Origin of the sequence: Maribellus sp. CM-23 (assembly GCF_021354595.1) — a bacterium.
Taxonomy (GTDB): domain Bacteria; phylum Bacteroidota; class Bacteroidia; order Bacteroidales; family Prolixibacteraceae; genus Draconibacterium.
On sequence record NZ_JADWYJ010000004.1, the window covers coordinates 459,115 to 516,785 of the forward strand.

Annotated in this window: 38 protein-coding genes, 2 tRNA genes and 1 other RNA gene (2 of these 41 only partly in view); 30 read left to right on the plus strand and 11 right to left on the minus strand. The window is 44.7% G+C overall.

Annotated elements, in window-relative coordinates; translation table 11 throughout:
- Both INQ51_RS15795 and INQ51_RS15800 read right to left on the minus strand, forming a co-directional pair.
- Positions 1 to 152: the start of a DUF4197 domain-containing protein gene (locus tag INQ51_RS15795; protein ID WP_233378921.1), read on the minus strand. Its footprint begins 601 nt before the window's first position; only the first 152 of its 753 coding nucleotides appear in the window; its start codon is at positions 150 to 152; its stop codon lies off the left edge, out of view.
- Between the two features lie 21 nt (positions 153 to 173).
- Complete coding sequence (locus tag INQ51_RS15800; protein ID WP_233378922.1) at positions 174 to 2,009, minus strand: YgiQ family radical SAM protein; 1,836 nt, start codon at positions 2,007 to 2,009, stop codon at positions 174 to 176.
- A gap of 199 nt (positions 2,010 to 2,208) precedes the next feature.
- Here INQ51_RS15800 and INQ51_RS15805 point away from each other — a divergent pair, with 199 nt between their 5' ends.
- The gene (locus INQ51_RS15805) at positions 2,209 to 3,987 is read left to right on the plus strand and encodes a GNAT family N-acyltransferase (RefSeq protein ID WP_233378923.1); all 1,779 of its coding nucleotides are present in this window, start codon (positions 2,209 to 2,211) and stop codon (positions 3,985 to 3,987) included.
- 232 nt (positions 3,988 to 4,219) lie between these two features.
- Here INQ51_RS15805 and INQ51_RS15810 read toward each other — a convergent pair whose 3' ends face one another.
- Both INQ51_RS15810 and INQ51_RS15815 read right to left on the minus strand, forming a co-directional pair.
- Positions 4,220 to 4,420 (minus strand): YwbE family protein, encoded by a 201-nt coding sequence (locus INQ51_RS15810; RefSeq protein ID WP_119440160.1) that lies wholly within the window; start codon positions 4,418 to 4,420, stop codon positions 4,220 to 4,222.
- Positions 4,420 to 6,036, minus strand: coding sequence for an ABC-F family ATP-binding cassette domain-containing protein (locus tag INQ51_RS15815; RefSeq protein ID WP_233378924.1), 1,617 nt, complete (start codon positions 6,034 to 6,036; stop codon positions 4,420 to 4,422). The genes INQ51_RS15810 and INQ51_RS15815 overlap by 1 nt, the downstream gene beginning before the upstream one ends.
- A 284-nt stretch (positions 6,037 to 6,320) precedes the next feature.
- On the opposite strand from INQ51_RS15815, the gene INQ51_RS15820 reads away from it, so the two are divergent.
- Positions 6,321 to 10,481 (plus strand): endonuclease/exonuclease/phosphatase family protein, encoded by a 4,161-nt coding sequence (locus INQ51_RS15820; RefSeq protein ID WP_233378925.1) that lies wholly within the window; start codon positions 6,321 to 6,323, stop codon positions 10,479 to 10,481.
- A gap of 53 nt (positions 10,482 to 10,534) precedes the next feature.
- On the opposite strand, the gene INQ51_RS15825 is transcribed toward INQ51_RS15820, so the two are convergent.
- Positions 10,535 to 11,764, minus strand: coding sequence for an S-adenosylmethionine:tRNA ribosyltransferase-isomerase (locus INQ51_RS15825; RefSeq protein WP_233378926.1), 1,230 nt, complete (start codon positions 11,762 to 11,764; stop codon positions 10,535 to 10,537).
- Positions 11,765 to 11,882: 118 nt separating this feature from the next.
- Between INQ51_RS15825 and INQ51_RS15830 the strand changes: the two genes are divergently transcribed.
- Positions 11,883 to 12,920 (plus strand): DUF2027 domain-containing protein, encoded by a 1,038-nt coding sequence (locus tag INQ51_RS15830; RefSeq protein ID WP_233378927.1) that lies wholly within the window; start codon positions 11,883 to 11,885, stop codon positions 12,918 to 12,920.
- 15 nt (positions 12,921 to 12,935) lie between these two features.
- Here the strand turns inward: INQ51_RS15830 and INQ51_RS15835 are convergent, their stop codons facing one another.
- Positions 12,936 to 15,269 carry a DUF2339 domain-containing protein gene (locus INQ51_RS15835; protein ID WP_233378928.1) on the minus strand — a complete coding sequence of 778 codons (2,334 nt, stop codon included), beginning with the start codon at positions 15,267 to 15,269 and terminating at the stop codon, positions 12,936 to 12,938.
- Between the two features lie 139 nt (positions 15,270 to 15,408).
- Between INQ51_RS15835 and rnpB the strand changes: the two genes are divergently transcribed.
- The 9 genes from rnpB to INQ51_RS15880 all read left to right on the plus strand — a co-directional run bounded on the left by rnpB (position 15,409) and on the right by INQ51_RS15880 (position 24,572).
- An RNA gene (rnpB, locus tag INQ51_RS15840) (RNase P RNA component class A) lies at positions 15,409 to 15,825 on the plus strand.
- 114 nt (positions 15,826 to 15,939) lie between these two features.
- The gene (locus INQ51_RS15845; protein ID WP_233378929.1) at positions 15,940 to 16,794 is read left to right on the plus strand and encodes a helix-turn-helix domain-containing protein; all 855 of its coding nucleotides are present in this window, start codon (positions 15,940 to 15,942) and stop codon (positions 16,792 to 16,794) included.
- Positions 16,795 to 17,407: 613 nt separating this feature from the next.
- Positions 17,408 to 17,962: a DUF6134 family protein gene (locus tag INQ51_RS15850; protein ID WP_233378930.1), complete on the plus strand. Its 555-nt coding sequence runs from the start codon at positions 17,408 to 17,410 to the stop codon at positions 17,960 to 17,962.
- 15 nt (positions 17,963 to 17,977) lie between these two features.
- Positions 17,978 to 18,784 (plus strand): sulfite exporter TauE/SafE family protein, encoded by an 807-nt coding sequence (locus INQ51_RS15855; protein WP_233378931.1) that lies wholly within the window; start codon positions 17,978 to 17,980, stop codon positions 18,782 to 18,784.
- Positions 18,785 to 18,798: 14 nt separating this feature from the next.
- Positions 18,799 to 19,527: a phosphatidate cytidylyltransferase gene (locus INQ51_RS15860; RefSeq protein WP_233378932.1), complete on the plus strand. Its 729-nt coding sequence runs from the start codon at positions 18,799 to 18,801 to the stop codon at positions 19,525 to 19,527.
- Between the two features lie 19 nt (positions 19,528 to 19,546).
- Positions 19,547 to 20,221: a phosphatidate cytidylyltransferase gene (locus INQ51_RS15865; protein WP_233378933.1), complete on the plus strand. Its 675-nt coding sequence runs from the start codon at positions 19,547 to 19,549 to the stop codon at positions 20,219 to 20,221.
- A gap of 59 nt (positions 20,222 to 20,280) precedes the next feature.
- Positions 20,281 to 21,378: an SDR family oxidoreductase gene (locus tag INQ51_RS15870; protein ID WP_233378934.1), complete on the plus strand. Its 1,098-nt coding sequence runs from the start codon at positions 20,281 to 20,283 to the stop codon at positions 21,376 to 21,378.
- Between the two features lie 141 nt (positions 21,379 to 21,519).
- Positions 21,520 to 22,122, plus strand: coding sequence for a CDP-alcohol phosphatidyltransferase family protein (locus INQ51_RS15875; protein ID WP_233378935.1), 603 nt, complete (start codon positions 21,520 to 21,522; stop codon positions 22,120 to 22,122).
- Between the two features lie 5 nt (positions 22,123 to 22,127).
- Complete coding sequence (locus INQ51_RS15880) at positions 22,128 to 24,572, plus strand: DUF5686 and carboxypeptidase-like regulatory domain-containing protein (RefSeq protein ID WP_233378936.1); 2,445 nt, start codon at positions 22,128 to 22,130, stop codon at positions 24,570 to 24,572.
- A gap of 87 nt (positions 24,573 to 24,659) precedes the next feature.
- Here the strand turns inward: INQ51_RS15880 and INQ51_RS15885 are convergent, their stop codons facing one another.
- The 3 genes from INQ51_RS15885 to INQ51_RS15895 all read right to left on the minus strand — a co-directional run bounded on the left by INQ51_RS15885 (position 24,660) and on the right by INQ51_RS15895 (position 27,857).
- The gene (locus tag INQ51_RS15885; RefSeq protein WP_233378937.1) at positions 24,660 to 25,301 is read right to left on the minus strand and encodes a response regulator transcription factor; all 642 of its coding nucleotides are present in this window, start codon (positions 25,299 to 25,301) and stop codon (positions 24,660 to 24,662) included.
- Positions 25,298 to 26,251 carry a sensor histidine kinase gene (locus INQ51_RS15890; RefSeq protein WP_233378938.1) on the minus strand — a complete coding sequence of 318 codons (954 nt, stop codon included), beginning with the start codon at positions 26,249 to 26,251 and terminating at the stop codon, positions 25,298 to 25,300. The genes INQ51_RS15885 and INQ51_RS15890 overlap by 4 nt, the downstream gene beginning before the upstream one ends.
- A 187-nt stretch (positions 26,252 to 26,438) precedes the next feature.
- Positions 26,439 to 27,857: a sulfatase gene (locus INQ51_RS15895; protein ID WP_233378939.1), complete on the minus strand. Its 1,419-nt coding sequence runs from the start codon at positions 27,855 to 27,857 to the stop codon at positions 26,439 to 26,441.
- Here INQ51_RS15895 and INQ51_RS15900 point away from each other — a divergent pair.
- From INQ51_RS15900 to INQ51_RS15945, 10 genes are all read left to right on the plus strand, one after another.
- The gene (locus tag INQ51_RS15900; protein WP_233378940.1) at positions 27,856 to 28,047 is read left to right on the plus strand and encodes a hypothetical protein; all 192 of its coding nucleotides are present in this window, start codon (positions 27,856 to 27,858) and stop codon (positions 28,045 to 28,047) included. The two genes, INQ51_RS15895 and INQ51_RS15900, sit on opposite strands and share 2 nt — an antisense overlap.
- A gap of 332 nt (positions 28,048 to 28,379) precedes the next feature.
- Positions 28,380 to 30,215, plus strand: coding sequence for an outer membrane protein assembly factor (locus tag INQ51_RS15905; protein ID WP_233378941.1), 1,836 nt, complete (start codon positions 28,380 to 28,382; stop codon positions 30,213 to 30,215).
- Positions 30,216 to 30,221: 6 nt separating this feature from the next.
- The gene (locus INQ51_RS15910) at positions 30,222 to 34,106 is read left to right on the plus strand and encodes a translocation/assembly module TamB (RefSeq protein ID WP_233378942.1); all 3,885 of its coding nucleotides are present in this window, start codon (positions 30,222 to 30,224) and stop codon (positions 34,104 to 34,106) included.
- Positions 34,107 to 34,362: 256 nt separating this feature from the next.
- Positions 34,363 to 34,872 (plus strand): sigma-70 family RNA polymerase sigma factor, encoded by a 510-nt coding sequence (locus tag INQ51_RS15915; RefSeq protein ID WP_233378943.1) that lies wholly within the window; start codon positions 34,363 to 34,365, stop codon positions 34,870 to 34,872.
- A gap of 222 nt (positions 34,873 to 35,094) precedes the next feature.
- Entirely contained in the window at positions 35,095 to 36,249 is a 1,155-nt protein-coding gene (locus INQ51_RS15920; protein ID WP_233378944.1) for a FecR family protein, read from the plus strand.
- A gap of 91 nt (positions 36,250 to 36,340) precedes the next feature.
- Positions 36,341 to 39,799: a TonB-dependent receptor gene (locus INQ51_RS15925; protein WP_233378945.1), complete on the plus strand. Its 3,459-nt coding sequence runs from the start codon at positions 36,341 to 36,343 to the stop codon at positions 39,797 to 39,799.
- Positions 39,800 to 39,816: 17 nt separating this feature from the next.
- Positions 39,817 to 41,547 (plus strand): RagB/SusD family nutrient uptake outer membrane protein, encoded by a 1,731-nt coding sequence (locus INQ51_RS15930; RefSeq protein WP_233378946.1) that lies wholly within the window; start codon positions 39,817 to 39,819, stop codon positions 41,545 to 41,547.
- A gap of 64 nt (positions 41,548 to 41,611) precedes the next feature.
- Complete coding sequence (locus INQ51_RS15935) at positions 41,612 to 42,424, plus strand: endonuclease/exonuclease/phosphatase family protein (RefSeq protein WP_233378947.1); 813 nt, start codon at positions 41,612 to 41,614, stop codon at positions 42,422 to 42,424.
- 39 nt (positions 42,425 to 42,463) lie between these two features.
- On the plus strand, positions 42,464 to 44,005 hold the full coding sequence (locus tag INQ51_RS15940; RefSeq protein ID WP_233378948.1) for a hypothetical protein: 1,542 nt from the start codon (positions 42,464 to 42,466) through the stop codon (positions 44,003 to 44,005).
- A gap of 88 nt (positions 44,006 to 44,093) precedes the next feature.
- Positions 44,094 to 44,867, plus strand: coding sequence for an endonuclease/exonuclease/phosphatase family protein (locus INQ51_RS15945; protein WP_233378949.1), 774 nt, complete (start codon positions 44,094 to 44,096; stop codon positions 44,865 to 44,867).
- A 469-nt stretch (positions 44,868 to 45,336) separates the two neighbouring features.
- Here INQ51_RS15945 and INQ51_RS15950 read toward each other — a convergent pair.
- Positions 45,337 to 45,412, minus strand: a tRNA-Lys gene (locus tag INQ51_RS15950).
- Positions 45,413 to 45,562: 150 nt separating this feature from the next.
- Positions 45,563 to 45,638 (minus strand) — tRNA-Lys (locus INQ51_RS15955).
- Positions 45,639 to 45,977: 339 nt separating this feature from the next.
- On the opposite strand from INQ51_RS15955, the gene INQ51_RS15960 reads away from it, so the two are divergent.
- From INQ51_RS15960 to INQ51_RS15995, 8 genes are all read left to right on the plus strand, one after another.
- Positions 45,978 to 47,750, plus strand: a complete 1,773-nt coding sequence (locus INQ51_RS15960; RefSeq protein ID WP_233378950.1) for an SLC13 family permease — start codon at positions 45,978 to 45,980, stop codon at positions 47,748 to 47,750.
- Positions 47,751 to 47,909: 159 nt separating this feature from the next.
- Positions 47,910 to 48,818 (plus strand): sulfate adenylyltransferase subunit CysD, encoded by a 909-nt coding sequence (gene cysD / locus INQ51_RS15965; RefSeq protein ID WP_119439648.1) that lies wholly within the window; start codon positions 47,910 to 47,912, stop codon positions 48,816 to 48,818.
- A gap of 28 nt (positions 48,819 to 48,846) precedes the next feature.
- Positions 48,847 to 50,814, plus strand: coding sequence for a sulfate adenylyltransferase subunit CysN (gene cysN, locus INQ51_RS15970; RefSeq protein ID WP_317207964.1), 1,968 nt, complete (start codon positions 48,847 to 48,849; stop codon positions 50,812 to 50,814).
- Between the two features lie 10 nt (positions 50,815 to 50,824).
- On the plus strand, positions 50,825 to 51,826 hold the full coding sequence (locus INQ51_RS15975; protein WP_233378952.1) for an NAD-dependent epimerase: 1,002 nt from the start codon (positions 50,825 to 50,827) through the stop codon (positions 51,824 to 51,826).
- 252 nt (positions 51,827 to 52,078) lie between these two features.
- Positions 52,079 to 54,880, plus strand: a complete 2,802-nt coding sequence (locus INQ51_RS15980; protein WP_233378953.1) for a bifunctional YncE family protein/alkaline phosphatase family protein — start codon at positions 52,079 to 52,081, stop codon at positions 54,878 to 54,880.
- A gap of 160 nt (positions 54,881 to 55,040) precedes the next feature.
- On the plus strand, positions 55,041 to 55,631 hold the full coding sequence (locus INQ51_RS15985) for an RNA polymerase sigma factor (RefSeq protein WP_233378954.1): 591 nt from the start codon (positions 55,041 to 55,043) through the stop codon (positions 55,629 to 55,631).
- 112 nt (positions 55,632 to 55,743) lie between these two features.
- On the plus strand, positions 55,744 to 56,742 hold the full coding sequence (locus INQ51_RS15990) for a FecR family protein (protein ID WP_233378955.1): 999 nt from the start codon (positions 55,744 to 55,746) through the stop codon (positions 56,740 to 56,742).
- Positions 56,743 to 56,895: 153 nt separating this feature from the next.
- A protein-coding gene (locus INQ51_RS15995; RefSeq protein WP_233378956.1) for a TonB-dependent receptor crosses the window boundary here: on the plus strand, positions 56,896 to 57,671 show its beginning. The gene runs 2,653 nt beyond the window's last position; 776 of the gene's 3,429 nt are visible here — the first part of the coding sequence; the start codon lies at positions 56,896 to 56,898; the stop codon falls past the right edge of the window.

The window sequence follows — 57,671 nt, forward strand, 5'->3', positions numbered from 1 at the left end:
GTCCCGGTAACCAGTGCCTCTTTCAGACCCGCAACAATTTCATTTTGTGTAAGCGGTGCGTTGGCATCCAGGGTTTGCTGCGCCAGTTGGGTTAATTCAGCACAGCCCGTCAGTAAAATCAATAAAAGGGGTAAGAGTTTTTTACGAATCATTTCTTTGTGTTTAACAGAGTGTTATTTATTAAAAAGCTTTTTAACCAGGTCATCGCGTCCTTTGGATTTTAAGTCGTTGATGATCTTGTTTTTGAATTCCTTTTTGTACCAGAAAAAGAACTGGCGTTGCTTTTCCTTGGCATCGCGGTTTTTGGCGGTGTAAATTTCTTCCATCGTGTAAGGATGGTAGCCCGAATAATAAACCACGGTGGCCAGCGTCATGGGAGTGGGTGTAAAGTCCTGTACCTGCTCCAGCCTGAAATCCATATTTTTTGTTTGAATGGCAAGATTGGCCATATCTTCCGATTTACTGCCGGGGTGGCTCGAAATAAAATACGGGATCAGTTGCTGGTTTAAATTCTCTTCTTTATTGATGCGTTTGAATTCCTCGTTCAATTCCTCAAACAATTTAAAAGAAGGTTTTCGCATAAATTTCAGCACCTCGTCCGACGAGTGTTCGGGAGCTACTTTTAAGCGCCCCGAAACGTGATGTTTGATCACCTCGCGTAAATATTGATGGTTGGCTTTGTTCGCCTCCTCGTTGTTGGTTTTCTCGAGGATCATATCGTAACGGATACCGCTTCCCACAAAGGCTTTTTTGACTTTAGGGTGCTGACGCACTTTTGCGTACAGGTCGAGCATGGGTTGGTGGTTGGTATCCAGGTTTTTACAAATGCTGGGGAAAATACACGACGGGCGTTTGCATTTTTTGCAAATCTCCTCGTGAATGCCTTTCATTTTGTACATGTTGGCCGACGGGCCTCCCAAATCGGAAATGTAACCTTTAAAATCGGGCATTTGCGTTACCTGTTCAACTTCCTTTAAAATGGATTTTTCGGAACGGCTGGCGATAAATTTTCCCTGGTGTGCCGAAATGGTGCAAAAAGTACAACCCCCGAAACATCCACGGTGAATGTTGATTGAATGCCGGATCATTTCGTAAGCCGGAATGGTTTCCTTGCTGTTGTAACGCGGATGCGGCAAACGTGTGTAGGGCAGGTCGTAAACCTTGTCGATCTCGCTTTCCTTGAAAGTGGGCCATGGCGGATTTACTACTACTTTCCTGTTCCCGACACGTTGAACCAGCTTTTTGGCCTCCATTTTATTCGACTCTTCCTCGATGTGCATAAAATTGCGCGCATACTCTTTTTTGTCGGCAAGGCAGGTTTCGTGCGAAGCCAGCTCCAGTTCGTCCCAATTTTTTTTGGTGGCATAAGCTTCATCTTCTCCAACCATAAAGGCAGTTTGGGGAATTGATGTAAGGCTTTCAATAGGAATGCCCCGTTTTACAAGTTTGGCAAATTCCACGATCGTCTTTTCACCCATTCCGTAAAATAGAATGTCAGCCTTTGTATCTTCCAAAATCGAAGGCATCAGTTTATCCGACCAGTAGTCGTAGTGGGTAACCCGTCGCAACGAAGCTTCAATTCCGCCAATTACAAGCGGCACATCGGGGTATAGCTTTTTTAAAATATTACAGTAGGTAATGGTGGCGTAGTCCGGGCGCTGTCCCGATCTTCCACCGGGCGTGTAGGCATCCGACGAACGTTTTCGTTTGCCGGCCGTGTAGTGGTTCACCATCGAGTCCATGTTTCCGGCGGTTACCGCAAAAAACAGGTTCGGGCGCCCCAGCTTTTTGAAATCACGCAGGTCGTCCTTCCAGTTCGGTTGCGGAACAACGGCCACACGCAGGCCTTCGTGTTCCAAAACTCTTCCAATAACCGCAGCGCCAAACGACGGGTGATCGATGTAAGCATCACCCGTAAAAAGGATCACATCGATCTCGTCCCATCCCATCTGCTGCACTTCTTTTTTCGATGTGGGAAGCCAAAGGCTTATATCCGTTTTATGCTCCAATTTTTCTTGTTTTTCTCTACCTATAACAAACAGGGGGCAAATATGATCAAAAAAAAGCATATCGCCTTGTTTATCTGATAAGTAATGGAAAGACCGGTGTAGAAAGGGGAAATAAAACATGGTTCGAAAACTAAAATTGAAAAAACATTCTATTTTTGTAGAGGTACTACTTGAGGTTTTACACCGTTAGCAACAAGAAATGGAGTTACTGAATCCGAAAGATCTGTTCAACGATCGACCTGCCATCCTGGCCAGCGGAGATTATTTCGCTAAATTTCTGATGTATATTCTTCGTTTTAACAAGCTTAATAAAATTTACAGCCAAATTGCTCAGAAAGAAGGCGTGGATTTTATTGATGAGCTGATAAAAACGCTGGAAATCAACATGGTTTTCGATGAGAGTGAATTGAAAAAGATTCCGAAGGAAGGCCCGCTGATTGTGGTGGCCAATCATCCGCTGGGCGGATTCGACGGCTTGCTGCTGATCAAGTACTTGTCGATGGTGCGAAGCGATGTAAAAGTGCTGGCAAGCTTCCTGTTGAAAAAGATTGAACCGGTTTCCGAATATTTCCTGTCAGAAAATCCTTTTGGTACGCGGGAGGAAAGCATGGCGGGTTTGGGAGAAGCCGAGACGCATTTGAAAAACAATGGCGTACTGTGTCTTTTCCCGGCGATTAATGTAAGTACCAAAGACTCATTTGACGGAGTTACCGACAAGGTATGGCAGTTCCCGATTGTGAAATTCATCAAAAAAGCACAGGTTCCGGTGGTTCCGGTTCTGTTTCAGGGAAGCAACAGCCGTTTGCTGCAGTTCTTTGCCAAAATTCATCCGTCGTTGAAACACGCCCGGCTGCCCTCGGAGTTGCTGAGCAAGCGACACAAGAATATTAAGCTGAGAATTGGGAGTCCGGTTTCGGTAACGGAGCAGGATCACTTTTGCGATGTGTACCAGTTTGGGCGTTTTCTGCGTGCCAAAACCTACAGCATGGAATCGGACATCGAGGTGCGGCGTTTTTTCAATTATTCGATCAAGCCGGAGATGAAACCGCAGCCGATCATTGATCCCATTCCAACGGAATTGATCCTGAAGGAGATTCAATCGATAAAATGCGACTATACGCTTTTCAAGCTTAAAAATTATATATCGTACTGTGCCCCGTCGAAGTTGATCCCCAATATTCTGAATGAAATTGGCCGTTTGCGCGAAATCACCTTCCGGGAAGTGGGCGAGGGAACCAATCTTAGCATTGATGTGGATGAGTTTGATTTGTACTACAACCAAATGTTTATCTGGGATGAGGAAGAGCAACGGATTGTAGGGGCTTACCGGATCGGACAGGGGAGAGATATCATGGAGCAGTACGGGAAGCGGGGATTTTATCTGCAAACCCTTTTTCGCCTCGATGATAAGTTGAAGCCGGTTTTGGAGGAAAGCCTTGAGCTGGGGCGTTCGTTTGTGATTAAGGAATACCAGCGAAAACCGATGCCACTCTTTTTGCTGTGGAAAGGGATTTTGTATTTTCTGCTGAAAAACCCGGAATACCGCTACCTGATCGGGCCGGTGAGTATCAGCAACAACTATTCGAAGGTTTCAAAAGATATGATCGTGCGCTTTATTCTGCGCAATCATTTGAACTGGCAACTGGCGAAATATGTCCGCTCGCGAAACAGCTATACTTTCAAAAGCGACAATACCGACCTGAATCTGCTGATGGAGAACATGGACAGCATCGATAGGCTGGACAAAACCATTGGCGATGTGGATGAGCTAAATTCTGGCTTGCCCGTTTTGCTGAAGAAATACATTAAGCTGAACGCCAAAATCATTGGCTTTAACGTCGACCCGAAATTCAATAATTGTCTCGACGGACTGATTGTACTGGATGTGTACGATGTTCCGAAAAATACCATCGAATCGCTCTCGAAAGAAGCCAACGACGGATCTATTTTGGATCGTTTTTATGGAAACAGGGAGTAGGAGTTCAGGGTTTAAAGTTCAGGTTTCAGAGAAAGGAGCGTATTGCGGGCTTTGCATATTTTTAGAAGCAAGTTTTCAGTCGCAGTCACAGTTTTCAGTTTAATTTTCTGATGACTAATGTTCGATGACTCTTCGTTCGACATTAAGAGTTCGTCCCTTGACCGAAAGTATAGGTGGCGGGGGTATTTATCATTTATTTTTCCTCTGGCTCGTGGCTCGAAGCTGATAGCTCTCAGTTCTCTTCTATAATATTTTTAACGCGGCCAACTTGTCCGTCGTCCAGCATTACTTTTATGCCATGTGGATGATTGGGGGATTTGGTAAGGATTCGTTTAACAAATCCTTCCGTCAACTCCCCGGTACGCTGGTCTTTTTTCAAAACAATTTCGACCAGCATGCCCGGTTGGATGTTTTTGCGTTGCCTGCCGTCCATTAGCCCTTGTACATTCTTTCGCGTTGTTCCTTAATCTTTTCGTCGGTGATGTAATCGTCGTAATTCATCAGCTTGTCGATGATTCCGTTGGGTGTGAGTTCGATCACGCGGTCACATACCGATGAAATAAAGGTATGGTCGTGCGACGACATGAAAACATTTCCAGGGAATTTAACCAGGTTGTTGTTAAAAGCCTGGATCGATTCAAGGTCGAGGTGGTTGGTTGGTGTATCCAGAATCAGTGCGTTGGCATCGAGCAGCATCATTTTGGCGATCATACAACGCATTTTTTCTCCACCCGACAACACGTTTACTTTTTTGTAGATTTCTTCTCCGGCAAACAGCATTTTACCGAGGTATCCGCGAATGTAGATTTCGGTGGTGTCGTTGGTAAACTGGCACAGCCAATCGAACAGTGTCATTTCGCCCTGGAAGAACTCCGAGTTATCAAGCGGCAAATAGGCCGTTGTAATGGTTTGTCCCCACTGGAAAGTTCCGGTGTCGGCATCGCGGTGTCCGTTGATGATCTCGAACAGAGCCGTCATCGCACGGTGGTCGCGCGAAAGGAAAACGATCTTCTCACCTTTTTGTGTCGAGAAAGTAACGTCTTTAAACAAAGTAGTTCCATCAATACCTGCGCTCAGGTTTTCCACATCCAGGATGCGGTCGCCGGCTTCGCGTTCCGGTCTGAAAATAATACCGGGGTACTTACGTGTAGAAGGTTGAATTTCGTCCACGTTAAGTTTTTCCAGCATTTTCTTGCGGCTGGTGGTTTGTTTCGACTTGGCCACGTTGGCACTGAAACGCGCAATAAACTCCTGCAATTCTTTCTTTTTCTCCTCGGCTTTCTTGTTCTGGGCCGCCTGTTGTCTCAGGGCAAGCTGGCTACTTTCGTACCAGAAGGTATAGTTTCCGGCAAACAGTTTGATCGCACCAAAGTCTATATCGATGGTGTGGGTACTGATCGCATCGAGGAAATGTCGGTCGTGCGAAACTACCAAAACCGTATTTTCATAATTCGACAGGTAGTTTTCGAGCCAAACCACGGTTTCGAGGTCGAGGTCGTTGGTAGGCTCATCGAGCAACAGGTTGTCAGGATTTCCAAAAAGTGCCTGTGCCAGCAGTACCCTCACTTTGTGGTTCCCGCTCATGTCTTTCATCAGGGTGTAATGAAAATCTTCTTTTACCCCCAGGTTGCTCAGCAGTGTAGCGGCATCGTTTTCTGCATTCCACCCGCCCATATCGCCAAATTTCTCTTCCAGTTCGGCCGCTTTTAGGCCATCCTCTTCCGAAAAATCGGGTTTGTTGTAAAGAGCGTTCTTTTCCTGCATCAGGTCCCACATTTCGGTGTAACCTTTCATTACAGTATCGAGTACCGTAAACTCATCAAAGGCAAAGTGGTCCTGGCGCAACACCGAAAGCCGTTCACCCGAACCAAGGGTAACCGAACCGCTGGTAGCATCAATGTCACCTGATATTGCTTTCAAAAAAGTTGACTTACCGGCACCATTGGCACCAATCACACCGTAGCAGTTGCCCGGAGTGAACTTGAGGTTAACGTCCTGAAACAATACGCGTTTCCCAAACTGAATACTTAAATTCGATACTGTAATCATTTTCTAATCCATTTTACCATTTAGCCCTCCGAAAAGGGCGTGCAAACGTAAGTAATTATTTGTGAATGTTTTCACTGAATTGGATACGAAGGTACAACCAAAACCTAAACTTAATAATGCAATTCGCTTTTTCATTATTTATTCACAATCCTAAACCCTTGATTCAGTTATGTGTTGTAACGAAAGATGAAATAAAAAGTTAACATATTATTAATGGATTTCTTTTTTGTTTCTTCCTCCCAATTTCCGAAATTGAACTACTTAATTAAAATAAACTGCTTGAAATGAACAAAATTTTACTTCGCCTGAGAATGATTCTCATTCTCCTTTGTGCATCGTTGGTTTCGTTTGCACAATCAGTCATTATTAACGAAATAAGGATCGATCAGCCTTCAACGGATAATGATGAATATTTTGAATTAGCCGGAAATGCCGGACAGGATCTAAGCGGGCTTACTTACCTGGTTATCGGCGACGGAACAGGTGGTAGCGGTGTGATTGAAGCGGTTGTGGATCTGACCGGACAGCAAATTGCAACGGATGGTTTTTTTGTGGTTGGAGAATCGACCATGACCATTGCCACTCCCGATTTTCTGGCATCGCTGAATTTTGAAAACAGCGACAATGTTACCCATCTCCTGGTATCCGGCTTTACCGGAGCACTGGGCGACGATTTGGATGTTGAGGATGACGGCGAACTGGATGTAACGCCGTGGACGGAGATTGTGGACGGAGTTGCTTTGCTTCAGTCAACCATTTCCGGAGACAAAGTGTACAGCACCATTCAGGTGGGGCCCGATGGTACTTTTGTGCCGGGACATGTATTGCGGGATTGCAGCCAGGTTTGGCAAATCGGCCCTTTTGAACTTGGAGATGGAGATACTCCGGGTGCTTCCAATTGCGGTAGCCCGGTAGAAGTGAAGGTGGTGATCAATGAGTTTTCTGCTTCTACAACCGGTACCGACGTGGAGTATGTGGAAATTAAAAGTAACCCGAATACCGATTTAAGTGCCTATTCTGTACTCGAAATTGAAGGAGACGGAAGTAGTGCCGGTACGATCGATGAGGTGCTTGTTTTGGGAACAACGGATGCAAATGGCTACTATTTGGCCAATCTGCCTGCCAACACATTTGAAAATGGTTCGCTGACTTTGTTGCTGGTAAAGAATTTTACGGGAGCATTGGGCGACGACCTGGATACGGATAATGACGGAGTTTTGGATGCTACTCCCTGGGAGGAGTTGACAGACGATGTGGCTGTGAATGACGGAGGTGCCGGTGATTTGAATTACTCCACTTCTGTTTTAACCGTTTCTTACGACGGTCTTGCTTTTGCCCCGGGTGGTGCTTCGCGTATTCCGGATGGTTTGGATACCGATTCTCCTGCCGACTGGATGAGGAATGATTTTGACTTGTACGGTATTCCCGGATTTGCCGGAAGTCCAGTAAATGGAGAAGCGATAAGCACTCCGGGAGCTGAAAACGAGAAATATGTTTTTGTTGAAGTCATTTCGTTGATCATTAACGAGGTGGACGCAGACACACCCGGAACAGATACGGAAGAATTTATTGAACTGTATGATGGCGGTTTGGGAAATAAAGCGCTGGATGGTTACATCGTGGTTCTTTACAACGGAAGCAACGACCTTTCATATGCTGCCTACGACCTGGCCGGTTATTTTACCAATGCCGACGGGTATTTTGTTATCGGCAATGCTGATGTCGCCAATGTTGATCTGGTGGTTGCGAGTAATGCCATTCAGAACGGAGCCGATGCAGTCGCCTTGTACAAAGACACGATCACAAATTTCCCGAACGGAACGCCGGTAACGCTTACCAACCTGGAAGATGCTTTGGTATATGACACCGATGATTCGGACGATGCCGGCTTGCTGGTGCTGCTTGAAGCAGGCGAGCAGCAGGTAAATGAAAACATGACCGGCGACAAAGACAACCTGTCGATGCAGCGGATTCCAAATGGAAGCGGAGGCGCCCGCATGACGACAAGCTATTCGATGTTCAAACCAACTCCCGGAACTGAAAATGGAGTGATCGTTAATCCTCCGGCACCCGATGTAATTTCGATTGCTGATGCCCGCGTTGCCGCCGAAGGAACTACTGTAACTATTTCCGGTACTTTAACGGTTGCCGATCAGTTTGCCGGTTCGGCCTATATGCAGGATTCAACCGCCGGGATTGCTGTTTTTGACGCATTGGTTCACGGTGCGGGAGTTTTCCAGATTGGTGATTCCATTACCATAACCGGAACAAGAAGTGTGTACAACGGACAACTTCAGGTCAGCCCGGTAAGCGAAGTGGTTTCGCACGGTGCTGCTCTTTCTCCCGTTCAGCCAAAAGCGCTTACAATGGCCGAGCTTTCTGCGCATCCCGCTGAGTTGGTGAAACTGACGGATGTTACTTTTCCAGCGCCGGGAGCATTGATCTTTGGTAATTCAAATATTGTGGTGGCCGATGCTTCGGGAAGTGGCGAAGTCAGAATCGATGCTGATGCCGCTGATTTGGTTGGCCTTGCTCAACCCGAAAGTTGCGAGGAAGTAATTGGGGTTGTTGGCAGGTATTACGATTTGTTTCAGCTGATGCCGCGCATAAAGAGCGATCTGCCTTGCGCTGAAAAATACAAACAAACCGGAGATGATCTGGCTATCTCAAAAGAACAAACACTGGATGTTGTGACCTGGAACATAGAATGGTTTGGCGACGAAGGAAATTCTCCCGCCAAAGGCGATGCCAATACGGTTCAGAAAGACAGCGTCAAGGCTGTTCTGAATGCATTGGATGCTGATATTTATGCCGTGGAAGAAATTTCGGATGATGCCTTGTTTGCGCAAATGGTCAGCGAAATGAACGGTTACGATTATGTGCTTTCTAATTATACGTCGAATCCGAATGATGCCGGCGTAAAACAAAAAGTGGGGTTCATTTACAAAACATCAACTGTTTCGGTGGTGAAAACCATGCCGCTCCTGGCTTCCATTCATCCTTACTACAACGGTGGTGATGGCTCGGCGCTTGTCGGATATCCCGATCCGGATGTAACCCGGTTCTACGCCAGTGGCAGGTTGCCTTTTATGATGGTGGCAGACGTTACCATTAACGGTGTTACTGTTCGTTACCATGTAATTGATATTCATGCGCGAGCCAACAATAGTTCCGATCCTTTGCTGCGTTACCAGATGCGGAAATACGATGTAGAGGTGTTGAAAGATACTCTGGACCAGTATTATTCTGATGCCAACCTGATTCTCTTGGGTGACTACAACGACGACGTGGATGTAACAGTGGCTGATATCACTTCGACTACTGCTTCCAGCTATGAAAGTTATGTGGCGGATGCTGACAACTACAAAGCGCTGACCGGTGTTTTGAGTGAAAATGGTTTTCGTTCGTATGTTTTTGAAACGGATATGATCGACCACATTTCAGTAAGCAACGAATTGTTTGACGAACACATTGATGGTTCTGCAAGAGTTCACTACGAATTTTACGACAGTGATTATACCAACACTGCTTCCGATCACTTCCCGGTTTCAGTTCGTCTTCAGGTTGAGAGTTTGGCTGCCAGGTGGATTGTAACTACAGAAATCGATTGTTTTGAGGGCGACAACGGAACAGCTACCGTTGAAGTTACAGGCGGGATTCCACCTTATACTTATGCCTGGAGCAATGGACAAACGCTGGCAACTGCAAGCAATCTTTCGGCAGGCATTTATACCGTAACTGTAAGCGATGCATTGAATAACAGTGTTTCTGCAGAGGTTGAGTTATTTGATCCTGTGCCGGTTGAGTTTGCATTGACCGAGGATCAGGTGGTTTATCCTGCTTATTCCGATTCAGCTTGTGCAACACTCGCCGTTGCAGGTGTAACAGGTGGAGCAGGCGATTATTCTTACCTGTGGAGTACCGGCGAAACTTCTGAGTCAATCATGGTTTGTCCCGATATGCCAACGGTTTATTACCTTACTGTTACCGATGGGAATGAGTGTTCGGTGACGGATTCTGTCCTGGTATCTCCTGTTGATGTATATTGTACGACGGGCAAGGGAATGGACAAAATTCAGCTTTGCTACAAGGGAAAAACCATGTGTGTGGCCTATCCTGCGGTGGATGAGTTAATCAAAAAAGGAGCTGTTTTGGGCGCTTGTGTCGCAGAAAAAGTTATGGCTGCAGCACTCGATGGTTTCATGGTTTATCCGAATCCATTCGTGAGCGATGTCGCCGTAACATTTTCCAGCGATGAAAAGGCCGGTGCAACAGTGGAAGTGTATGCTGAAGGAGGGACCGCTGTTTATAGCGAGATTATTTCCATTCACAAAGGATACAACAAAGCGGAACTGAATTTATCTTTCCTAACTGTCGGAACGTATGTGGTGGTGGTTAAAGGAAGTTCGCTGACCCCGGTTTCAGGAACGATCATCAAACAATAATCGATTAAAAAGAAAAATCAATATAAAACCGGTGGGATTTCCCGCCGGTTTTTTTATCTCTGTTGGTGATTGCTTCTCAAATACAGGTTACTATCGCCGTAACTCAGAAAACGAAAATTGTTTGCCAATGCGTATTCGTACACTTTTTTCCAGTCGGCGCCCAAAAATGCACTGATTAGTAAAAGCAGCGTGCTTTGCGGTTGATGGAAATTGGTGAACATGCCGCAGATCAACTTGAATTTGTAGCCCGGCAGAATTATGATCTGCGTGGAAAAACGAATCGCCTTTTCGTTGTTTTCGGCCAGGAAATAAATAATGTTTTGCAGTGCTTTTTCAATGCTGATGCGGGCTTCGTTTTCGTAAGGTTCCCATTGTTTTACCTCCGGATGAAAAGGATCGAAGCGCTTTTCTTCCAGTTGCAGACCGATCCAGTATAAACTTTCGACCGAACGTACCGATGTGGTTCCAACCGCAATGATGTTACGCGGGTCTTCCAGGAAAGATCTCAAAATACCGATCGGAATTTCAACCTGCTCGTGGTGCATGGTATGCCCGTTGATGGTTTCCGATTTTACAGGCTGAAAAGTACCGGCTCCCACATGCAGGGTTACTTCACGCGTTTGGATATTCTTTTTACGGAGGCTTTCAAAAACACTTTCCGTAAAATGCAGTCCGGCAGTTGGTGCAGCCACTGAACCATCGATTTTGGCATAAACGGTTTGGTAGGTTTCTTCGTCGGACTCTTCCGTTTCGCGGTTCAAATAAGGAGGGATCGGCAATTGCCCGATGTGTTCGATGATCTCGGAAAAATGAATTCCGCCATTCCAGATAAACCGAATGTGAAAAGTGTTTTCTTCCTGTGCAACTTTTGCTGCCGTCAGGTTGATTGTTTTGCCGTCAAGTTCAAAGGTATGTGTCAGAAATCCTTCCTTCCATTTTTTTGAATTTCCCACCATGCATTTCCAGATCACTTCCTCGGTTTGCTGAAAAGCAAGCTGGTGGTCTCCGGGTTCAACCGGCTCCAGGCAAAAGATTTCAATCTTGGCACCGGTTTCTTTATAAAAGAATAAACGGGCGTGAATTACACGGGTATTGTTAAATACAAGTTGTGCATTATCAGGAAGATAGCTGGTGCAGTTTCCGAAGATATCTTCTCCAGTTTTGCCATCTTTCCAGGTAAGCAATTTCGACTTATCGCGCTCCTTTAACGGGTATTTGGCAATCCGTTCGTCGGGCAGCTCATAGGTGAAATCACTGATCTTTATGTCTTTGTACGAAGTCAAACCAATTATTATTTGCGGTGCAAAAGTAATATTTTCTTTGGTAGTGCTGTTCTTACTTTGAAATCGAAAACCGCAAAAGTGCTGGCAGAAAGTTTACCTTTGCACAAAACAATGTAAGATGATTAAAGTAGGAGACAGAGTAAAATTTCTGAACGACGTGGGTGGTGGCGTTGTAACCGGTTTCATCAGCAAAAGTATGGTGAACGTTGAGGGCGACGATGGTTTTGAAGTGCCATATCCCATTTCGCAACTGGTAAATGTAAGTGCGCCCGAATTAAATGCAAAAGGTACGGTTTCGCAAGCTGCTCCTGTTGTTGAAACAAAAGTAGCTGAACCGGAATACATTGAGCCGGAAGGTGAAGTGATCAACGGGAAAGATGCCCCTGATTTTTATTTTTGCTTTGTTCCGAAGGATGCCAAAAATCCGTTGGCGGGAGAAATAGAAGTTTTTCTGATTAACGATAGCAACTATAAAATTCTGTTTACCTATTCGTATTTAACTGACAGCGATGTAAAGACGGTGGAGACCGGAAATGTGAAATCAAATTCAAGGTTGAAGATCGATTCGCTGACCCAGGAAGATTTGAGCAGCCTGCCGGATTTTGGGTTTCAGGTATTGTATTTCAAAGATGCCGGAAGTGAGTGGTTTTCGCCGGTAACCAAACGTTTTAAAGTAAATCCGGTGAGGTTTTATAAAGCTTCTACTTTTCAGCCAAGCTCTTATTTTAAACGGCCGGCCATGGTGTTGAAACTTACTGCCAATCCGTTAAAAGATAACCTGGATACGATTACCGAAGAGGATTTCAAACAGCTGGTGAAAGAAAAATCGGCGGCAGAAACACCGGTGAAAGTACAGAAAAAGAAACCGTCGGACGAGGTGGTGTTTGATTTGCATATCAACGAACTGCTCGATCAGCCCGAAGGTTTGAGCAACCGCGAAATTCTGGAAATCCAGCTTGAAAAAGTGGAGTCGGAAATGAACAATGCCATTCGCGATCGCGTCAAACGAATCGTGTTTATTCACGGGGTTGGACAGGGCGTTTTAAAACAGGAAGTGGCCAATGTACTTAACCGCAAATTCAAAAAGTATTACTACCAGGATGCTTCGTTCAAAGAATATGGCTACGGAGCAACGATGGTGATTCTGAGAAGGTGATCTACGCCTGCTTTTTCAAAATATAATTTTCCGGTACTTGTTGTACAGAAAAGAAACCACCAGCAGCAGGGCGCCAACCGAAACAAACACAATGGTTTTGGGAACGGTGGCCAGATTGGACAGGTCGTAAACAAACAGTTTGATGATGGTTACGCCAAATAGAATGATCGACGTCAGGCGCAAGTGTTTCTTCTTTTTCCAGATTCCGTAAACAATCAGCAAAAAGGAAAGCACGCCCCACAAGATGCTGAGTCCGTAGTTGTAAACATTGGCCGAATCGGACAAATTCAGCCAGTGGATCAATTCGCTGCTGCAAATCACGATCAGGGTGACACTCAGAACCACTTCGAAAGCATTCACGATACTTTCCTGGTTGATCTGTAAGAGCGAAAACCGGTAGATCGAATAAAAAAGCAAGGCCAGGAACAAGTAAACCACGTAACGGATGAGCAGGTAATAAATAGTTACATTGTAATTACCAGCTAAATCGGTTGACAGGTAGCTTTCGCGAAGTGTCCCCAGGGAAGATAAACCGCCTGAAAGAAATACCAGTATCAGCAGAAAACCCATCACCAGCATAAAACCATTCAGTACCATGTTTTTAATGAGTTTCTGATTGACAAACGTCAGGGCCGAAAAGAACAGCACAGAGTAATTCAGCATCCAAATGGTTTTGAACGTGAAGATATCTTTGTTCAGATTTTCATAGGCTTTTGTCCAGGTTTCGCCTGTGTTTAGCTCGTAAGTGGCATAAATTTGCCGGTTGTTCCAATAAAGATCAATCTGGTTCGAAAAAGTAAGAAATATAGTGAGCAGGAAGAGTCCTCCGAACAAAACGTTAAATACTTCCATCCAGTTTTTTATCCTGCCTCCCTCGGGAATCCATTGGGTGCTCATGTAATAAATAAACGAGAATGCCCCGACGGCCACAAACGAAGCTAAAAATGTCAGGTTGAGAATCGGGGGAACTACTTCGGCGATTGTTTGAGGGTAGAAATCGTACGATAAAGAAAACCAGTTGACTGTGAGGGCGAAAAAAGTCAGTAGCATTAAAGTGGCAGAAATGTAATCGAACAGTAGTATTTTTTTACTGCGCCCCAACCAAAACAGGAAAGCTGCTTCGCCTGCCCAAAGCATGGTTATAACATGAGAGGTAAACTGAATGCCAATGGCCGTAGTAATCAGCAAAATGACCAGCCCAATTGTCCAGTAAAAAAGTTCTTTTTTCTCGGAACGATAAACGATAAAGGCCGTGGTTCCGTGAACAAGGGCATTGATAAAGGAGAAAAGTCCTCCGTAGGTTTGGCTGAGGTCGCTCATGTCGAGAGCCACCATGCCAATGGTATAAAATACTGCTGAATTCAGTATCAGAAAGATGATATCGTCGATCGCTAACTTTTCTTTCAGAATGAGTTTGTACGACAGAAATACGAGGTAGAAGATGGCGAAAAACAGCGAAGCAAAAACGAGGGCTGTGCCCAGTTGGTTGCCGTAATCTTTTGATGCAAACCAGGAAATAAAAATTCCCCAGGTGGCCAGAAAGGCAATGTAGTTGAGTGGTTTCCACTGTTTTTTAGTGGAAATAAAAAGAATGCCCAGGTTGATAATTGCCATGTAGGTGAATAGAACAAGCGCGCTCGAAACCGGACTGTATAAGATAAAGGGAACAATGTAGGCGCCGGCCAGGCCAAAGTGTGCGATCACCTGACGGTCATAGTACAACGCCAGTGCCACCGTAAAGACAGTAAATAAAACCATTAGCAGAAAGGCTACCACATAAGGAAACAGGCTGTAATAGGTGTAAGCGGCATAGCTTATAAAGTAAAAAATGGCCATGGCACCGCTAAAAAGAACTGCACTGAAATTGAAGTAATTTTCTTTTAAACGAACAGCGAAAAACGCCAGAATTCCGCCAACCAGGTAACCCAGAAGGATGCGCATTAAAGGAGAGATCAGGTTGTTGTCGATGGCATATTTTGCACCGATCCCAACGCCGATGATCACCACGATCATTCCTATTTTGTTGATCAGGTTGGTGCCAATAAACTGCTCAAATTCGGTGGTAATGCCACTTTTTTCCCAAAAGTTTGGGACTTTTTTACTTTCCTTTTTTACGTAATGTTCTGCGTACCGCGGCTGCTCTTTATGTATTTCCGGTTTTTGTGCAACGGTGGTTTTATGATCAGTGAACTCCTGGGGGGCTTCGGAAGCAGCTTCGGGTTCTTCCACCTGCAGGCGGATAATATGACGTTGCAGCGCATTTATTTCCTGCTGGAAATCCGATTGTTTTTTTAGTAATTCGTTTAATTTCTGGAGGAGTTCCTGTTTTTCCGATTTTGATACATTCATGAGGAATGGTTCTCTGGATTAGACTTTTGGTTTAAACAACAGTTCCCGTTTTCATGCTAAACGGTATAATCAGAACAGTAGTGTGTCAATCAATTTACAAAATTAACGTCAGATCAAAAACATATTGATTACTTTTGCAGCGGCAGGCCGCTTTATCGCTCTCCCGAGTTTTCGGGAGGGAGGAAAGTCCGGGCAACACAGGGCACCGTGCTTCTTAGCGGGAAGATCTTTGAAAGGGGATAGCAACATAACAGAAAATAACCACCTTGCAGTGGCGTGTCTGCAGCAGGGTACGGGTGAAAAGGTGTGGTAAAAGCACACCGGTGGTGGTGGCAACATCATCAGCCGTATGTCTCACGGGTTGCAAAGCCATGTATATTCCGGTTGTTTGCCGCTGTTGCGGTACAGCAGAACGGCCCGTTTTGTTCCTAACGCACAAAGGAACCGGAAGGGGTAGGCTGCAGGACCCAGGTAGTGATACCTGGGCTAGATAAATGATAAAGCTTTCCCGGGTGACCGGGATTGACAGAACCCGGCTTACAGGCCTGCCAATTTTTTTCTTTAACACATTTCCCTAAAAATAAATTTCTGAAATTGCACGGCTTTTCAAATCCGGAAAACGGGTTTGGAGAAGGCAAATGATTTTAGCATTTTTATCCACCCAATTGCTATGACAGAAAAAAAGGATAACAGTGATATTGAGATTCTAAAGACAGAGGGAGTTCGAAAAGCCTTTGTGTTGAATCAACCTTTTGTACCGGCGTTTAGCGCCTTGCTACTGCTTAAGCAGGGACGTCTTACCGTGAGGTACAGGCAAGAAGAACATGTGATTTCGGCTTATGATATGTTGCTGTTAAACCGCTTGGTGGTTGTCGAGTTGCTGGAGGTATCCCCAGATGCCGAAATGCTGATGGTTGCCATGGGGAATGATTTTCAGCACCGGGTGCCGGTGCGTTTCAACAAGCTGGATATGATCCAGTATTTTGCTACTTCGCCTGCTTTGCAACTGTCTTTTTCCGAAAATGAGTTTAACGATATCTGGGAAATCGTCCGGATTATGGAGGCCAGACAGCACCATACCGGGTTTACTTTTACCATCGATCTGCTTCATACGCTGCTGGTGTCAGTTTCGTATATGATGGCCAAGCAAATAAGCGAAAATCTGCCGTTGAAAAATCGTTCCGATTCCAGACGCGAAAAACTGACGGTTGAGTTTATTCGCTTGTTGCATGTCCACTTTCGGCAGCAGCATAATCTTAACTTTTATGCCCAACGCCTGCGGGTGACTTCAAAACATTTATCAGAAAGTCTGAAGAAAGTAACCGGCTTTACCGGGCGCGAACTGATTAATATGGCGCTGGTTTGCGAAGCAAAAGTGCTGCTGGTGAATGATAATCTGAAAGTTGCCGCCGTTTCTGAACAGCTGAACTTTAGTGATCAGTTTGCTTTTAGCAAGTTTTTTAAGCGGCTAACCAATACAAATCCCACAGAATACAGCCGTGGATTGCTTTCGTGTAATCCGTAGTTCAGACATGCTTTCCCGAAGATAGTCTATTCTGAGGTGCACAAAGAATATTGACATTTGTACCCTTTATGATTAGCAGAAAACGAAAATGCAGAAATGGATGTCTGGAGTTGTCGGGTAAAGATGACCGGTAGAAATGTGCACTGGCAACCTCACCAATTCATCCATTTTTTGACCAAAATATCAATGTATTCGATACTGACGTGAAGAAATGCAGTGTAACATAGTGTAAATCATGTTACTAATTGCGTACTTTATGTTGAATTGAATAATATGTTGTAATTTTGGATGAAAGAGAAAGAAAATAGCAATGTTCATCGAATGAACTCAATAGGTGTTTCTCTGTTGGATAGGGGAAACAATCGGATTGGGAATAATTGAGAGAGAAAACAGAAAACAATCGGCTTGATATGGAAGGATATTCACAAGCGGAGAACAAGGGGAAAATCAGAAAATTGATTAGGAAAGTAAAAGGTGGACAAATCTCCGGTAATGGAGAAGGTTAGGCGTATTTCTTACATTTGTGCTTTTTGTTTTTGTAGATTAGTACGGTAAGTTGCATTTATTCTATTATATGAGATATTTGGTTGGCCTTTTATTTGTTATTTTTTGTGTGAATTCTGTATTTGCACAGGAGGAGCAAAATGCCCGGTACAATATCTGGGTTTTGGGGATGAATATCGGAGATTTCACGGTAAAGCAAACGGGTGAAAACGGAAATCTGGACATACAGGCTGTTACTGATGTGGAAGTCAGGTTACTTGTTCCGTACCGCGTAAAATTTGTTCAAAACAGCACCTACAAACAAGGAAGCCTGGCAAATTTTCATGTACAGACATTGAAAAACGGAAAGGTGAATTCGGATACAAAGCTCGAGAAAAGTGGTGATTCATATGTGCTGGTGAAAGATGGAGACTCAACCCTGGTACACGAAAACATAACCTTTAGCGGAAGCCTGCTCTATTTTAACGAGCCGGCCGGAATTTCGCAGGTGTTTAAAGAGCGAAGCGGCGAAGTGCAGAAAATCGAAAAAGTGGATAAGCATACTTACCGGGTAAGCGACGAGAAAAACCGGAAGGCACACGAGTATAGTTACAAGGACGGGATATTGCAGGAGGCAGAGTTAAAACATCCGCTGGCCACCGTTTACCTAAAAAGAGTACTGTAGACTTTGAGAGTTGATATGATCGTATATTCTGACATAGAACCTGTTTACTACCTGTTGCCGCTTATTGGCTTTGTGGTAGGGCTGTTCGGAACCATGCTGGGAGGTGGTGGTGGATTTATTTTTCTTCCGCTGCTTACCATTCTGATCGGAGTTCCGATGCAAACTGCGGTCATTACTTCGCTGGTTGCCACGCTGCCGATTGCTATTGTGGGGACTGTGGGCCATTCCCGGAAATCAAACATCGATTTCAGAACCGGGTTGGTTTTTGCCCTTGCCGGAATTGCCGGAGCATTTGCCGGAGCAGGGATTACAAGCCTGATCAGCCCGGAACAGTTGCGGATCAGTTTCGGTATTTATTCGGTGTTGATTGCGGCTCATATTGCTTATGGTACGATGCGAAAAGATGAACAGAAGCAAAAGATGGAAACATCCTCCATCCCGTCGGGAATAAAGAACAAAGCCAAAGGTTCGTTCTTTGGCTTGTTTGCCGGAATTATTACCGGAACCTTTGGAACCAGTGGAACAGCCCCGGTGATTGCGGGTCTCTTTTCGATGCAGATTCCGTTAAAACTGGTGATCGGAACATCGTTGCTGGTGGTTCTGGCCAATACGGTTTTTGCGATCGGTGCTCATTTTCTGGTAGGCCAGATCGATTTTACACTGGTACTGTTTTTAACCGGCGGCTCGGTGATCGGGTCGTTGCTGGGACCTAATCTTTTGGCCAAAATAAAAACGGATAAATCGGAGAGCAAAGCCCGCTACATTTATGCGGTGGCTATGGTAATCATCGGAATTTTGATGATCACCGGGTTAAAGAAATAATTTATAAAAAGAACATGATTCAAACGATTTACTATATCATTCTTATTTATTTCCTGTTAGGTGGAATCGCGTTTTATTTCATCAACCGGAAAAAAGAACCCGCGGTTGCCCGGGAAAGTTATACAAAGTTTGGTGTTTACTTTCTCATCATCAACGCACTGTTTTTCAGCATTACCATCAACTCGCTTGCGTTTCACTTTATCGCAGTATTTATTATTGCAGGAGGCCTGCTCGAGCTGATTGGTTTGTACCGCAGCAGCGGATTCCGGAACAAAAACTTCTTCCTGTTTTCGGTAGTGGTTTTCGTGGTTTTGTCAATCGGGTTCTTTTCGTTTAGCGGGTTCGACAAAGGATTGATCCTGTTTTCATTCCTAGTGCTTTCCATCTTCGACAGCTTTAGCCAGATTACCGGGCAGTTGTGGGGGCGAAAGAAATTGTTCCCCGAAATAAGCCCGAAAAAAACAGTGGGCGGACTTGTGGGCGGAACCTTGGTGGCCCTGGTAAGCAGCTTTTTGTTAAAAGATTTGTACGCCGGAAGTACAGTGAGTGCGCTTGTTTTAGCGGTAGGCGTAATTGCTTTTGCCTTTGCCGGAGATTTGTCGGCTTCGTTTTACAAACGAAAATTTGGGGTTAAAGATTATAGTAAACTGATTCCGGGACACGGCGGGCTGCTCGATCGTTTCGACAGCCTGATTGCCGGCGGAGCCTGGGTAGCGCTGTATGTGCAGCTTTTCAGTATTTGAAAGTATTTTATAGATAGAAATGGGAAATATTGTTGTTTTATCATTTGTGTACCTGGTCGGGATCGTATTGCTACTGGCATTTAACGAGTTAAACTACAGGAGGCTGAATCTGAAAGGAGAGTTCACCCGTAAATTTGCTCATTTTATGGCTACTCTGGCAGTGGTGCCCTTTCCGTACATAATTCCGTCGCACTGGTACGTTTTGGTGCTGGCCATTTTATTTTTCCTGGCACTTTTCATAACGCAGTACAGCAAACAATTAAAGTCAATTCACGATATTGAGCGAAAATCTATAGGCAGTTACTTGCTTCCCCTCTCAATTTATGTTACCTTTTTAATAGCAAACCTGCTGGACAATAAGTTCATTTACATTTTGCCCATGCTGATTCTGGCCATTTGCGACCCAATTGCGGCCATTCTGGGGATCAATATTAAAAACTACAACGGTCGCATCGTATTATTTGGGCACAAATTCAACAAAACATGGTTAGGGTCGGGAAGTTTTCTGGTTACCAGTTTCGTGATCAGTTTGATTGCACTGTACTTTCACCGGCATGTATTCGATCTGAAAACATTTTTACTGGCAACTTCTGTGGCTGTAGCAACCACGGTTGGCGAACTTATTAGCTGGCGTGGGTCTGATAACCTGACCATCCCGCTTAGCGCAGTAGTGATTTTGGTTTTATTTCTTTAACAGAATAGTAAAAACGATATATACGGTAGTAGAACTACCTCTAGAAGAAAACAAGAAACATGAAAACGATTGTTATTAACGGAGCAAACGGCTATGTAGCAGCCAACTTTATCAAGGAGCTACTCTTGGAGGATTTCAGAATCATTGCCTTGGTAAGGACGGGAAAACTCCCGTCGGAAGTGAGAATGAGCAACATGCTTACCGATTTGAACGAAGGAGAGGAAATTAGATCCGACAATCTGAAGGTGTACGACTATTCACTCGTCGATGGAAATTTCTCCATCCCGGAAGAGCAGTTGCTGGAGATCTTTCAGGGCGATGTGGATTATTTTCATTTTGCAGCGAGTCTGAAATATGACTTCAAAGCAAAGGATGAAATCTTTCAGACAAACCTGGACGGAGTGCAGAATTCGATGAAAGTATTCTCCAAGTTCGCATCGGAAAGTTCACGCTTTTTCTTTATCAGTACCGCTTATTCGTGCGGAATTATGGACGGAAAGTTTGAAGAGAAATTCTACGACAACGCCGATATTTCCATGTTTCGCAACTATTACGAGCAATCAAAACGATTTGCCGAAAACCTGATCAGAAAACAAATTGAAGAGGAGGGATTGAATGGACATATTTTACGTTTGTCGCAAGTAGTTGGAAACAACAAAACAGGAGTAACCAAAACCGATTACGGAATTTTTGATTTTGCCCGCAGGATTCAAAGCCTGGCCAACCGGCACCCCTATCGGAAAGTACGTGTAAAGGTAAACCCGGAGACCACTCAGAACCTGATTCCGATCGATACCGTAGTAACTTACCTGATGCAGGTTGTGAAGATTGCTGACTTACCAGTGATTTTGAATGTAGTTGCCAAAGAAGGTATCCGGAATAGTCTCATATTAAGTTGTCTGAGTGAATTGCTTCCGGTTACGCTTATTCCTCAACCCGATCTCGACGTTTCGGAGATGGATTCGTATGAGCGGATTGTTTCCATTGGCATGTCTTTCACCAATAGTTATACAAATGTTGATATGAACTTCGACACCACAAAACTGGACGAAGTGATGCAGGTGGAAGAAAACGAGGCGAGCGAAGCATCCATTCGGGCCATGTTGGAATATTTTTTGGACAAGTCGTCGGATAAAAAAGCCCGGATTGCCAGTTAATAAGAAAAGAAAAACAGAAATTAGCAGAACATAATTCGTGTAACCGGTACCGGAATCATTTCCCGGTGCGGGTTGCATGTTTTCTTATACAACACCCGGTAAAGGTACCGGGAACATTGATGAATAAACAATTATAGACAAATGAAACAGATTACAGTAAGAGGGGAAAAAATATTGAATGTGCCCAATCTTATCAGTCTTTACCGGCTGCTGGCCTTTCCCCTGATATTTTATTTTGCGCTTACCGGACAGGAAAACTACTATGTAATTTTCTTGTGTATTAGCCTGGTGAGCGATGTGCTGGATGGAAATATTGCCCGTTTGTTTAAGTTGCAGACCAATTTTGGCGCAGCACTTGACAACCTGGCAGACATATGTACTTATGCCATGGCATTGCTTGGTTTGTTTGTTTTTAAATGGACCGAAATTGAGCCACATGCCTGGATATTGTATTTATTCCTGACGGTTTTTGTACTTAGCTACATTGTTTCGTTTTACCGCTTTGGTAAAATACCGGGCTTGCATTTATACTCGGCTGTTTCGGCCGGATACGTTCAAAGTATATTCTTTTTTGTGCTCTTTGTTTTTGGGTTTTATACCTGGATGTACTATCTGGCAGTAGGTTGGGGAGTGATCGCTTACATCGAAAAGATTTTTGTATTGCTTCGGCTCGATGATATCCGGATTGGAGTAAAAGGATTGTACTGGATCATTCAGAGTGAGAAAAGGCAGCCGATAAATTAACCGAAATGTTGAGGAGGATATTTACAACTGCCACGCTTCTGGTTGTGGTAAGTTGGTTGGGTACCGCTCAGGAGGTTACCGGAGTTGTGCAGGACGTGGATACAAAAGAAGCCATCCCGTTCGCCAATATCTGGATAAAAGGGACCACGAAGGGGACCCAGTCAAACGGTGACGGCTATTTTGTGTTGAAAAAAACACAGGGAGACACGTTGGCTGTTTCTTCGGTGGGCTACGTTCAGCAGGAATTTGTGTTGAATGGCAAGAATGAACAACTCAAGGTCGAATTAAAAAAGGAGGTTCAGAAAATTGAAGAGGTAACCATCAAGTCTGATATTCCGTTTGCCCGGGTGGTGTTCAATCTTATCCAGAAACACAAGAAGGAAAATCGCGAGAAGCTGGAGCAGGTGCGCGATTACAAGCAGCTCGAAAACACTACGGTTTACATAGCGGTAGATACCACTGCAAAGATCAACCGGTTTTTTGACAACATGGAGGAGGTAACCATGGAAATGGAAGGGCAGAGTCTGCGGTTTTCGCCGATTTACCTGCTTGAAGAAGCCGAGCAGGTTTCAGCTGATTCCATGAGTGTGGTTTACAGTAAAAAAGACGGTATATTTCCGCGTTTAAACCCGGCCATCGAAAGTCTGCTTCTCGATAATGTGGTGGTAGATCTGGATTTTTACAAAGAACAAATCCGTATTCTCGACCGCGGCTTTATTTCGCCGATTGCCGGATCAGCATGGATGTATTACAACATCTACTTCAACGACAGTGTGTACGAAGGCGACCACACGTATTACCACATGACGTATTCACCCAAGAACCCGCTTAATCCCTTGTTTTCGGGGAGTTTTTTGGTGGATAGTGAAACATTCGCATTAAAAAGCATTGAAGCCTACATTTCGGGGAAAGCCAACCTGAACTTTGTAAACGGATTCAGAGGCACCGTAACGTATAAAACATTGCCCGACGGAGGTTATTTTTACGATGCACAGAACATTGGCATCAATTTGTCGATACGCCTGAACAAGGATTCGGCCTCGTACAGTTCGAGACGTATGGATCAGATTGCCAGCGGCAACTGGCTGATCAATAAAACCACGCAATACTCCAATGCCGACAGGTTAAGCACAATAAAACCAGGGGACTGGAAAAACCAGCCGGAATTTTCAGTCGAACACCTGGGAGAGGAAACGTATTTTACCGTAAATAAGCTGAAAGAGCAGAAGGTGGTAAAAGGGATCGACAAGGTAGGGGGAATGGCGCTTACAAGTTTCTACAATGCCGGAAAACTCGATGTGGGGCCGGTGTTTGATATTTACACGACCAACCGCATTGAGGGAACACGACTGACAGTGCCCCTGCGAACCAGCGAACAGATGTTTAAACGCTTTTCGGTGGGTGGTTTCCTCGGGTACGGCTCCACCAGTAAAGAGTTTAAGTATGGAGGAAACTTAATCTACCAACCCGGCACTACCGATAAGTTTTTGTTGCGTTTCAGATATTACAACGATTACAACCTGATTTCGCAGGACAAGTTCTTGCGTTTTATAAAGAATAATCCCAACAATAAGGGAAATGCCAACTTCATTGCATCTTTTACTACGCGCGAAAAAAATCCCTTCCTAAAAGAGGAGCAATATGTGGAATTCAGGGTGGATTATAATGGTGAAAAAGACGTGCACCTGGAGGCTTCTCCTTATATTCTCTGGAACAAGAGTACGCCGTATGTAGATTTTGTAAGAGATGGTGTGTCGCACCCGAAGTACACAAACTACGGGGTTTTGTTTGATTTGCGCCTGGCTTTTCGTCAGCATTACGACAAGTTTTTCTTCGAGCGCGTGTATTACATCAACCCGGTGCCGGTGATCAACTTAAGCTGGGATGTGGGTACAACCACCATTCCGGGCGTTAACAGAAATGACCTGGGGTATTATTCTCATTTGCATGGATCGATTTCAGGGCGCCTGCTCATGGGGCAGCTTTTTATCAATTATATGCTGAACGGCGGTTACCTGTTTGGTGATGCCCCTTACGATTTGCTCGATCAACCGGTGGGGTCTATGTCGCTCGGATTTGCCAAGTACAGGTTTAACCTCCTGCATCATGCATCGTTTGCCCACAATGCGTACACCAACCTGCATGCCCATTTAAACGGTGGTGGTTTTATTTTGAACAAGATACCCTTGATCCGGTCGTTCAAATTGCGTGAAATTGTTTCGATAAAGGCCCATTACGGGAACCTGACCAAAGGATACAAACCGATTTTTGATTTGCCTGGCTTTTACGACAACAGCAAAAACGTGCCTTATGCCGAAATCGGATTTGGGGTAACCAATGTGTTTAAAGTACTTCGCGTGGAATACGTAAGACATTTGGGCGGTACATACCGCAATGCCCGTTTCACCGACAAAAACGGTATCTTCTTCCGGACTGAAATGAGTTTCTAGATTTGTGAAAGATACAGTTGCAACCAGGAGCAAAACCTGCTTTTGGTTGCAGTTTTCTTTTGAAAGAAGTCGTTCCGCCGGGAAGAATCAAATTTTGTAAAAGCCGTTTTTTATGGCAAAAACAACCAGGTTAGCCGTATTTTTCGATTGTGTTTTTAACAGCAAATTCTCGCGGTGCTTGTCAACCGTTCTTTTGCTGATGGATAGAATATCCGCAATTTCCTGGTTGGAACAACCTTTGCAAATCTGGCTCAATACCTCGGTTTCCCGTTCGGTTAGTTCATAGTCGGTTTTCCCCGGCGATTTGTCATTCATCCGGTTTACGATGGATTGAAGAATCTCCATCGAGAAATAATTTCTTCCTTCCAGTACGTCCGAGATGGCCTTTTTTACTTCCGTAAAATTCGAGTTTTTGAGTAGAAAGCCGTTTGCACCGGCTTCAATCATGGTGGAGTAATAGCTTTCGTCGGAATACATCGACACAGCGATTATTTTTATTTCGGGCTGAATTTCGAGCGCTTTCCTGGCAGCCTCGGTTCCGTTCATTCCCGGCATTTCAATATCGAGAAGAACAACATCCACTTTCTTTTCTTTTAAGCCGTTTAAAAAATCAGCTCCATTCTCTGCTTCGTAAATTTCGTTGGCGAAATCGAGCCGCGAAAGCAGGAATTTCAATCCTTCGCGAAAAAGCGAATGGTCGTCCACTACGTATATGTTTATTTTCTTCATTTTAAGGGGATTTGAATGTTGATGCTCATGCCTTTTCCGGGTTCTGATTCGAGGTAGTAGAATCCGTTCATCGATTTTATGCGCGAACGGATGTTTTCGAAACCCATTCCTTTCCCGCGCAGCGAGTTGGGTTCGTCTTTCATTTGAAACCCGGCTCCATCGTCGGAATAAGCCATTTTGAGGTGTTCTCCTTCTTCTGAAATATCCACCGAAATGGTTTGAGGCCGGGCATGTTTGAGGCTGTTGTTCAGGAGTTCGCATATCACCCGGAACAGGCCTGTTTCAATGTCGTAATGAAAACGTTTGGAATCAATGTTGCCGCTCAGCTTAAAATCGATACTTGAGTTGGCCAGCATTTGACGGGCAATGGCTTCGAGCGCCTTGGTCAACCCATAATTTTTTAAAAGATGTGGGCTCAGGTGATTGGATATTTCTTTTAATGCCACGATGGCTTCGTCGGTGGCTTTGCAGGTAAGTTCCACCATTTTTTGGTTTGAATGGTCCATTTCGTCTGTGTCAATAGCGCTTACGGTCATTTTTATCGACGAAAGAACCGGCCCCAGTCCGTCGTGTAAATCACGGGCAATCGATTGCCGGGCTTGCTCTTCTCCCTGGATAACCGCTTTCAGCAAGCGCGATTCATTTTCTTTCCGAAGCAGCTCAATCCGGTCCTGTAAGTTGAAAATCTGGCGGATAAAGATAACACCGGCCAGCATGAGGATGGAGATCATAACGCCGATCCAGCTTTCAACTTCCACTTTCGAAACCAACTGCGTTTCCCAGAAAAGAGTGGAAAATTCAAACAGGCGGCGCAGCGCCATTAGTACAAATCCTGCCGAAATCAGGATCCACGAAACGTTAAAACGCGTACGGCGAATCAGGCTGACTGCCGTAATCGCTGCTCCCAGCTGAATAAGCATCGAGAGCAGCAAGGCGATCTTGAGCAACATTTGGTTTTTTGGTAAAGGTAGCTTTTTTGCCCGTTTGGCATCCGGAAGTTGCGGTAACTTTAGCTGCCGGGGCGCTGCAATTCTTCAACGAAGCGTTGATGTGGCCTTATGTAAAGCAGAAAAGCCCCGAATTTCTTCGGAGCTTGATTCTGAAAATATCTTTTTTCTGAATTATCTTCATTCAAAATTATTGATCCAGCGGTTGGTGGTTTTTCATGGCGGCAGCAGCGTTGTCAGCCAGTTCCGTCATTTCCTGAACCACTTTTGGGTGTGCATCTACTACGTTGGTTTCTTCTCCCTGGTCGTTGTTGAGGTCGTACAGTTGCGGAGTTTCAAAATTACCGGTCCAGTGTTTACCCGGAAGAATGAGTTTCCAGTTTTTATATCTGACGCTCATCAGGCGGCCATTGGCAGTAAAACCATACACCGCTTTGTGAGGAGATTTGGCCCCTTTTTCGTTTTTCATTAAAGGCTGAATGTCTTTTCCGTCAATTACGCGGTCGGTAGGAATTGGCGCCCCTGCAAGATCGGCGAAAGTGGTAAAAAGATCCATCCCGGTGATCATCTCGTCACACTGGGTTGAAGCAGGAATATTTCCCGGCCATTTCATGATGCACGAAACACGGATGCCGCCGTCAAAACGTTCCTGGTATTTGCCTTCGCGCAGCAGGTGTTCCCGGCTTTCGTCGGTAAAACCGCATTTCCCGTAACAGTTTTCCAGCTCTTCGTCGCGGTGTACCAGTGGCCCGTTATCCGACGTAAAAACAATGATGGTATTGTCTTCAATTTTCAGTCTTTTCAAGGTATTCAGAATAATACCCACCGAGCGGTCGAGGTATTCCACGGCATCGCCATAGGCGCCGGCCTTGCTTTGTCCTTCAAAACCCCTCGGAACAAAATACGGAGTATGGGTTTCGATGTTGGCATATTGCAGGTAGAACGGCTTTTTATCCTGTACCGAGCGGTAGATAAACTTGCAGGCTTCGCGGGTAAAAAGCGCCGGCAGTTCGGCCAAATCGTTGTTGTCGCATCGTTGGATAACCTGGGCCTGTTCAATCAGCGGAATTTGTGGGTCGCTGATACCATTGGGACGCCATCCCGAGTTGCCGATACGTTCCGGACCATGGTCGTTGGGATAAGGAATTCCCAGAAATTCGTCAAAGCCGTGAACACAGGGCAGGTACTGAGGCAGATGTCCCAGGTGCCACTTCCCGTACAAACCGGTGGTGTAGCCTTGTTCCTTCAGCAATTCGGTGATCGAAACTTCCAGTTCATCTTCGAGCCCGGTGGTAGAGTGCGGAAAAAGTACATATAAACCGGTGCCGTTGTTTACTCTCGACGCGTAGCGGCCGGTTAAGGCAGAAGCCCGCGAAGGGGTGCAGGTACCGTGCGGAGTATAGAAATTGGTAAACTTCATCCCGTCTGTAGCCAGCTGGTCGAGATTCGGAGTATTGATGTCTTTCGCACCAAAACAGCCCAGGTCGTCATAACCCACATCGTCGGCAATAATATGAATGATGTTGGGTTTTGTTGTTTCCTGTGCATTGATAAAAGGGGTAAAGAAGGTGGCAACAATTAAGGTGAAGAGTTTAATTTTTACTCGCATGAATTTAAGTTTTATTGTGATTTACTTTTTTGTTTTAGCTTTCTACACTGGTGACGGGAGTTTTCATTCGACAACTTTTGGGCGCTTTGGTTTAAGCTCTTTTATTGATGACGGTAACAAAGTTGCCGCAAAGAAACGGGATTTCTATTATCGGGGGCAAGACTTTTGTCATCCCATCAACAAAGCTTAATCTGTCTTTTTTGTTGTTTTTTATTGGATATGACAGAATTATGATTTAAGAGTGCAAGAACCGATCTTGTATATGTTTTGGGTGAGCAGCCCGTTTGTTTTCGTTTTAAAACGGACTTGGTGGCATTCCCGGTTGCATTAAAAAAGTAATCTCTTAACTTAGTTCAGGTAAAGACAGGCAGCGGATTGATTTTCTTTCTTTTTAGCACGAAATTTGGAGAAACCAACGATCTCTGATTTTTAAATGGCTCGGAAAATTAATCTTGCTGCGAAAAATAAATCGATCTGTTCAACGTCTGCCGGAACAGACTTTTTTGTATTGATATTTGATCTATGGTAAAAAACGGATACTACATATTTTTATGGATGTTGGCGTTGCAAATGTTCTCCGTCGGGCTGCAGGCTCAGGAGAATTATGAGATCAGGCGGATTGATTTCGTCGGAAATAAAACCCTGGAGAAAAGCTATTTGCTGGATAAAATGGCAACCGATGAGGTGTCGTACCTCGACAAGGTTTTTACCAAAGACGAACCGACTCTTTTTAACCGCGACCTGATGGAGATTGAAATGGAACGGCTCCGGAAAGTTTACCAGGGAGAAGGTTTTGTGGATGTGAAAATTAAGCTCGATCCGCCCAAAGTCAACGACAAGAAGAAAACAGCGCGTCTTTTGTTTGTGATAGAAGAAGGCGATCCTTATACGATCGATTCCGTTTTATTCCGGTTCAGTGGGCCGGGTGTGTCTCTCAACAGCGATTCTCTTGCGAAGGCGAACATGAAGGAATTGAAGCTGCTACAAGGAGAACGTTTTAGGGACGAGTCTTTAAAGGAAGACCTATTGGTTGTCCGCAACATTTTTCTGGATTTGGGGTATGCCTATGCCCAGGTTGATTACGAATTGGGCTTAAAAACCGACCGGCATTCAACGTCCATCACCTATGTGGTTTCTCCGGGGCCGGTTTGCGTGCTTGGCGAAACCAGGCTTGTGGGGAATAAAAAGATTTCAGAAAAATTTATTGAGAAGCAGGTGATTTACAAAGAAGGCGACCGGTATGACAAATCGGTGCTGGATAAAACGCGGGAAGATTTGTACCATCTGCGGCTTTTCAGAATTGTTTCGGTGCTTCCGCAAAAAGAATATGCAACATTAAAAAATCCGATTCCGGTGACCTTGTATGTGGAGGAAGCTCCGCGGGTGAATACCAAATTTGGGGTGGGGTACGGAACGGAAGATAAGTTCAGGACTTTTGCCGACTTTACCTACCTCGGATTTTTGGGAACGGCGCGGCGCATTAATATTTATGCCAAACATTCGGCGCTGGAACCTTACTATTTCAGTTTTAAATGGACACAGCCAAAGCTTTTTAATAAGAAAGGGTCTATTTCTATCAATCCCTTTCTTGGCATTAATTCAGAGCCGGGGTACGAAACCCGTACCTATGGTATAAACCTGCCGTTGACTTATGAATTTGATAATAGCCTGAATTCCACGCTGACATATTATTTTGAAAAAGTAGAGCAACGCATTGAAGAGGGCGATACGGAAGTGCCTGATCCGGAGGATGAGGAATATCTTTACAATAAATCAGGTATTCAGTACAGCTCGGTTTATTCAACCGCGAAACCCAAATTTTCTCCGGAACAGGGGGTAAATATTTCGCTGGGAGTAAAGCTAAACGGCTACGTGTTTGGTGGCGATTTTAGTTACGTTCGTTTGTGGAGCGACTTTCGCACTTACCAGAAAATAGGCGACTGCGTGTTGGCACTTCGTCTGATGGAAGGCGGGATTTATTCGTCGGATGCCAGTGGTTTTATCCCGGTTGAAGACCGTTTCTACTCGGGTGGAAGCAATTCCATCAGGGGGTGGAGCCGTTCGGAGTTGGGACCGAAACGCGAAAGTGGCACTCCGATGGGAGGAAAAAGCATCCTCGAAGCCAACATCGAGTTGAGGTATCCGCTGTTTAGAAGGGTGAATGGGGTGGCTTTTTTTGAAAGCGGCAATGTGTGGGAAAAAGCATTTCATTACCGGTTGAATGAATTGGCTTATGCCATTGGAGGCGGTTTGCGCATTGAAACACCCATCGGCCCGGTGCGTTTTGACGTGGGCGTACCACTTTGGAATGAAAAGAGAAGTGCCCAGTTTTTTCTGAGTGTTGGACAGGCTTTTTAGTATGAAATGAAGCGATTACTGCGATACATATTTCTTGTGCTTGCCTGGCTGTTCGCCGGTTTGGCGGCTTTGCTGATTGTTGCCGTTCTGCTTATTCAAACAGGGCCGGTAAAATGCAAGATCGTGCAAATCGCCGAAACGCAGGTTTCAAAAAATATAAACGGTCAGCTGGAGATCGGAAATCTGGAGGGGGATTTTTTTACCAAGCTGAAGCTGGAAAATATTTGCTGGACGGTTGAAAACGATACCTTTTTGTTTGTGGAGTCGGTGAGCGCTTCGTACCGGCTTCTGCCTCTGCTGCACGGCGAACTGTTATTAAATTCGGTGCAACTCACCGGGCCTTATGTCAATCTAAAGCAGGAAAATGATTCAACCTGGAATTTTCAGCGTCTCGTCCCGGAGACGACTGGCAGCGAAGTGGATACAAGCAGTGCTTCCGGTAATTTTTGGGTTATTTTATCCGACTTTGAACTGGCGGAAGGCAAGCTGCGGATTCATGCACTTGATTCGCTGATTCCGCGTGAGGTAAATGACCTGAAGGTAAACATGGGGTTGAAATATGCTTCGGAGAAACAGGAGCTCCAGTTAAAGAAACTGGCTTTTCAAACCCTTCAACCCGATTTCCAATTGACGGAACTTTCGTTGGATGTTGTGCGCGATAAGGAAACTGTTTCCCTTCGTAACTTTCATGTAAAAACTGCGAGGAATGCATTAAAGGGAGAAGCAAATTATTCGGATGTTTCGTCTTTAAATGTGGCTGTCAAATTGGACAGTGAACCTCTGAACCTGGATGAATTTGAGTTTTTTATTCCTGCGATAAAACTTCCGGCAAAACCGGTGGTAAACTTTACTTCGAAGATCGTTGAGAGCAAACTGGAGGCCTCTTTGGCGGTGAATGATAAAGAGCAGGGGCTGCAATTGGATTTTTTTTCAGAGAACTTTGGCCGTTTTTTGGATGATCCTCAGTTTGCCGGTTTAAAGTACCGTCTGACAGGCGACATCCGAAATATAAACCTGGCTTACTGGCTCGGAAATCCGCAGCTTGACTATCTGCTAAACGGCAGGTTAAATCTTGCTGGTGAAGGGACCGACCCCCAAACGGCCCGATTGAACCTGGATGCCGATTTTAGCAATTGCCTGTTTGTCGGCAAACCGGTGGATCAGTTAAAAATGACACTCTGGTTAGACAAGGGAAACCTGTTGGGAGATATTACCGGGGAGGGGAACTTTGGCTTTGTTTCCTTGGCTCCTGAGATAAAAGATTTGCCCGGAAATCCGGACTACCGGCTTCGTGCCCGGACGCGCAATTTAAACCTTGCGCCTTTGCTCGGAAACGATTCGTTGCAATCGGATATTAACCTGAATGTGCAAATGGCAGGCAAAGGTTTTGATCCGGCTGTTCTTACCGCATCGGCAAACATTGTTGTTGCGGAGTCTGAATTTGCGGGGTTTGTTCTTGATTCGCTGGTTGGAAGCTTTCGTTATGCACAAAAGAACATTGGGATAGACTCGTTATGGGCGCAAGCTCAGACCTTGCATATAAATGCCAGCGGAAATTACAGTCTGGAAGATTATTCGGATATTCGTTTTGAGGCGGTGGTTGACAGCATTCAGCCATTTTGGGCCTACCTCCCGGTGGACAGTTTGTATGGCAAAGGAAAAGTAGAAGCGCATGTTTGGGGCACGCCCGATTCACTTTTGCTGAATTCACTGGCAGAACTGGAAGAAATAGCTTTTTCCGGCTTATCGGTAAAAAAACTGGCGATAAAAGGTGATGGCAGGGTCACATTGGCTGATACAACTTTTTCGGCACAGCTTATGGCCGAAAAGCCCGGTACGGCTGATTTTATGCTTGATACAGTTAACGCGGCCGCAGAATACCGTGCCGATTCTGTGTGGCTGACGGCACAGTTTGCGGGGGAGCAACTGAAAAGTGCCCTAAGTACCCGGGTTTTGTTGGGTGATACAATGAGGGCGGAACTCTCGGACTGGAGTCTCGATTTTATGAACCAGCACCTGGAGTTGGTAAATGCACCCGCCTTGTTTGAGATGGATTCGCTCGGGTACCGGCTGCAAAACTTTAAAATGGCTGCCGACGCTTCGGATACGTCTCAGTTTATTAAAGCAGAAGGTATCGTTTCGCTGAAAGGGAAGGAGGATTTTAAACTGGAAATAGCTCATGTTGATATCGGGCAGTTGCTGGAAAGTTTGGGGCAGAAAGCCGATGTGTACGGAAAGGTAAATGCGAACATTGCTTTGACAGGCACGGCTGCAAACCCCGCGTTGACCGGTGATTTTTCGATCGATAATGCTTTGGCTTACGGCTATCGCTTTTCTGCTTTAGGAGGCGGGTTTGGCCTGGATAACCAACGCTTTCAGTTTCGAGGAGAAGTAATTCCGGCCGATTCGGGGAGTATTACGCTAAGTGCTGCGATGCCGGTAAATGCCCGGCTGGATAGTATGGAGTTTGGAGTAGATCCTAAAGATACCGTAAATGCTCTGCTGCGAGTCGATCGTTTTGCGTTGTCATCTTTGCCTTTCCTGAAGGCAGGGGAGCAAATTAAAGGCGAAATGAACGGCGAAGTGGCCGTTGGAGGAACGCTGGAATCGCCCGATCCCAAAGGAAGCCTGAAGCTATTGGATGCTGCGGTAATTATGCCGGAGTATGGAGTAAATTACCGCGACATTATTTTCGAACTGAATTTCTCGGAAAGGGCGGCCAGGCTCGATTCTTTCTTTATCAAATCGCCCGACGGTGTATTGCAGGCCCGTGGTTCTGTTGACTTTCAATCAGCTTTTTACAAAGGTGGAATCCAGAAATCGGAAGTTCACATTCAGTTTAAGCGTTTTAACCCGTTTAGCCACCGGCATTACAACATGCAGCTTTCGGGCGATGTAAACCTGAACGGAGAGGCCGGCGACGTTGTTTTTTGGGGTGATTTGAAGGTGCCAAAAGCCGAGATTTACCTGCCTGCGGTTATGAACCTGATGGGAAAAATCAGTGCACCGGAAATTCCTGACCCCATTCTGTTGCGCGAAATTGAGAAGCTTTCGCAAAGCGCGGATTCTTTAAGCATATCCGGTTTGGATTCGGTGACGACAGTACGAGATACGATCAATCTCAACTACTTCGAGAATTTTACCGGAAAGCTGAGTATCGAGTTTCCGCAGAATACCTGGATCAAAAACAAGGACATGTTTGTGGAAATTTCGGGTGACCTGGATGTGGTAAAAAACAACGAGTATTTTGAACTCTTCGGAAAAATTGATGTGGTGCGCGGACAGTACGACTTATTTGGAAAGATATTTAAAATTGACGAAGGCTCGGTGGCTTTTCTGGGAGGGGAGGAAATGATGCCGATGCTGAACCTTAAAGCTTCGTACACTTTCCGCAACTCCGACCGTGCCGAGCAAAAACTGAGCGTGGCCATTTCGGGAAAAGCATCCGAGCCAAGCATTCAGTTTTTACTGGACGACGGGAGTATCAGCGAAGGAGATGCTTTGTCGTACCTGCTTTTTGGCAAAGGCGTAAACGAGCTTTCGGTTGCGCAGCAGGACAATGTGCCCGGTGCCGGGCAACTGGCCGGCTCGGCGGCAATGGCCGTGCTTTCTTCGCAGCTCACCGACTTCCTGGGTAGGAGCCTGAATGTGGACTACATTGAAGTAAAAGGATACGGCGATTTTGAAAATACCGGGTTTGTGGTGGGAAAATACATTACCAACGATTTGTTTGTAAGTTACGAGCAACGCTTTGGTGAAACCGATGAAAAAGACATTGCCAAGTACGAAGTAAAACTCGAATACGAGCTGTTCCGCTTTTTGTTTCTTCAGCTGAATAACTCTTCTACCGATAGTGGTTTCGACCTGATTCTGAAACTAAATTCAAAATAGGATTTTGTTCATTTATTGGTTACTTCGTGGCAATAAAAACCGCATTGCTTTTGGTCTGTTGAAAGTGGGAGACAAATGAAGGTTTAGTGAAAAATTAATTGTTTTGAAATCACTGATATTTTCATTTTATCTACTTTGGCGCCCTGGAATTATGAAATTGAGCAACAAAATGCCTATTTTCAGCGTCGATGACTTAACTGATAATATGAATTCTGAAAAGGGAATCATAGATAAACTGAATAAACGAAACACAAAAATGCTGAAGGAATTCTTTCTTCAGTTCTATCCGTCTGTGTGTGTGTTTACTAAGAAGTTCATCAGTGAGTCTGACGTAGTGGAAGATATAGCCCAGGAAGCATTCCTGGTTTATTGGGAAAGTCAAAGGCAATTCGATGAGTTGAGCGACCTGAAAGGTTTTTTATACAAAACGGCGAAGTTTAAATGTATGAATTACCTCAAGCTAAAATCACTTCGCGAAGATATCCTGAAGAATGTTTACAGCGACAAAGAAGGATTGTACGAGCTTATCCTGGAAGAAGAAACCTACCGCATTATTCATAAAGCAATAGAAAACCTGCCGGTTCAAAGCCAGCGCATCATTCAATTAAGTATGAGGGGCTATAAAAACCCTGAAATTGCCGAAGAAATGGGCGTTTCCATCAATACCATCAAAACCTTAAAAGGAAATGCCTACAAAGTACTTCGGCGAAACCTGAAGGAATGTGTTTATGTATTGCTATTGCTTCATCAGATTCTTGGGAACTAGTGAATTCTGATCGGCCAATTTCAGGTGTTACTTCCCGTCGTTTGATTTAAAAATCACCAATTAAATTTTTTTTTGAAAAAAAGTGGGTCTTCGATTCACCCTGTTTTCGTTTTTATTAAATCCTACTAATAGAAAGACAGATGAAACGATCATGATAATTTCTACACAAACGAGAATGATTATAAACGGATGAGAATTCAGCATTTAATACAAGTTGCAAGATTGATTGCAAAAGACACCAGCAATCAGATCAGTCCGGAAGAAAAGGAACGGCTTGAATCATGGAAGAATGAGTCGAAGCAGAATCTTAAGCTTTATGACCGGATTGTAAACTGGGATAATTTTCAGGAAAGAAACCGGGAGTGGGAAAGCATTGATGCTGACCATGCCTGGGAACAATTTTCTGCCCGCATAGAGAAAGAGCGACGGGTGTTAAATGTAAGGCAGATTCTAATATATGCAGCGGCCATCATGCTTCCTTTGCTGGTTGGCGGAACTGTCTTCTATTATTTAACGGTAAGAGACGGGAATTCCGAACTGACAGCGGAAAGTTCCATTCCGGTGGCAGCTATTAATCCGGGAACTCAGAATGCCGTGATCATCCTGGATAACGGAAAAAGCATCGACCTGGAGAATGCGGGAATTGATCAGTTGGTGGAGAAAGACGGCTCGGTTATTACAAATGAAAATGGCCAGTTAAAATATTCCGAATCAAAAAAATCAGGAAAAGAGCAGCTTCGCAATACTTTGATCGTACCGCGGGGAGGGGAGTACACCCTTGTTTTATCCGATGGGTCGAGGGTATTTCTTAATTCGGTAAGTAAGCTGGTTTACCCGGTTGTTTTTGATGAGAAAACGCGGGAAGTAAGCCTGGAAGGTGAAGCCTATTTCGAAATAGAAAAAGACGCGAGCAAACCTTTTATTGTGAACGTTGAAGGGGTGAAAATTGAAGTACTGGGAACCTCGTTTAACGTAAAAGCCTACAGCGAAGAAGCAAGCATTTTTACAACACTGGTGGAGGGAAAAGTTAAGCTCAATACGCGGGGAGAGAACAACGATTGCATTCTTTTGCCCGACCAACAGGCTGTAATTGAGAAAAGCAGCCACAGTGTTGCGGTAAATGAGGTGGATGTGCAGCAGTTTATCGGCTGGAAAAACGGTCTTTATTCTTTTGCCGATCAGCCCATCGAAGACATCATGCGAACCCTGGCGCGCTGGTATGATTTTGAATACGAATTCGCCAGCGATTCGTTAAAAGCCATTCATTTTGAAGGAGGATTAAACAAGTACGATAATATTTATCCGGTACTGGATATTATGCAGGGCACGGGAAAACTAAAATATAAGATTGAAGGAAAGAAAATAATTTTTATGTAGAAATGTTGCGGGAGGTGTTCGCAGCACCTCCCGCATAAACAATCTCTTCATGAATTACACAAAGCAATTGTTTAACTAAGCGTTTAAAAGTATGAAAAAAATCTTTAATGGGAACCTTTCCTACTGGGAGGGGTGTAAGAAGATTGTTAGGATTATGAAATTAACAGCACTGTTCTTATTTGTAGGCTTGCTCCAGGTTTCAGCGTTTTCTTATTCGCAGAATGCCCGGATCAGTCTTGAAGTAAATGATGCAGAACTAAAAGAAGTAATCAATGCAATTCAAAAGCAAACAGAGTTTATTTTCTTTTACAGTCCGGAAGATTTAAAGGATGTAAAGAATCTGAACCTGAAGGTTCATGATGCAAAGCTTCAGGAAGTTCTGGAGAAATGTTTCGAAAACACCGACCTGGAATTCGAGATCAGGCACAAGGCCATTGTGTTGAAAAAGGCTTTGAAAAAAGAGCTTTTGCCTGATAGCGGGGAAGAAATGATGCCCTTGCAAAAGAAAACCGTAAGCGGAAAAGTAACCGACGAAAAGGGACTGCCGCTGCCCGGGGTTTCGGTCATGGTAAAGGGCACAGCCATTGGTATTACCACTGACGTAGATGGTAACTATGCCCTCGAAATTCCGGACGAAGCAGCCGTGCTGGTATTTTCGTTTGTGGGCATGCGCCGCGAAGAAGTAAATATTGGCGGACAGTCGGTGATTAACGTAACGATGGCAGAAGACCTTATCGGAATTGATGAGGTAGTGGCAGTAGGTTACGGGGTGCAGAAAAAAATTAACCTGACCGGATCGGTGGCTTCCATAAACGGCGATGTGCTGGACAACCGGCCGGTGCCCAACGTCGGTACCGGACTTCAGGGCTTGCTGCCCGGGGTAACGGTTACTTCATCTTCGGGCCAGCCCGGAAACTCCGGAACCAGTATCCTGGTACGCGGGGTGAATACCATCAACAGCCAGACCAATCCGTTGATCCTGATTGATGGTGTGGCCGGCGGGGATATCAACCTGCTGAATCCTGATGATATTGAAAGCGTGAGCGTTCTGAAGGACGCCGCTTCGTCAGCTATTTACGGAGCCCGTGCAGCCAATGGTGTTATCCTGGTTACTACCAAACAAGGTAAAAACGAAGGAAAAGCTGCTTTTAGCTACAACGGTTATTACGGTGTTCAGACTCCCATTTCGCTGCCCGAACTGGTAAATGGACGCGAATACATGATGCTCGAAAATGAAGCGCGCAGTGCCCGCGGGGTAGCTATTCCGTATTCGGAAGAAGCCTTTATGATGTACGACTCCAAGAACTTTCCGAATGACTATTCGAATACAGACTGGATAGCCGAGACGTACAAGAAATTTGCGGCACAGCAAAGTCATAATATAAACATTCAGGGAAAGGTTAACAAGTCAAGTTACTACATGTCGTATGGGTATCTTGAACAAAACGGCCTTATCATAGGTGACCCTTATTATTCTTCACGAAACAACGTGCGTCTGCGTTTGAATACACAGGTGGCCGACAGATTGAAAGTGGACGGGAACCTTAGTTTTGTTGATTTTTACCGGAAAGATGCCGGAGGTAACGGAACAGCCGGTGTATTCAGATTAACACAGCGTATTTCGCCCCTGTTGCCGGTAAAATGGCAGTTGCCTACCGAAGATGGAGGTTGGACTGATTCTCCGTACTGGTCGTACGGTTCGGTTACGAACCCGGTTAGAACGGCTTACGAATCAGGTTACCTAAAAAGCAGTTCCCGGACTTTCAACGGAAACTTTAATGCAACGCTCGATTTAATTGAAGGCATGAACATCAATACTCAATATGCCTATAATTATTATACCCGCGATATAAAAGACTGGAACCCAACCATGCCGCGTTTCCTGGCGGACGGCACACCGCATCCGTCGAACGACAATGTTTTGAACAGTATTGCCGTAACACACCGCAGCATTTTAACCCAAACACTGGCAACGACTTTAAACTATTCGAAAAAGATCAAACAACACGATCTTAAGTTCTTAGCCGGATTTTCGCAAGAGTGGGCTTATTTGCCGGTACTGTATGGCTCGCGAAAGAAAATATTACTGGACGGTGTTGAAGAGATCGATGGCGGAACAGAAGACATCGTGAATAGCGGTTCGGCTGAACACTGGGCTTTGCGTTCCTATTTCGGACGAATTAATTACGACTTTGCGGAAAGGTATTTGTTCGAGGCCAACGTTCGTTACGATGGAACTTCGCGCTTTGCCAAAGAAAACCGTTGGGGCTTTTTCCCGTCTTTCTCGGCCGGATGGAAATTCTCGGAAGAATCATTTATGGAGTTTGCAGAACCTATTTTGGCACTCGGAAAACTAAGGGTTTCGTGGGGTGAACTGGGGAACCAGAATATTAGCAACAGCTACTATCCGTACTTAACCGAAATTGAAAGGGTAACAAAAGCTTATCCGATCGGCGGACAGGACAATGTTGGGTTTAAGCAGTATTCGCTGGCCAATGAGAACATTAAGTGGGAAACCATTCGGATGTTCAACGTGGGAGCCGATCTGAATATGCTTGATAACCGGATGAATTTCACGTTCGACTGGTTTAAGAAAACCAACATCAATGCCTTGCTGAAACCTATTTACCCAACCATCATCGGGATCACTTCCAGTGCCAACCTTCCGTTGGAAAACATTGGCTCAATCGAAAACAAAGGTTGGGAAATTACCCTTGGCTGGCGCGATAAAATTGGCAATGTACAGTACGGGTTAACCGCCAACTTATCCGATGCCAGAAATAAAATTACCGACATGGGAACCAGCGCTCCTTCGCTGGGCAATAATATTCGCAGGGTAGGCGACCCGATTAATGCTTATTACGGTTACCTGACCGACGGACTGGCACAGGTGGATGATTTTGAATCGTACGACGAAACCTCAGGCAAGTACCTGAGCCCGAAATTTCCGGTAATCAGCAGCTACGCCAACATTATTCAACCCGGAGATATTATTTACCGGGATATAAACGGTGAAGACGGAAAACCTGACGGAAAGATTGATGAATACGACAAAGTGGTATTTGGCGATCCGTATCCACGTTATTCCTATTCATTAAGGGGATTTGCGAATTGGAAAAACTTTGATTTCTCGTTCTATTTGCAGGGAGTGGGTAAGGTAAACGGTTACCTGAGAGATGAGGCAAGACACGCATTCCTGAACGACTATTCCATTCCAAAAAAATCGCACCTCGACAGATGGACGCCTAACAATACAGATGCATCGTACCCGCGTATGTATTACCAGGCCGATCACAACATCGTTTTTTCAGATTATTGGGTGGAAGACGCTTCTTATTTGAGATTAAAAAATATCCAGTTGGGATACACCCTTCCGAAACACCTGACCGACAAGATGAAAATAAGCAGGGCTAAGGTTTATCTTTCGGCTGACAACCTTTTTACCATTACCAACTATTTCGGCGGTTTCGACCCGGAAGTGCGTGAAACTTCGGGAGATGAATATCCGCAATTGAAAACATTTGCATTAGGTGTTCAACTTGGTTTTTAACTCTTAATTCAACAACAATGAAGAATTTCAGATATATCTATTTATTGATAATAATATTTCTCAGCGGTTGTAACGACAACTTTCTGGATAAATACCCCCTTGATACGGTTACGCACGGAACCTACTGGAAAACAGAGGACCAGTTAAGAGCAGCTCTTTATCCGTGTTACGAAGGACTACAGTTCGAGTTGATTGTTTACCCGAGCGTATTTGGCGACGATGTAGTTTGGGGTTCGCTAAGCAGCGGGTTAAGTAAGGTTCCGGGTGGAAGACACACCGCCATGGATGGTTTTCCGCTTACTTCGTTCTGGTCGTACACCTACGGACATATCTTCAATTGCAATAATTTCCTTGACCATTACAATGCGGCAGAAATCGATCAGGATGTGAAAGATGTATATGCGGCGGAGGTGAAGGTGCTCAGGGCTTTGCAATATTTCTGGTTAACTTCTTACTGGGGCGATGTGCCATTGGTAACCAAAGTTATCACAGCGTCAGAAGCTTATGGTCCGCGCACCCCAAAAGCCGAGGTAATCGAATTTATTCTGAAGGACCTGGAGTGGGCTGCTGAAAAACTAGGCAGTGAAATCCAGACAGGCGAGAATCTGGGGCGCATTAATAAATGGGGGGCACTCGCATTGACGGCGCGTATTGCCTTGCAAAATGAAATGTGGGAACTGGCTGCCAGTGCCGCAAAGGAAATCATCGACAACAGTCCTCACGAGCTTTATTCAAATTACGGCGATCTGTACCAGCTGGCCGGTAACTCGGAAGTAAATCCTGCTAACAAGGAAGCCATGATTTTTAGTTTGTTTGTGGATAATCTTCGGATGAATAACCTAAGCAACTATACCTGTACAGCTGTTGATTATATTCGTATGAATCCTTCGAGACGTTTGGTGGATGCCTACTTGTGTACCGACGGAAAGCCTGCAAAAACCGGGCTCGAATATTATCAGAATACCAATGTGGCTACTTCTGACCGGTATCCTTATCCGGAACAACATTACGTGGATTACTTTACGGAAAGAGACCCGCGTATGGCGATGACTTTGTATACACCGGGAGATGAATGGCCCGGAGGCGACGACGGTGACCCGGATGTTGACGGAGGCAATGAATTTTTTCAGCTTCCCCGTTTTGCCGTACTGCAAAACAACAACCGTCTGGGAGCGAACGGATTAACCGGTTTTTATTTTAAAAAGTACAATTCGATGGAGCTGGCAGGGCAGACCAATCGCGACCATAACAACATCAATGTAATCCGCTATGCCGAAGTGCTGCTGATTTATGCCGAAGCACTGTTCAAAATTCAGGGAGAAACCTTGACTCAGGATCAGATTGATATGACGATCAATCAGCTGAGAAACCGGGTAGGGATGCATCCCATGAAACTGACTGAATTACAGGCTTGGGGAATGGACCTGAAAACTGAGTTGCACCGCGAAAGACGGGTGGAAATGTCGATGGACGGCATGAGGTATTTTGACGTTCTTCGTTGGAGAGAAGGAGAGAAATTTTTAGGAAAAGCCATGGTAGGACCAAGTCTTGCCGTATGTATGAACGACCTCGGAAAAAATCCTTTTCCCGATAACGGAACCGACGAGTTTGGCGACATTATATATGAGAAATCAGTAGCCGAAGGCGGCCTCGACAATTTCGATCCGAGTAAGCATTACCTGTGGCCTGTTCCATATGCTGAAAGAGTTAAAAACCCTGATCTGGGCCAGAACCCCGGATGGGAATAAGCGGACAGGAACCAGGGCAATGCCTGATGTAAACATGTATAAAATTCAAAAACGAAAATCTGATATGAGGTTTCTAGTATTTCTTTTACTGATAACAACATTTTCTTGCCAATCCGACAACACCGAAGTGGAAGATCCGGGATGGGGAGACAAAACGCCCACCAATAAAATTACTGTTATGAGCTACAATGTAAAATATTGTTCTCCGTATAACAGCACCACGCCCAATGTCGATTCTGTGGCAAATGTTCTTAAAGCGGCAAAGCCCGACATTGTGTTGTTACAGGAACTTGACCGTAATACAACGCGAAGCGGGAAAGTAGATCAGTTGGCTGTGTTGTCAGAAAAAACCGATCTGCCTTATACCGCCTACGGAAAAGCAATTGATTACCAGGGCGGAGAATCGGGTCTGGGAATTTTGTCACGTTATCAGTTGTCGGATGTGCAGATTATTAAGTTACCTCGTGTTGAGATTCCGGATACTTATGTTAGTTACCGTATTTTGCTAAAAGCCACCATTTCGGTGAACGGGAAGAAAATTGCCATTGGAAATACGCATCTCGAACTGACCCAGCAAAACAGAGATTTGCAGGTGCCCGAGATCAATAAAGTACTTTCGGCAGCCAATATGCCGGTTATTCTTGGTGGCGATTTTAATGCAACGCCTGAAAATAATACCATGCAAACATTTTTTAGTTATGGTTTCAAAAAAACCTGTTTGCAGGGATGTAATACGATAACCTCGCTGGCTCCAACCAGGGAGATCGACTATATTATTTACAGGCCGGAATCAAAGTTCAACATCGTTTCGCATGATGTCATCAGTACATTGGCATCCGATCATATGCCCATTGTTTCTGTTATTGAAGTGAATTAAAAAACTTTCAATTAGTTACTTGAATAAAAAAATTGAATCATGATAAAGAGAATAATAATATTTCTGCCTGTTTTAGCCCTGCTGCTTTGGAATAGTTGCGAGGAACAGGTAAGCGATCCCCTGATAACATTTGAAAACGGGATCGACAGTATTTCCGATATTTTCCCCGGCGATTTGTTTGGGGTTAACGGAGAGATCCTGACAGAAGCACCTGTTGCCGGAACTTTCTACTTTCTTCAGAAAAAAGATGCCAACGGCAAGCTGGAGGAAACAGGTGATCGTTTGGAACTTGAGTCCAACGGGTCTTTTGCGCTGAATTTTATAATGGAACAAAGTACGGTTGGTGTAAAGCTTATTGCTGAAGATACCAAGGGGAACAGAACCGTTAAAATATTTAAGGTAATAAAAGGAATCGACGGACTTGAAATTAATTTTGACGGTGCCGGTTTCATCGAGGATATTGAATCGGGAGAACCATTCAATGTAACAGGAACGGTAACATCCAAAACAAAGTTAACCAGCCTGAACTATCGGGTTGTTAAAGGCGATATTACTGATCAGCCGGTTGATATTCCGATTACCAATGATTTGTCGATGACTTTTGACATTCCTTTGGCGGCTCAAAACGGTATGACAGGAGTGTTGATCAGTGCTTCCAATAAAGGCGAGTTGGTGGCCGAAAAGCTTTACGAGATCAAGCATGTAACCTTTGTCGGGCCTGTTGTGTTATTCGACCAGGAACTGGTGGAAGTGAAGCCCGACTCGATGTTTACGGTAACTGGTGCTATTACATCTGACCTGGCTGTTACTTCGGTTAGTTATGCCGCAGTTAGAGGGGGTGTTGCAGATGTCGCCCAGCCCCTGACTTTAAGCGGAGACCGTTTTAGTGTAGAGCTGAATGCCGGGGAAGATGTTAACGGCGTACTTATTACTGCTGTTGATGCGCATGGCAACGAAACAAGTGCGAACCTGCCTGTTTCGATCCTGTTCCCGGGGGTTACCGTTGGAGAGGTGATGTTGCATTACAAATACATTATTTTGTCAGACGATAAATTCTCGAAAACCTATTTCAGTTTCGATCAGGCACCTTATGTATTGAACGGAGACCAGGCTTTTGCCAACCAAAGCAGTGTGAACCTGGTTTACACCAACTGTTATGTTTCTCCCACAAGCGGGAGCAACGGGCCGGCGCTGTTTGGTCCGAACGTAAGTGGCGCTTCAACCATTAAGGCAAGTGATCTGATCGAAGGCTGGGCAACACCTGTAAATCTGACCCGCACACCGTCGGCGACTGATTTTTACAGCACTTTAGGTTTTACTTTCGACGAAATCGGTGATTCGCAGGAGCAGTGGGATGCCATTGACGCCTATATTCAGGGAAAAATCGGAGGTTCAAGTGTGGTTCGGCAATACAATATGTCGGTGGGCTATACATTTGCCCTCGGCTTTGGCGGAACCAGTGCTACTGAAATTAACCGGTATGCGATCGCCATCGTTCGCAGTTTGGGAGGTGAAAAAGCAACTTCCAGTGGTGAATCTACCGGCGCATGGGTAGAACTCGAGATTAAAATCAGAAAGTAAATAGTTCATAGTTTTGTTTAGATTCGTAGGCAGGTAAGAGTTATTTTATCTGCCTACATTTTATGTATTAATTAGATTTATACCCTTTATGAAGTTCTTATGCTTAACAGCGGCTCTCCTTCTGGCATTGGTGTTAGGGGTGTTCGCCCAGGAAAAAACAGATACCTTAAAAGTGCTTTGCTACAATTTGCGTTTTGGTGAATTGGCTTCGCTCGAAGAGCTTGCCGCTTTTATTAAGGAGCAGCAACCGGATGTGGTTGCCTTGCAGGAAGTAGATTGCCACACCAACAGAGAAAGAGCGCCTCTTCAGAATGGAAAGGATTTTATAACAGAGCTTGGTTTTCGCACGGACATGTTGTCGGCCTACGGAAAAACAATTCCCTATGCCGGCGGATACTACGGTATCGGTATTCTTTCCCGGTTTCCTTTGGCATCGGTAGAGCGTATTTACCTGCCCAAAACTGAGCATGGAAAAGAGCAGCGGGCCATGTTGGTGAGTCATGTTGAATACGAAGAAGGAAAGTATTTTACGTTTGCATGTACTCATCTCGATTATACCAATACCGAGGAGCGCCAGGTTCAGGTGGCTAAACTGAACGAGGTGCTGCAAAAAGAACCCTATCCGGTAATTGTTTGTGGCGACTTTAATGCACGACCCGATTCAAAGGAGATCGTTGAAGGCATGGCCGACTGGAAACGTCTGTGTAACCTGGATTCGACAGTTCCGGCAAAAGAGCCCCGTCACAAGATCGACTACATCTTTGCCTATCCGCAGGAAAAGTGGGAGGGGATCGAAAATACCACTTGGAAAGTCCAGCTTTCAGATCATTTGCCCATTGGCGCTGTGGTAGAACTTCGGTAGGCAACTGATTTATCCGGCTTCTTATTTCGAACGAAGCTGGTGATAACGCCCAATGGCTTGTCCGGTTTTTTAGACCACAGTGGGTTTCTTTGGTAAAAGGGAATGTCAGTACAATTATTCCAATTTCCTAATTCTTAAAATTAGGGGGAAGGGAGTTCTGTAGCGACATTCCTTTTTTGTTGTAAAGTTTTTAGTGGCACCGAGACATACGCTCTCATCTGTGTGCATTTTAGCGAAATTCTGAGCTGTTTTTGTAATTGGAGTTCCGTTTTAGGGAAAGAGCTTTTAACGCTTTAAAAAGCCGCTAGTGGCTATTGGAGTGATGTTGGGAAGATTGCCTTCTTTGGGAAAAGGTTAGCTGAGATTTGTAGAAAGGTTGCCAGTATTGCAGAAAAATTAGATTGCCGAATCTCAGCCCCATCCAAACTTTAAGCATAAAAAAGCTCCGAATCTCTTCGAAGCTTTCATTTGGTGACTCAGCTGGGGCTCGAACCCAGGACCCCATCCTTAAAAGGGATGTGCTCTACCAACTGAGCTACTGAGTCATCCTTTGTATGTTCCTTTGTTTTTCAAAGGCGGGTGCAAAGGTAATATTTATTTTTTTCCAGTAAATTATTTTATGAAAAACTTGATGCTTTATTTTACTACGGGCTGATAAAAATAAAAAAGCTCCGAATTTCTTCGAAGCTTTCATTTGGTGACTCAGCTGGGGCTCGAACCCAGGACCCCATCCTTAAAAGGGATGTGCTCTACCAACTGAGCTACTGAGTCATCCTTTGTATGTTCCTTTGTTTCTCAAAGGCGGGTGCAAAAGTAGTATTTATTTTTTTTCACACAAACGCATCTTTAACTTTTTTGAATTTTTTTGATGCTTCATGCTTTTTGTTGCACGGAAATTTAGTTCTTTTTTGAGGAATAAACGACTGTTTTTTAGTTTTTTGAATGTTAAGAAATAGTGTGCCGGGCGATTTGAAAAAAAATCAAAGATTTGAAGGGAAAAAATTTAATTGTAGTTTTGAGTCTTTCAAAAACTGAATTTTCGTTGAAGGAACCGATACATATTTTCGATACAGTTTGATTAGCTTAGAAGGATATATAGTTATCGCGGTTGTGGTACTCACAATTGTTGCTTTGGCGAAAGAGTTGATGCGCCCGGGCCTGGTACTGTTTTCTGCGTCCACTATTTTACTGGCAACCGGAATTATCTCCAGCGAAGAAATGCTGGCAGGCTTCTCGAACAAGGGAATGCTAACCATCGGAGTGCTTTTTCTGGTGAGTGAAGGAGTACGTCAATCAGGGGTCTTGAACCGGGTGGCGCAAACCTATCTTCCGCGCAAACGACGGAAAATGGTTTCCATGATCCCGCAGATCATGATACCGGTTTCCATTATGTCGGGCTTTTTGAACAACACACCTGTGGTGATCATCTTTGCCCCAATCATCAAGAAATGGTCGGAGAATCTCAATCTTTCATCCAAAAAATTTCTGATACCGCTTTCGTATGCCACCATTTTTGGTGGTATGTGTACCTTAATTGGCACATCTACCAACCTGGTTGTGCACGGGTTGATACTGGAAAACGGCTACGAAGGTTTTAGCATGTTTGAGTTGGTAAAGGTTGGCGGCTTTATTGCCTTCTTCGGAACCCTATACATTACCGTGTTTGGAAACTGGCTGCTCCCGGGGAAGAAGATCGTTTTTAACACCAAAAGTTCGACCGAGTACAAGGATTATTACTACGACATCATTGTTTCGGAAAACAGCAGCCTGGTGGGGCAGGAAATAAAAAACGGGCGGATTAAGGAGTTGAAAGGGTTGTTTATTCAGTGTATCAACCGCGACGGAAAGGTGATGGAAGTCCGCAAGGGGACTTTCGACCTGCAGGCCAATGATAAGCTGCTGGTAGCCGGGAAGTCAGATCGTCTGACATATATTCTCGGCAATGATAACATAAAGTTAAGTGGCATTGATTTGGTAAAGGGAATCCCGAAAGACAAGCTTAAACAATACGAAGCCGTAATTGCACCGCGTTTCCCGGCCGTTGGGAAAACCATTCACGAATTTAATTTCTACGAACATTATCAGGCGGTGGTTTTGGCCATTCACCGAAACGGGGAGCGCATTACTTCCAACATGGACAAGCTAAAACTGAAAGCCGGGGACAACCTCGTTTTGCTTACCACCGATAAGTTTGTGCAAAACTGGGGCGAATCCAAGATTTTCTACCTCACTTCCTATATCAGGGATTACAGAAGCACCGGTACCTTTTGGAAAAAATGGCTGGCATTTATCGTTCTCTTGCTGATGATTTTGGGAACCACCTTCGGAGAGTTCCTGCAGTCGCCGGGTGGCATTGAATTAGACATGTTCTATTTTGCTTCCATCGCAGCTGTTTTGCTGGTTTGGATGAAAATTATGCCACACCAGAAATACACAAAGGCTATCAGCTGGGATGTTTTAATCACCATTGCCTGTGCCTTTGCCATCAGTAAAGCCATGCAAAGTTCGGGAGCTGCAGAAGGAATTGCGCGCACAACCATCGAGTTTTCAAAAGCTTTTGGTCCGGTGGGAGTGTTGGCTGCTTTGTACATCATTACCACCATCTTTACTGAAATTATAACCAACAATGCGGCGGCGGCGCTTGTGTTCCCGATTGCACTGGCTGCGGCCCAGCAAATGGGGATCAATCCAAAGCCCTTTTTTGTCGCCATTGCGATTGCCGCTTCGGCCAGTTTTTCAACACCGGTCGGCTATCAAACCAATCTGCTGGTGCAAGCCATTGGGAATTATAAGTTTACAGATTACGTGAAAATTGGCCTTCCGCTAAATGTGCTGGCCTTTATTCTTTCAATGTTATTAATTCCTTATTTCTGGAGTTTTTAGTCCTTTATTTTTCGTTAAAAATCAGGTGAAAATCGGCAAACGGAATAAAATTCTATCTTTGCCTGACTATTGAATTTTTATTGCAAAACAACGGACAGCTACTTAACCATTCCATCCTTTTGGGTATGCTGTGGTAGCTACTGAAATAAGATTAGTGACATGAATGAATATTCGTTGACCAACCTTCGTGAACTGGAAGCTGAAGCCATTCATATTATTCGCGAAGTTGCTGCCGAATTCGAAAATCCCGTTATGCTTTATTCCATCGGGAAAGATTCTTCGGTGATGGTTCGTCTGGCAGAAAAAGCCTTTTATCCCGGAAAAGTTCCTTTCCCGCTGATGCATATCGATTCCAAGTGGAAATTCCAGGAAATGATTGAGTTTCGGGATAGCTATGCAAAGGAAAACAATTGGGACCTGATTGTGCATTACAACAAAGAAGGTTTCGAAGGTGGAGTGGGGCCTTTCACGCACGGAAGTAAAGTTCATACTGACATTATGAAAACACAGGCCCTGTTGCAAGGTCTGAACAAATACAAGTTTGATGCTGCTTTTGGCGGCGCCCGTCGCGACGAGGAAAAATCAAGGGCCAAGGAGCGCATCTTTTCTTTCCGCGACCGCTATCACCAGTGGGATCCAAAGAATCAGCGTCCCGAGCTTTGGAACATATACAACGCCAAAGTTCACAAGGGCGAATCCATTCGTGTTTTCCCAATCTCAAACTGGACCGAGCTGGACATCTGGCAATACATTCGACTGGAGAATATCCCGATTGTTCCGCTGTACTATGCAAAAGAACGCCCGATTGTGGAAATGGATGGCAGCCTGATTATGGCAGACGATGAACGCATGCCCAAAGAGCTTCGGGACAAAGCGCAAATGCGCAAAGTGCGTTTCCGTACCCTGGGGTGTTATCCGTTAACGGGGGCCATCGACTCGGAAGCAGATACGATTGAAAAGATCGTGGAAGAGATGATGACCGTGACCGTGTCGGAGAGAACCACGCGTGTGATCGATTTCGACCAGGAAGCTTCCATGGAGCAAAAGAAAAGAGAAGGGTATTTCTAGAACCTCGATTTTGGATTCTTGATCCTCGGTGCGTGAAGTATCCGGCGTCAAGTTTCAAACATCAAGTATCAAAAAGATGACAACAAATAAATTAAACATACAGGAATTCCTGAACCAGGATCAAAAGAAAGATCTACTGCGATTATTAACTGCAGGAAGTGTTGACGACGGTAAATCTACGCTAATTGGCCGTTTGATGTTCGACAGTAAAATGTTGTACGAAGACCAGTTGGCAGCACTGGAGCGCGACAGTAAACGTGTGGGACATGCCGGTGAAGACATTGACTATGCGCTTTTGCTGGATGGTTTGAAAGCCGAGCGCGAACAGGGGATCACCATCGATGTGGCTTATCGTTACTTCTCCACTGCCAAACGTAAGTTTATTATTGCCGATACACCCGGGCACGAACAATACACCCGTAACATGATTACCGGTGGTTCAACCGCCAACCTGGCCATTATTCTGATCGACGCGCGTCACGGCGTGATCACACAAACCCGTCGGCATACCTACCTGGCCAATCTGCTGGGTATTAAACATGTGGTGGTAGCCATCAATAAAATGGACCTGGTGGATTTCAGCCAGAAACGTTTTGAGGAAATTAAAAGTGAATACGCTGCTTTTGTAACGCAGCTCGATGTTCCGGATGTGAATTTTATTCCGCTTTCTGCCTTAAAAGGTGATAACGTGGTGGAGACATCCGATAAAATGCCGTGGTATCACGGACCCAGTTTGCTGGAGTTCCTGGAAAATGTTCATGTAAGCAGCGACCGTAACTTTGACGATCTGCGTTACCCGGTTCAGTATGTTTTACGTCCGGATATCAAGTTCCGTGGATTCTCAACTTCGGTGGCTTCAGGTATTATCAAAAAAGGCGACGAAGTAATGGTTTTGCCTTCTTTGAAAAAGTCGAAAGTAAAGTCGATTGTTACCTACGACGGAGAACTGGATTATGCTTTCCCGCCGCAGTCGGTAACCGTTACCCTGGAAGACGAGATCGATATTTCGCGTGGCGATATGCTGGTTCACCCGGATAATCTGCCACGTGTAGAACGCCAGTTTGAAGCGATGCTGGTGTGGATGGACGAGAAGGAAATGAATCTTTCCACACAGTTTTACATCAAGCACGCCAGCAATACAACCAAAGCACGTATTGATGACATCCGTTACAAGGTGGATGTAAATACGCTGGAAAAATCAAACATCGAGAAATTTAACCTCAATGAAATCGGACGGGTGGTGATTACCACTACCAAGCCGCTTTTCTTTGATCCTTATAAAAAGAACAAACAAACGGGGTCGTTTATCCTGATCGATCCGGTAACCCATAATACCTGTGCGGTTGGGATGATCATCGATAAGCTGAGCAGCAAGAACTTGTTTTCGCGTATTACCGATACCGATAAAGAACAGATTGCCGCCGGAAAATCGTTGATCAAGACCGAAGAACGCCGGCAGAAACTGAACCAGAAAGGGGAAACCATCTGGATCACCGGCTTGCACGGATCGGGCAAAAACGAATTGGCTTTTAGCCTTGAGCGGAAATTATTTGACAACGAAGCATCGGCAGTTCTGATCGACGGCAGTTCGTTACGCTCGGGGTTGAGCCGCGAGCTGGATTATTCACCGGCCGACCGAGCCGAGCATCTGCGTCGTGTGGCACACATTTGTAAAATGCTGAACGACCAGGGAATCATCACAATCTGCTCATTTATCTCCAGGAATGAATCCTTGCGGGAACAAGTGGCCGAGATCATTGGAAAAGACCGTTTCCACCTGTTTTACATGGATGCTTCGCTCGAATTCTGCAAACAAAACAAGCCGGAATTGTACGAGAAAGCCGAGAATGGTGAAATAGAAAATTTACCGGGATTTGACCTCGAATACGAAGTTCCGCAGAAAGCAAAACTGGTATTCAAACCCGAAGAAAACGAGGCGAACCTGGATGCGATTCTGGATTACCTGGCAAACAATAAAGTTTTTCCGATCCACTAAAGAATAACGAATGAAGATTCTGGTTACAGGAACGGCAGGGTTTATTGGTTTTCACCTGGTAAATAAACTGGTGAAACAAGACGTTGATGTTGTTGGTATCGACAACATCAACGATTATTATTCGCCCGACCTGAAGTTTGCCCGTTTGGCTGAAGCCGGAATTTCAGCGGAAGCTGCCGCTTGGAACAAAAAGGTCGCTAGTTCGAAGTATCCCAATTATTCGTTTGTAAGAATGAAGCTGGAAGATCGCGAACAACTGAACCACCTTTTTGAAACCGAAAAGTTTGACCTGGTTTGTAACCTGGCGGCGCAGGCAGGGGTGCGTTACAGCATCGAAAATCCGCAGGCCTACATCGACAGTAACCTGGTGGGTTTTGCCAACATTTTGGAAGCCTGCCGCCACAACCAAATCAAACATTTGGTGTACGCCAGCTCTTCGAGTGTTTACGGGAATAGTCCGAAAATGCCGCTTTCAACTTCGGATACCGTTGATAATCCCGTCAGTTTGTATGCGGCCACCAAAAAAAGCAACGAGCTGATGGCGCATACCTACAGCCATTTGTATGGTTTCCCAACCACCGGATTGAGGTTTTTTACTGTTTACGGTCCGTGGGGGAGACCCGATATGGCCTATTTTTCCTTCACAAAAAATATCCTGGAGGGGAAATCCATCAAGGTTTTTAACAAGGGCGACTTATACCGCGATTTCACGTACATTGACGATATTGAGGATGGAATCGAAAGAATCCTATTTACACAGCCAAAGGTTCCGTATAAAATTTATAACATCGGGAATTCTACACCGGTGAAACTGATGGATTTTATCCGGATCATTGAAACGACGGTTGGCAGGGAAGCAGCGAAAGAATACCAGGAAATGCAGCCCGGCGATGTTTATAAAACCTTTGCTGATGTGAGCGACCTGGAAAACGATTTTGGCTATTCTCCCGATACTCCGCTCGAAAAAGGAATAGGCGAGTTTGTAAAGTGGTACCGGGACTATTTCCGCTAGTTATCAATACTCAGTTTTATCCCATTTTGCTGGTGAGGAAAAGCAGGTGTTCTTCTCTTCACCGGATCAATATCACTCATTCTCTTAGGCTTTTGCTGAAAGTTTACTAAAAAGTTCCCCAAAAGTAATTCAAGGCTCCCGTTAAACTTATACCTTTAATGCTGCATTTCAGGCAGGTAAATCTGTTTCATATTTATTCAAAATAACGAGGCTGCTTTGTCTGAAATGGGCTGAGAAACTAAATCAAAACATATGAAGAATCTTTTTGCTTTGCTGATCCTTGTGTTGAGCTTGTTTTCGTGTAAGATGGAGAAAAAGGCCGATCCCTGGATTGCAACGGCCCCGGCCGGAAGTCGTTTTGTGGAAATCGATCACCAAGGGGAAACCATTATCCCGAACGGAAGAATACTAACACCAGTCGGCAAAAGCATTGTCGTAGCGCCACATCCGTTTGGCTTAACCATTAGCCCCGACGGACAAACAGCCGTTACGGCCAACTCAGGTACCAGTCCTTTGTCTATCACGATTATCCGGGATATTATGTCTGAAAATCCGGAGGTTCAGCAGGTTCCTCCCGGCCCGTCAACCGACAGGGGAGTGCTGGCATCGGTGTTTATGGGGCTTGCCATTTCAAATGATAATCAAACAGTATATGTGGCAGGAGGGCAGGAGAACTGCATATACCTGTTCGATGTAAAAACCGGGGAGAAAAAGGGGAGTATCGACTGCTCTTTTATAAACGGAGAAATGGATTACAAAGATGGTTATATCGGCGACCTGACCTTATCGAAAGACGGGAAGAAACTCTACGCGGTTGACCAAATCGGATTTCGGATGGTGATTATCAATACCGAAAACGGCACTGTGGAGCACAGTGTTCCGGTGGGGCGTTACCCTTTCGGAATTTGCCTGTCGCCCGATGAAAAAAAGGTTTATGTGGCGAATGTGGGTATGTTTCAGTACAACCTGATTGAAGGAATTACCCCGGAAAACGGACACGAAAAAGCATTGAAATATCCGGCTTTTGCTTATGGCAGCAAAGAGATGAAAGAGGGCTATGAAACCAAAGATAGTTTGAAAGTACACGGACTCGGAGAGATGAATGTCCCGGAAGCATTTTCTGTTTTTACGGTTGATATCAGCGATCCGGAGAAGCCGGAAGTAATTGCCAAAACCAAAACCGGTAACCTGGTGGGCGATTTGGTCGAGGGAATTCCGGCAGTGGGCGGTGCAAGCCCCAACTCACTGGTGGCAACCAACGAGTATGTGTTTGTTACCAATGGAAACAATGACAACGTTTCAGTGATTTCCATCGAAAAAGATACCGTAGTTAATACCATTTACCTGAAACCTGACGAACGCATAAAGCAATTCCGGGGTGTCATTCCGTTTGGCTTGGCTCTTTCGCCCGATCAGCAAAAGCTTTTTGTAGCCTGCTCGGGTATTAACGCTGTTGCTGTGGTGGATGTCGCGAAGCTGAAAGTTGCCGGCTATATTCCAACAGCGTGGTTCCCGGCGAAACTGGAAGTGAGCAACGACGGGAAAAAGCTGATTGTTGCCAATGCCAAAGGATTTGGAAGTGGCCCGAACGGAGGCTCTACTTTTGAGCGGGGACCCGAGGGAAGTTACATTGGCTCGTTAATGAAAGGAACGGTGCAGGTACTGGATATTCCCTCCGACGAGGAGCTGAAACCAATGACCGGAACGGTGATTGCCAATAATTTTACGTTTGAAAAAGCTTCTTCCGAAAAATTTGCTGGACGTAAAAATAACCCGGTGCCCCTTTACCCGGGAGAAAAAGAAAGCCCGATAAAACACATCGTTTTTATTTCGAAAGAAAATCGCACTTACGACGAGGTATTCGGACAGGTTGAAAAAGGAAAGGGGGATGCCGGGCTGGCGCGTTACGGGCGGGGTGTTTCGTTTAAAAACAGCAACGGAACAGACAGTATCAAAAATGCGGATGTGATGGTGAACCACCTGAAAATAGCAGCTGATTTTGCCATTTCCGATAATTTTTATGTGGATTCGGATGTTTCGGCCGACGGACACCGCTGGTTGGTGAACACATATCCGAACGAGTGGACAGAAACTTGTACTGCTGCCAGTTACGGAGGAAACCGTCGTTTTAAATTCAACTCAAATGCTCCCGGAATTTATGCAATGAACGGTGCCGCTGGCGCCATTTATCCCGAAGATTACAACGAAGCAGGTTCTATGTGGGATCACCTGGAACGGAACGAGATTGATTTCTACAACTTTGGGTTTAGCATTATGTTTGAACCGGGGCTGTACAACAAGGATTTTAAGTACGAAGGCATTCGGCATTACATCAATTATCCTTTGCCGCAACCCATTTGGGAGCGGACTTCGAAGCAATACCCAACTTACAATATGGCGATTCCCGACCAGTTCCGGATCGATCAGTTCAAAAGAGAGTTTGAGCAAAAATGGATGAACGGGAGCGATACAATGCCTTCGCTAATTACCGTGATTATTCCCAACGATCACGGGGCTGGAGACCGTCCCGAAGCAGGTTATCCTTTCCGCGAAAGTTACATGGCGGATAACGACCTGGCAGTGGGCCGGATTGTGGAATATCTGTCGCACACGCCGTACTGGGAAAATATGCTGATTGTTATTACCGAAGACGATGCGCAAAACGGTGTGGACCATGTGGACGCTCACCGGAGTGTTTTAATGCTGGTATCTCCGTGGGTAAAACGCGATTATGTAAGTCATGTTCATTACAGTTTTGGCAGTATTTTTAAAACTTTCTGGAACATTCTGGGTATGCCGTACCTGAATCAGTACGATGCCGGCGCCAACGATCTGGCTGATTTCTTCTCTGATACTCCGGATTATACTCCGTACAATGCCTTGCCGGTAGATGTGCGTATTTTTGATCCGCAAAAAGCACTCGATCCGCTGGATGAAAATTTCGACTGGAAAGCGTTGGAAGAAACACCGGTGATGGACAACAAGGAAGACATGATCCGCGACAGCAAAGAGCGTGATGAATATCGACTGGAAAACCGGGAGAAAAAGAAATGATGGCTAAGGAAAGAGTCTTTAATTTAGCGTTTCCGGAGGGGTGTTACGAATAGCTCCGGCTAACTGATTGCGTTTTGATCTTTCCGAAATTGGGGACTTGTTCTATAAATTATTTATTTTGGTGCTTGGTTTATGCATACTACATAAAGGCATTAGAATTTTGGATACAGCATTAAATATTGAACTTCGAAAAGGAAATCCTTCAGCCTATAAAGAGCTGTTTGTTCTGTTGTATCCACGTCTGAAGAGCTACTGCCGGCTGTTTATCAAAGAGGAGGCTGAGGTGGAAGACCTGATTCAGGAGACTTTTATTGCGTTGTGGAATAAACGGGAAAATGTAAGGGAAAATAATTCGATAGAAAGTCTCATTTTTGTGATGGTGAGGAACCGGTGTCTAAATCATTTAAAAAAGGTTAGCCTTGAACAACACCGAGTCGATCTGGAAAACATCACCATAAATGAACTGCAATACCTTTATCAACTCGATTTCTCAGGAAAGGAAGAAAAGAGCATGGAAGAAATGCTGATTGAATCTTTTCGTGAAATAGTTGGCACCTTACCCGATAAAATGAAAGAGGTGTTTATTCAATGTAAAATTGAGGGCAGGCAGCAAAAACAGGTGGCCGAAGAAATGGGAATAAGCCTTAAAACCATAGAAAAGCACATCGCACAGGCGAAATACCATATTCGGAAAGAATTGATAATGCGTCATCCCGAGATGATCCTTGTTATCATGTTGTATTTTAGTTGATGATATCCTTTTTCTGTTTGGTCTGAACAGAAAATTCTTCTGGAAATTATTTTTTTTACTCCGTTAGGTAGGGTTTTGAAAATTTTGTTGTACTCCTATTGAAAACAAGTTTATGAGATCTATTATCCAAAAATATATGGAAGGCCGGGCTAATGAGAAAGAGCAGAAAGAATTGCTGGTCTGGCTTCGCAAAAAAGATTCACGTGTAGATTTTGATAGTCAAAAGTTAGATTGGGAACGAAATCTGAATAGTCAGTATTTTCCCAAGGGTGGAGAAAAGGTTTGGCATGAGATACAGGATCACATGTTAAACGTAAGTTTCGAAGGATGGCAGCATTCCAAAAAAATGTCCTGGATGCTTAAGATTGCTGCCGTCTTTCTTCTTTTGATAGGTCTAAGCACATCCACATGGTTTTTATTAAGAGGGCATGATGGAGGAACTATGTACACTTCAATAATGGCAGACAAAGGGCAGGTTTCGAAAGCTGTTTTGCCCGACGGGTCAATTATCTGGTTGAATTCAGGATCAGAAATTAAGTATAACAACCGGTTTGGAGAGGGTAACCGGTTGGTAGAATTACAGGGAGAGGCCTATTTCAAAGTCACGAAAAATGCTGATCTGCCTTTTTCTGTAAACAACAGCGAGCTTACAGTCCGGGTGTTTGGAACCGCGTTTAATGTAAAGGCGTTTGATAGCGATGATGAAATAGACATTGTTCTGGAAGAAGGAAGTGTGGGGCTGATTCCTTTGGGGGCAAAGAAAGCAGTTTATAATATGGTTCCCGGCCAGCATGCAAATTTTAACAAACTCAACAAAAAATTGCTTGTGAGACATGTTAATACCACGCGTTTTACCTCATGGAAAGAAGGAATTGTGAACATTTTTGATCAGCCGCTTTTTTTGGTAATAGAAAGGCTGGAAAACAGATATAACCAGCATTTTGAGTTGGAAGAAGAGGTGAAAGACATTCACTTTACATTCACTATAAAAAATGAATCACTCTCGGACATTATTAAACTAATGGAAAAAATAGCGCCGGTAAAGGCAGAACAGAAAGAAAATACAATCGTTTTCAGGCTTGATAAAACACAGAAATTAAAATTGCCGTGATATTAATAACCGGAAGTGAGGCAACACTTCCGGCTCAAACTTATCATCGGTAAATGATAAATAATTTATTAACTAAATCGAAGTGAAATTATGAAAAAAATCCGAATTAGGGGAAGCGGTATGCCTCTCACTTGGAAAAAATGTCTAAACATTATGAAACTAACGTTCTTGTTTTTACTCATTGGGTTAATGCAGGTTTCAGCGAGTGTTTACAGCCAAACAACCCGGTTAACCCTCGACATGAAGAAATCGCGTGTTATTGATGTGTTGGATGAAATCGAAAGACAATCTGAGTTTCGTTTTGCCTACAGTACAGAGACGGTAAATACCGAACGACGGGTTACCTTGTCGGTTGATGAAAAGAGTATTGAGGAGGCCCTTGCGATTGTGTTTGAAGGCACCGGTATTCGGTATGTCATCGACGACCGTCACATTGTTCTTTACCAGGATATGGCCGACAACCAGAACAATGCTCAGCAACAGGATCGGGTAACAGGGATTGTAACCGATAAAAATGGTGAACCGCTGCCCGGCGTATCGGTTATTGTGAAAGGAACAGTCAATGGTACAGTTACCAATGCAAACGGAGAATATTCACTGACAAGTGTTACCGAAAACTCGGTTCTCCAGTTTTCATTTATTGGTTTGAAGTCACAGGAGGTTGAAGTGGGCGAAAATACCCGGATCGATATTAGCCTGGAAGAAGATGCGTTTGCAATTGATGAAGTAGTTGCAATTGGCTATGGTACTCAGAAGAAAGTAAACCTGACCGGTTCGATCACTTCTGTAAAAACCGAAGATCTTACAAATATTCCTGCAGGTAGCCTTTCGAACACCATGGCTGGTCGCGCTCCGGGTGTACAGGTAATTGGAAATTCGGGATTGGCTGGTGCAACTTCAACTATTCGGATAAGGGGTGCCTTTCGTGA

Coding starts and splice junctions, on each gene's coding strand:
- INQ51_RS15805 (WP_233378923.1), top strand. CDS start 2,209: ATGGAGTTACTGAATCCGAAAGATCTGTTCAACGATCGACCTGCCATC.
- INQ51_RS15810 (WP_119440160.1), bottom strand. CDS start 4,420: ATGGACGGCAGGCAACGCAAAAACATCCAACCGGGCATGCTGGTCGAA.
- INQ51_RS15815 (WP_233378924.1), bottom strand. CDS start 6,036: ATGATTACAGTATCGAATTTAAGTATTCAGTTTGGGAAACGCGTATTG.
- INQ51_RS15820 (WP_233378925.1), top strand. CDS start 6,321: ATGAACAAAATTTTACTTCGCCTGAGAATGATTCTCATTCTCCTTTGT.
- INQ51_RS15830 (WP_233378927.1), top strand. CDS start 11,883: ATGATTAAAGTAGGAGACAGAGTAAAATTTCTGAACGACGTGGGTGGT.
- INQ51_RS15835 (WP_233378928.1), bottom strand. CDS start 15,269: ATGAATGTATCAAAATCGGAAAAACAGGAACTCCTCCAGAAATTAAAC.
- INQ51_RS15845 (WP_233378929.1), top strand. CDS start 15,940: ATGACAGAAAAAAAGGATAACAGTGATATTGAGATTCTAAAGACAGAG.
- INQ51_RS15855 (WP_233378931.1), top strand. CDS start 17,978: ATGATCGTATATTCTGACATAGAACCTGTTTACTACCTGTTGCCGCTT.
- INQ51_RS15860 (WP_233378932.1), top strand. CDS start 18,799: ATGATTCAAACGATTTACTATATCATTCTTATTTATTTCCTGTTAGGT.
- INQ51_RS15865 (WP_233378933.1), top strand. CDS start 19,547: ATGGGAAATATTGTTGTTTTATCATTTGTGTACCTGGTCGGGATCGTA.
- INQ51_RS15870 (WP_233378934.1), top strand. CDS start 20,281: ATGAAAACGATTGTTATTAACGGAGCAAACGGCTATGTAGCAGCCAAC.
- INQ51_RS15875 (WP_233378935.1), top strand. CDS start 21,520: ATGAAACAGATTACAGTAAGAGGGGAAAAAATATTGAATGTGCCCAAT.
- INQ51_RS15880 (WP_233378936.1), top strand. CDS start 22,128: ATGTTGAGGAGGATATTTACAACTGCCACGCTTCTGGTTGTGGTAAGT.
- INQ51_RS15885 (WP_233378937.1), bottom strand. CDS start 25,301: ATGAAGAAAATAAACATATACGTAGTGGACGACCATTCGCTTTTTCGC.
- INQ51_RS15890 (WP_233378938.1), bottom strand. CDS start 26,251: ATGTTGCTCAAGATCGCCTTGCTGCTCTCGATGCTTATTCAGCTGGGA.
- INQ51_RS15900 (WP_233378940.1), top strand. CDS start 27,856: ATGAATTTAAGTTTTATTGTGATTTACTTTTTTGTTTTAGCTTTCTAC.
- INQ51_RS15895 (WP_233378939.1), bottom strand. CDS start 27,857: ATGCGAGTAAAAATTAAACTCTTCACCTTAATTGTTGCCACCTTCTTT.
- INQ51_RS15905 (WP_233378941.1), top strand. CDS start 28,380: ATGGTAAAAAACGGATACTACATATTTTTATGGATGTTGGCGTTGCAA.
- INQ51_RS15910 (WP_233378942.1), top strand. CDS start 30,222: ATGAAGCGATTACTGCGATACATATTTCTTGTGCTTGCCTGGCTGTTC.
- INQ51_RS15915 (WP_233378943.1), top strand. CDS start 34,363: ATGCTGAAGGAATTCTTTCTTCAGTTCTATCCGTCTGTGTGTGTGTTT.
- INQ51_RS15925 (WP_233378945.1), top strand. CDS start 36,341: ATGAAAAAAATCTTTAATGGGAACCTTTCCTACTGGGAGGGGTGTAAG.
- INQ51_RS15930 (WP_233378946.1), top strand. CDS start 39,817: ATGAAGAATTTCAGATATATCTATTTATTGATAATAATATTTCTCAGC.
- INQ51_RS15935 (WP_233378947.1), top strand. CDS start 41,612: ATGAGGTTTCTAGTATTTCTTTTACTGATAACAACATTTTCTTGCCAA.
- INQ51_RS15940 (WP_233378948.1), top strand. CDS start 42,464: ATGATAAAGAGAATAATAATATTTCTGCCTGTTTTAGCCCTGCTGCTT.
- INQ51_RS15945 (WP_233378949.1), top strand. CDS start 44,094: ATGAAGTTCTTATGCTTAACAGCGGCTCTCCTTCTGGCATTGGTGTTA.
- cysD (WP_119439648.1), top strand. CDS start 47,910: ATGAATGAATATTCGTTGACCAACCTTCGTGAACTGGAAGCTGAAGCC.
- INQ51_RS15975 (WP_233378952.1), top strand. CDS start 50,825: ATGAAGATTCTGGTTACAGGAACGGCAGGGTTTATTGGTTTTCACCTG.
- INQ51_RS15980 (WP_233378953.1), top strand. CDS start 52,079: ATGAAGAATCTTTTTGCTTTGCTGATCCTTGTGTTGAGCTTGTTTTCG.
- INQ51_RS15990 (WP_233378955.1), top strand. CDS start 55,744: ATGAGATCTATTATCCAAAAATATATGGAAGGCCGGGCTAATGAGAAA.